This window comes from Salmonella sp. SAL04202 (genome assembly GCF_046550775.1).
GTDB classification, from domain to species: Bacteria; Pseudomonadota; Gammaproteobacteria; order Enterobacterales; family Enterobacteriaceae; genus Salmonella; species Salmonella enterica.
Genome location: NZ_JBGDXK010000006.1, coordinates 115,344 through 173,014 on the forward strand (window position 1 = coordinate 115,344; position 57,671 = coordinate 173,014).

General features: G+C 51.1%; 51 protein-coding genes and 2 pseudogenes (2 of these 53 cut by a window edge). 20 read left to right on the forward strand and 33 right to left on the reverse strand.

The genetic code is table 11. The features are described from left to right. The 6 genes from siiE to ssb1 all read right to left on the reverse strand — a co-directional run. Positions 1 to 7,129 carry the start of a non-fimbrial adhesin SiiE gene (gene siiE / locus ACLJQJ_RS20415; protein ID WP_108679513.1) on the reverse strand. Its footprint begins 9,554 nt before the window's first position, so the window shows 7,129 of its 16,683 coding nt (coding positions 1-7,129); the start codon lies at positions 7,127 to 7,129; its stop codon lies off the left edge, out of view. Between the two features lie 16 nt (positions 7,130 to 7,145). Beyond that, positions 7,146 to 8,423, reverse strand: a complete 1,278-nt coding sequence (gene siiD / locus ACLJQJ_RS20420) for an SPI-4 type I secretion system protein SiiD (RefSeq protein ID WP_001081935.1) — start codon at positions 8,421 to 8,423, stop codon at positions 7,146 to 7,148. Beyond that, complete coding sequence (gene siiC, locus ACLJQJ_RS20425; protein WP_001541306.1) at positions 8,420 to 9,739, reverse strand: SPI-4 type I secretion system protein SiiC; 1,320 nt, start codon at positions 9,737 to 9,739, stop codon at positions 8,420 to 8,422. Before siiC ends, siiD begins: the two co-directional genes overlap by 4 nt. Further along, positions 9,729 to 11,117, reverse strand: coding sequence for a MotA/TolQ/ExbB proton channel family protein (locus ACLJQJ_RS20430; RefSeq protein WP_063809681.1), 1,389 nt, complete (start codon positions 11,115 to 11,117; stop codon positions 9,729 to 9,731). Before ACLJQJ_RS20430 ends, siiC begins: the two co-directional genes overlap by 11 nt. Next, a complete protein-coding gene (gene siiA, locus ACLJQJ_RS20435; protein WP_063809682.1) occupies positions 11,114 to 11,746 on the reverse strand; it encodes an SPI-4 type I secretion system auxiliary protein SiiA in 633 nt (210 codons plus the stop codon). Before siiA ends, ACLJQJ_RS20430 begins: the two co-directional genes overlap by 4 nt. A gap of 1,039 nt (positions 11,747 to 12,785) precedes the next feature. Then, positions 12,786 to 13,316 carry a single-stranded DNA-binding protein SSB1 gene (ssb1, locus tag ACLJQJ_RS20440; protein WP_000168322.1) on the reverse strand — a complete coding sequence of 177 codons (531 nt, stop codon included), beginning with the start codon at positions 13,314 to 13,316 and terminating at the stop codon, positions 12,786 to 12,788. A 247-nt stretch (positions 13,317 to 13,563) separates the two neighbouring features. On the opposite strand from ssb1, the gene uvrA reads away from it, so the two are divergent. The 3 genes from uvrA to ACLJQJ_RS20455 all read left to right on the forward strand — a co-directional run bounded on the left by uvrA (position 13,564) and on the right by ACLJQJ_RS20455 (position 17,301). Beyond that, positions 13,564 to 16,389: an excinuclease ABC subunit UvrA gene (gene uvrA / locus ACLJQJ_RS20445; RefSeq protein ID WP_000357724.1), complete on the forward strand. Its 2,826-nt coding sequence runs from the start codon at positions 13,564 to 13,566 to the stop codon at positions 16,387 to 16,389. A 131-nt stretch (positions 16,390 to 16,520) separates the two neighbouring features. Continuing rightward, positions 16,521 to 16,976 carry a hypothetical protein gene (locus tag ACLJQJ_RS20450; RefSeq protein ID WP_074182143.1) on the forward strand — a complete coding sequence of 152 codons (456 nt, stop codon included), beginning with the start codon at positions 16,521 to 16,523 and terminating at the stop codon, positions 16,974 to 16,976. Next, positions 16,963 to 17,301 carry a hypothetical protein gene (locus ACLJQJ_RS20455; protein WP_063809684.1) on the forward strand — a complete coding sequence of 113 codons (339 nt, stop codon included), beginning with the start codon at positions 16,963 to 16,965 and terminating at the stop codon, positions 17,299 to 17,301. The genes ACLJQJ_RS20450 and ACLJQJ_RS20455 overlap by 14 nt, the downstream gene beginning before the upstream one ends. Here the strand turns inward: ACLJQJ_RS20455 and ACLJQJ_RS20460 are convergent, their stop codons facing one another. From ACLJQJ_RS20460 to dnaB, 6 genes are all read right to left on the reverse strand, one after another. Beyond that, positions 17,302 to 17,658, reverse strand: a complete 357-nt coding sequence (locus ACLJQJ_RS20460) for an MmcQ/YjbR family DNA-binding protein (RefSeq protein ID WP_000155665.1) — start codon at positions 17,656 to 17,658, stop codon at positions 17,302 to 17,304. It lies immediately after the preceding gene. A 2-nt stretch (positions 17,659 to 17,660) separates the two neighbouring features. Further along, positions 17,661 to 18,077 (reverse strand): secondary thiamine-phosphate synthase enzyme YjbQ, encoded by a 417-nt coding sequence (locus tag ACLJQJ_RS20465; protein ID WP_000270392.1) that lies wholly within the window; start codon positions 18,075 to 18,077, stop codon positions 17,661 to 17,663. A 128-nt stretch (positions 18,078 to 18,205) separates the two neighbouring features. Further along, positions 18,206 to 18,919: an acid phosphatase AphA gene (gene aphA, locus ACLJQJ_RS20470; RefSeq protein ID WP_063809685.1), complete on the reverse strand. Its 714-nt coding sequence runs from the start codon at positions 18,917 to 18,919 to the stop codon at positions 18,206 to 18,208. Positions 18,920 to 19,105: 186 nt separating this feature from the next. Further along, positions 19,106 to 20,299, reverse strand: a complete 1,194-nt coding sequence (gene tyrB, locus ACLJQJ_RS20475; RefSeq protein WP_000486910.1) for an aromatic amino acid transaminase — start codon at positions 20,297 to 20,299, stop codon at positions 19,106 to 19,108. 185 nt (positions 20,300 to 20,484) lie between these two features. Continuing rightward, entirely contained in the window at positions 20,485 to 21,564 is a 1,080-nt protein-coding gene (gene alr / locus ACLJQJ_RS20480) for an alanine racemase (RefSeq protein WP_001147296.1), read from the reverse strand. Positions 21,565 to 21,595: 31 nt separating this feature from the next. After that, complete coding sequence (gene dnaB, locus ACLJQJ_RS20485; RefSeq protein WP_000918353.1) at positions 21,596 to 23,011, reverse strand: replicative DNA helicase; 1,416 nt, start codon at positions 23,009 to 23,011, stop codon at positions 21,596 to 21,598. A 64-nt stretch (positions 23,012 to 23,075) separates the two neighbouring features. Here dnaB and ACLJQJ_RS20490 point away from each other — a divergent pair, with 64 nt between their 5' ends. After that, entirely contained in the window at positions 23,076 to 24,059 is a 984-nt protein-coding gene (locus ACLJQJ_RS20490; RefSeq protein ID WP_000235555.1) for a quinone oxidoreductase, read from the forward strand. Between the two features lie 174 nt (positions 24,060 to 24,233). Here the strand turns inward: ACLJQJ_RS20490 and pspG are convergent, their stop codons facing one another. The 3 genes from pspG to ACLJQJ_RS20505 all read right to left on the reverse strand — a co-directional run bounded on the left by pspG (position 24,234) and on the right by ACLJQJ_RS20505 (position 27,040). Then, entirely contained in the window at positions 24,234 to 24,476 is a 243-nt protein-coding gene (gene pspG, locus ACLJQJ_RS20495; protein ID WP_000891414.1) for an envelope stress response protein PspG, read from the reverse strand. A gap of 167 nt (positions 24,477 to 24,643) precedes the next feature. After that, entirely contained in the window at positions 24,644 to 25,642 is a 999-nt protein-coding gene (gene dusA, locus ACLJQJ_RS20500) for a tRNA dihydrouridine(20/20a) synthase DusA (protein ID WP_039589974.1), read from the reverse strand. 87 nt (positions 25,643 to 25,729) lie between these two features. Continuing rightward, positions 25,730 to 27,040, reverse strand: a complete 1,311-nt coding sequence (locus tag ACLJQJ_RS20505; protein ID WP_039589972.1) for a conjugal transfer protein TraF — start codon at positions 27,038 to 27,040, stop codon at positions 25,730 to 25,732. 246 nt (positions 27,041 to 27,286) lie between these two features. Here ACLJQJ_RS20505 and zur point away from each other — a divergent pair, with 246 nt between their 5' ends. Next, complete coding sequence (zur, locus tag ACLJQJ_RS20510; RefSeq protein ID WP_000416271.1) at positions 27,287 to 27,802, forward strand: zinc uptake transcriptional repressor Zur; 516 nt, start codon at positions 27,287 to 27,289, stop codon at positions 27,800 to 27,802. A gap of 99 nt (positions 27,803 to 27,901) precedes the next feature. Here zur and ACLJQJ_RS20515 read toward each other — a convergent pair whose 3' ends face one another. The 5 genes from ACLJQJ_RS20515 to ACLJQJ_RS20535 form a co-directional block, all read right to left on the reverse strand. Beyond that, complete coding sequence (locus ACLJQJ_RS20515) at positions 27,902 to 28,111, reverse strand: CsbD family protein (RefSeq protein ID WP_001030592.1); 210 nt, start codon at positions 28,109 to 28,111, stop codon at positions 27,902 to 27,904. Between the two features lie 21 nt (positions 28,112 to 28,132). Continuing rightward, positions 28,133 to 28,246: a hypothetical protein gene (locus ACLJQJ_RS20520; RefSeq protein ID WP_001575282.1), complete on the reverse strand. Its 114-nt coding sequence runs from the start codon at positions 28,244 to 28,246 to the stop codon at positions 28,133 to 28,135. Continuing rightward, a complete protein-coding gene (gene dinF, locus ACLJQJ_RS20525; RefSeq protein ID WP_001128113.1) occupies positions 28,243 to 29,568 on the reverse strand; it encodes an MATE family efflux transporter DinF in 1,326 nt (441 codons plus the stop codon). The genes ACLJQJ_RS20520 and dinF overlap by 4 nt, the downstream gene beginning before the upstream one ends. Before the next feature lie 178 nt (positions 29,569 to 29,746). Beyond that, positions 29,747 to 30,355, reverse strand: coding sequence for a transcriptional repressor LexA (gene lexA, locus ACLJQJ_RS20530; RefSeq protein ID WP_000646079.1), 609 nt, complete (start codon positions 30,353 to 30,355; stop codon positions 29,747 to 29,749). 108 nt (positions 30,356 to 30,463) lie between these two features. Further along, the gene (locus tag ACLJQJ_RS20535; protein WP_000002900.1) at positions 30,464 to 30,832 is read right to left on the reverse strand and encodes a diacylglycerol kinase; all 369 of its coding nucleotides are present in this window, start codon (positions 30,830 to 30,832) and stop codon (positions 30,464 to 30,466) included. Positions 30,833 to 31,002: 170 nt separating this feature from the next. On the opposite strand from ACLJQJ_RS20535, the gene plsB reads away from it, so the two are divergent. Next, the gene (gene plsB, locus ACLJQJ_RS20540; RefSeq protein WP_000017360.1) at positions 31,003 to 33,423 is read left to right on the forward strand and encodes a glycerol-3-phosphate 1-O-acyltransferase PlsB; all 2,421 of its coding nucleotides are present in this window, start codon (positions 31,003 to 31,005) and stop codon (positions 33,421 to 33,423) included. 98 nt (positions 33,424 to 33,521) lie between these two features. On the opposite strand, the gene ubiA is transcribed toward plsB, so the two are convergent. The 5 genes from ubiA to malK all read right to left on the reverse strand — a co-directional run bounded on the left by ubiA (position 33,522) and on the right by malK (position 38,723). After that, positions 33,522 to 34,394, reverse strand: a complete 873-nt coding sequence (gene ubiA / locus ACLJQJ_RS20545) for a 4-hydroxybenzoate octaprenyltransferase (RefSeq protein ID WP_000455249.1) — start codon at positions 34,392 to 34,394, stop codon at positions 33,522 to 33,524. Positions 34,395 to 34,407: 13 nt separating this feature from the next. Next, positions 34,408 to 34,905, reverse strand: coding sequence for a chorismate lyase (gene ubiC, locus ACLJQJ_RS20550; protein WP_000019230.1), 498 nt, complete (start codon positions 34,903 to 34,905; stop codon positions 34,408 to 34,410). A 180-nt stretch (positions 34,906 to 35,085) separates the two neighbouring features. Beyond that, positions 35,086 to 36,003, reverse strand: a complete 918-nt coding sequence (gene malM / locus ACLJQJ_RS20555) for a maltose operon protein MalM (RefSeq protein ID WP_000782497.1) — start codon at positions 36,001 to 36,003, stop codon at positions 35,086 to 35,088. A 163-nt stretch (positions 36,004 to 36,166) separates the two neighbouring features. Then, positions 36,167 to 37,525, reverse strand: a complete 1,359-nt coding sequence (locus ACLJQJ_RS20560) for a maltoporin (protein WP_000973644.1) — start codon at positions 37,523 to 37,525, stop codon at positions 36,167 to 36,169. A gap of 88 nt (positions 37,526 to 37,613) precedes the next feature. Beyond that, entirely contained in the window at positions 37,614 to 38,723 is a 1,110-nt protein-coding gene (malK, locus tag ACLJQJ_RS20565) for a maltose/maltodextrin ABC transporter ATP-binding protein MalK (RefSeq protein WP_000179176.1), read from the reverse strand. A gap of 361 nt (positions 38,724 to 39,084) precedes the next feature. On the opposite strand from malK, the gene malE reads away from it, so the two are divergent. After that, a complete protein-coding gene (gene malE, locus ACLJQJ_RS20570) occupies positions 39,085 to 40,275 on the forward strand; it encodes a maltose/maltodextrin ABC transporter substrate-binding protein MalE (RefSeq protein WP_000695415.1) in 1,191 nt (396 codons plus the stop codon). Here the strand turns inward: malE and ACLJQJ_RS20575 are convergent. Then, positions 40,224 to 40,364 (reverse strand): annotated as a pseudogene (locus ACLJQJ_RS20575) (hypothetical protein); the annotation flags it as partial. The gene malE and the pseudogene ACLJQJ_RS20575 overlap by 52 nt on opposite strands. A gap of 42 nt (positions 40,365 to 40,406) precedes the next feature. Here ACLJQJ_RS20575 and malF point away from each other — a divergent pair. Together malF and malG are read left to right on the forward strand one after the other, a co-directional pair. Then, positions 40,407 to 41,951 carry a maltose ABC transporter permease MalF gene (gene malF / locus ACLJQJ_RS20580; RefSeq protein ID WP_000382573.1) on the forward strand — a complete coding sequence of 515 codons (1,545 nt, stop codon included), beginning with the start codon at positions 40,407 to 40,409 and terminating at the stop codon, positions 41,949 to 41,951. 14 nt (positions 41,952 to 41,965) lie between these two features. Next, positions 41,966 to 42,856 (forward strand): maltose ABC transporter permease MalG, encoded by an 891-nt coding sequence (gene malG, locus ACLJQJ_RS20585; RefSeq protein ID WP_001252081.1) that lies wholly within the window; start codon positions 41,966 to 41,968, stop codon positions 42,854 to 42,856. 165 nt (positions 42,857 to 43,021) lie between these two features. On the opposite strand, the gene psiE is transcribed toward malG, so the two are convergent. From psiE to pgi, 6 genes are all read right to left on the reverse strand, one after another. After that, positions 43,022 to 43,432 (reverse strand): phosphate-starvation-inducible protein PsiE, encoded by a 411-nt coding sequence (gene psiE, locus ACLJQJ_RS20590; protein ID WP_063808955.1) that lies wholly within the window; start codon positions 43,430 to 43,432, stop codon positions 43,022 to 43,024. 142 nt (positions 43,433 to 43,574) lie between these two features. After that, entirely contained in the window at positions 43,575 to 45,671 is a 2,097-nt protein-coding gene (locus ACLJQJ_RS20595) for a YjbH domain-containing protein (RefSeq protein ID WP_063808956.1), read from the reverse strand. Further along, on the reverse strand, positions 45,671 to 46,408 hold the full coding sequence (locus tag ACLJQJ_RS20600; RefSeq protein WP_063808957.1) for a capsule biosynthesis GfcC family protein: 738 nt from the start codon (positions 46,406 to 46,408) through the stop codon (positions 45,671 to 45,673). Before ACLJQJ_RS20600 ends, ACLJQJ_RS20595 begins: the two co-directional genes overlap by 1 nt. Next, complete coding sequence (locus tag ACLJQJ_RS20605; protein WP_063808958.1) at positions 46,405 to 47,043, reverse strand: YjbF family lipoprotein; 639 nt, start codon at positions 47,041 to 47,043, stop codon at positions 46,405 to 46,407. Before ACLJQJ_RS20605 ends, ACLJQJ_RS20600 begins: the two co-directional genes overlap by 4 nt. 63 nt (positions 47,044 to 47,106) lie before the next feature. Beyond that, positions 47,107 to 47,349, reverse strand: a complete 243-nt coding sequence (gene yjbE / locus ACLJQJ_RS20610) for an exopolysaccharide production protein YjbE (protein ID WP_001541297.1) — start codon at positions 47,347 to 47,349, stop codon at positions 47,107 to 47,109. Positions 47,350 to 47,792: 443 nt separating this feature from the next. Beyond that, positions 47,793 to 49,442, reverse strand: coding sequence for a glucose-6-phosphate isomerase (pgi, locus tag ACLJQJ_RS20615; RefSeq protein ID WP_063808959.1), 1,650 nt, complete (start codon positions 49,440 to 49,442; stop codon positions 47,793 to 47,795). 344 nt (positions 49,443 to 49,786) lie between these two features. Here pgi and lysC point away from each other — a divergent pair, with 344 nt between their 5' ends. Continuing rightward, a complete protein-coding gene (gene lysC / locus ACLJQJ_RS20620; protein ID WP_000136394.1) occupies positions 49,787 to 51,136 on the forward strand; it encodes a lysine-sensitive aspartokinase 3 in 1,350 nt (449 codons plus the stop codon). A gap of 130 nt (positions 51,137 to 51,266) precedes the next feature. Here the strand turns inward: lysC and ACLJQJ_RS20625 are convergent, their stop codons facing one another. Beyond that, a complete protein-coding gene (locus ACLJQJ_RS20625; protein ID WP_000615248.1) occupies positions 51,267 to 51,614 on the reverse strand; it encodes a Mor transcription activator family protein in 348 nt (115 codons plus the stop codon). 575 nt (positions 51,615 to 52,189) lie between these two features. Between ACLJQJ_RS20625 and ACLJQJ_RS20630 the strand changes: the two genes are divergently transcribed. The 10 genes and pseudogenes from ACLJQJ_RS20630 to ACLJQJ_RS20675 form a co-directional block, all read left to right on the forward strand. After that, a complete protein-coding gene (locus ACLJQJ_RS20630; protein WP_001226439.1) occupies positions 52,190 to 52,477 on the forward strand; it encodes a putative holin in 288 nt (95 codons plus the stop codon). 2 nt (positions 52,478 to 52,479) lie between these two features. Beyond that, positions 52,480 to 53,085: a lytic transglycosylase domain-containing protein gene (locus tag ACLJQJ_RS20635; RefSeq protein WP_063808960.1), complete on the forward strand. Its 606-nt coding sequence runs from the start codon at positions 52,480 to 52,482 to the stop codon at positions 53,083 to 53,085. Positions 53,086 to 53,097: 12 nt separating this feature from the next. Next, positions 53,098 to 53,412: a membrane protein gene (locus ACLJQJ_RS20640; RefSeq protein WP_000777266.1), complete on the forward strand. Its 315-nt coding sequence runs from the start codon at positions 53,098 to 53,100 to the stop codon at positions 53,410 to 53,412. Between the two features lie 159 nt (positions 53,413 to 53,571). Then, a pseudogene (locus ACLJQJ_RS20645) lies at positions 53,572 to 54,026 on the forward strand (Gp37 family protein). Then, positions 54,023 to 54,220 carry a hypothetical protein gene (locus ACLJQJ_RS20650; RefSeq protein ID WP_000875314.1) on the forward strand — a complete coding sequence of 66 codons (198 nt, stop codon included), beginning with the start codon at positions 54,023 to 54,025 and terminating at the stop codon, positions 54,218 to 54,220. Before ACLJQJ_RS20645 ends, ACLJQJ_RS20650 begins: the two are co-directional and overlap by 4 nt. After that, positions 54,210 to 55,637, forward strand: a complete 1,428-nt coding sequence (locus ACLJQJ_RS20655) for a phage tail sheath family protein (protein ID WP_000729848.1) — start codon at positions 54,210 to 54,212, stop codon at positions 55,635 to 55,637. The genes ACLJQJ_RS20650 and ACLJQJ_RS20655 overlap by 11 nt, the downstream gene beginning before the upstream one ends. Beyond that, positions 55,637 to 56,161, forward strand: coding sequence for a phage major tail tube protein (locus ACLJQJ_RS20660; protein WP_000907494.1), 525 nt, complete (start codon positions 55,637 to 55,639; stop codon positions 56,159 to 56,161). Before ACLJQJ_RS20655 ends, ACLJQJ_RS20660 begins: the two co-directional genes overlap by 1 nt. Positions 56,162 to 56,212: 51 nt before the next feature. Continuing rightward, the gene (locus ACLJQJ_RS20665; RefSeq protein WP_063808961.1) at positions 56,213 to 56,530 is read left to right on the forward strand and encodes a phage tail assembly protein; all 318 of its coding nucleotides are present in this window, start codon (positions 56,213 to 56,215) and stop codon (positions 56,528 to 56,530) included. Further along, positions 56,490 to 56,618, forward strand: coding sequence for a GpE family phage tail protein (locus ACLJQJ_RS20670; protein ID WP_001185654.1), 129 nt, complete (start codon positions 56,490 to 56,492; stop codon positions 56,616 to 56,618). The genes ACLJQJ_RS20665 and ACLJQJ_RS20670 overlap by 41 nt, the downstream gene beginning before the upstream one ends. A gap of 96 nt (positions 56,619 to 56,714) precedes the next feature. Beyond that, positions 56,715 to 57,671: the start of a phage tail tape measure protein gene (locus ACLJQJ_RS20675; protein WP_063808962.1), read on the forward strand. It continues 1,398 nt past the right edge of the window; 957 of the gene's 2,355 nt are visible here — the first part of the coding sequence; its start codon is at positions 56,715 to 56,717; its stop codon lies off the right edge, out of view.

The following is a 57,671-nucleotide window of genomic DNA, read 5'->3' on the forward strand; positions in this document are numbered from 1 at the left end:
TCGTGGCGTCAAATGTGGTGGTGACGCCGCCATGCTCCACGCTGACCGTAACGCGAACGGCATCATCATCAATATGTTGCAGGTTAAATGTCGGCTGGGTGCGATTGGTCATGTTATCGCCCTGGACACCGGTATCGTCCGCACTATCCAGTACAATAACCGGCGTCGACAGCGTGGTATCAATAGTGAAGTCGAGCGTCCTGGTCACCGTATTGCCTGCGTTATCAGTCGCTTTCACCGTTAACGTGTAGTCATCATCTGCCAATGTCTTTGGCCAGGTATAATTCCAGACGCCCGACGTCGAGCTTTGCATCGCCTTAACCCAGGTTACACCGCCGTCAATACTCAGACTGACTTCGTTGACATCCCCTGGCACCGTGATGCGGAAATGTGGATTGGCGTCGTTAGTTAGATTGTCGCCCTTAGTACCGCTGTCATTAACCAGTTCAATATCATCAATGGTGATTTGGGTATCGACCGTAATCGTCAGCGGCACTGAGTATTTTACGTTACCCGCTTCATCCTCCACCCTCACCGTCAGCGTATGACTGCCATCCGCCCACATACCGGTCGGTGTCACGCTCCAGATGCCGGTCGCGCCTTTGGTGGCCGTCAGCACCTCTTTCGTGCCGCCATGCTGCACCTCAACCGTGACATACCGTGCGTCCGCGTCAATATTGCCCAGTATAAATGTCGGCTTATTCACGTTGGTCAGGTTATCGCCTTTTGTTCCGCTGTCGTCCGTGCTGTCCAGAGCGATAGTCGGCTCTGACAGTAGGGTATCGATGTTGAACTCCAGGTTCTGTGTTGCCTTGTTTCCCGCCGCGTCGGTCGCTTCCACCGTCAGAGTGTGAGAACCGTTAGCCACATCGGTCAGCCAGGTGTAATCCCAGACGCCCGGCGTCGCGCTCTGTGTGGCGTTAAACCACGTTTTGCCGCCGTCAATGCTCAGGCGCACCACGTTGACATCCGTCGGTACCGTCACCTGGAACTGCGGGCGCACGTTGTTGGTCAGATTGTCATTGGGGATACCACTGTCGTTAACCAGTTCAATATTGTCGATGCCGATTTGGGTATCGACAGTGACCTTCAGCGGCGCTGAGTGGCGAATATTACCCGCCTCATCTTTCACCGTTACCGTCAGCGTATAGTCGCCATCAGTCCACGCGCTGCCGGGTACAAAACGCCACTGCCCGTTAGTCTGCGTCAGCTCCACCTCCTCGCTGTGACCATCGCGCATCACCTGCACGACGACCTGAGTCACGTCAGAATCAATACCGCCGATAATAAAACCCGGCGTTTTAACGTTAGTCTTATTATCGTTGGCGGTGCCGCTATCATCTGCGCTGTCCAGCGTGATGGTCGGTGTCGACAATGTGGTATCAATGGTAAAATTGAGCGTTTCCGTCGCCGTGTTGCCTGCAACATCGGTTGCTTTCACTGTCAGGGTATACGTATTTTCGACCAGATCTGTCGGCCATATATACTCCCAAACGCCGTCAGACGTCAGCGTTGCGTTAACCCAGTTGATGCCGCCATCAAGACTCAGTTGCACAGAGTTCACGTCCGTCGGTACCGTAATATGAAACTGTGGACGTGCTTCATTGGTCAGGTTATCCCCGACAATACCCGTGTCATTAAGAAGCTCAATGCGATCAATAGACGTTTGCGTATCGATAGTCACCGTCAGCGGCGCAGAATAATTTGTATTACCCGCCTTATCTTCTACCTTTACCGTCAACGTATAGTCGCCATCGGTCCAGGCTGCGCCCGGCGTAAAGCGCCACACACCGCCGTTCTTAATCAACTCTATCTGTTGGTTCTTACCATCATGCGCCACCGTCACCACCACTTTGGTCACGTCGGCGTCAATATTACCGAGGGTAAAGCCTGGCATCTTAACGTTGGTGATGTTATCGCCAGCGGCGCTATCATCCGCACTGTCCAGGGTAATCGTCGGTTCTGACAGCAGGGTATCGATGATGAAGTCCAGTTTCTGCGTCGTCTGGTTTCCCGCCTTGTCGGTCGCTTCCACCATCAGGGTGTGAGGGCCGTTAGCCACATTCGTCAGCCAGGTATAATCCCAGACGCCCGACGTCGCGCTCTGCGTGGCGTCAAACCACGTTTTGCCGCCATCAATACTCAGTCTTACACCGTTAACATCCGCCGGTACTGTCACCTGAAAGTGCGGGCGCGCTTCATTGGTCAGATTATCGCCGGGGATACCGCTGTCGTTAACCAGTTCAATACGGTCAATGGCGATATGCGTGTCCACTGTCACCGTCAACGGCGCGGACTGCTTCACATTTCCGGCCCTATCTTCTACCTTCACCGTCAGGATATAGTCGCCGTCCGCCCAGTCGCTGGTCGGCGCAAAGCGCCACTGTCCGCCGGTCTGAACCAGTGGCACCTCCTGTTTAATGCCATTGTGCATTACCTCCACTATCACCCTGCTGACATCGGTATCAATATTGTTGAGGGTAAAGCCCGGCGTTTTAACATTGGTGACATTATCGCCCGCGATGCCGCTGTCATCTGCGCTGTCCAGCGAGAGGGTCGGCACAGACAGAGTGGTATCGATGGTGAAATCGAGCGTCTGTGTTGCCTTATTTCCCGCCTCATCGGTCGCTTCTACCGTCAGGGTATGGGAGCCATCGGTCACATCATCCGGCCAGATATATTCCCAAACCCCGGTTGCCTTCTGCGCCGCTGTTACCCACGTCTTGCCGCCGTCAATGCTCAGGCGCACCACGTTGACATCCGTCGGTACCGTCACCTGGAAGTGCGGACGCACGTTATTAGTCAGATTATCGTTGGGAATACCGCTGTCATTGACCAGTTCAATGTTATTAATGGCGATTTGCGTGTCCACCGTCACCGTCAGCGATGCAGAATGGCTGGTGTTCCCCGCTTTATCTTCGACTGACACACTCAGGGTATAATCACCATCCTCCCATAATGCCGGCGGCGTAAAGGTCCATCCGCCTGTGCCTTTCGTGGCGTCAAATGTGGTGGTGACGCCGCCATGCTCCACGCTGACCGTAACGCGAACGGCATCATCATCAATATGCTGCAGGGCAAATGTCGGCTGGGTGCGATTGGTCATGTTATCGCCCTGGACACCGGTATCGTCCGCGCTATTCAGTACGATGACCGGCACTGACAGCGTGGTATCCACCGCGAAATCGATGGTCTTCGTCACTGTATTGCCTGCTTTATCAGTCGCTTCCACCGTTAGCGTGTATTGACCATCTGCCAGGTCTGTCGGCCAGATATACTCCCAGCTGCCTGCCACGCCCGGGGTTGCCTGAACCCACGAATTACCACCGTCAATGCTCAGACGGACTTCATTGACATCCGTAGGTACCGCCACACGAAAGTGGGGACGGTCGTCGTTGGTCATATTATCGCCTTTCACGCCGCTATCGTTGACCAGTTCCACCCCATCAATGGCGATTTGGGTATCGATAACGACCGTCAGCGGCGCTGAGTAGTTGGTATTTCCTGCCTTATCTTCTACTTTCACCGTTAACGTGTAGCTGCCATCCGCCCACGTATTCCCTGGTGTAAATAACCAACTACCATTGAGGTGGGAAAGTTCGATCTCTTCGCTCACGCCATTGTGCATCACCTGTACGACGACCCGATGCGCATCGGCATCAACACCGGAAATAGCAAAACCTGGCTTATTGATATTGGTCAGGTTATCGCCTGTAACCCCCGTATCATCCTTAGAAAGCAGGGAAATCACCGGCGTTGATACTGTGGTATCGATAGTAAAATCGAATACCGCGCTGTTCGCTTTATTACCCGCAATGTCCTCAACCTTGACATAAACCTGATGCAAGCCTTCCGTTAAATCTGAAGTAAAGGTATAGGCCCATGAACCATCAGGTTGTTGCGTGGCAACACCGATCTGCGTATCAGACATGGCATCCCATACCTGAACACTGATAATGTCCGGATCAATATCTTTTAGGTGCAAGGTAGGTTTAACGATATTCGTTAAATTATCATCTGAAATTCCCGAATCTGAATCCGGGCTCAATGAAACTATCGGTATTGAAATAGCAGTATCGACGCTAATTAAGAAAGGATCCGAATGAGCAATGTTGCCAGCGATATCTTCAACTGAAGCGGTTATTCTATGATCGCCATCAACCAAACCTTGATCGGCTTTCAGGGTATACTCCCATCTGCCATCTTTATTTGTTCTGACCTCAGCGATCAGTGCACCATCAACATAGAGTTTAACCGTTGAATAGGGTGCAGCGGTTCCTGTCAGTGCAGGATTCTTTTCATTAATAATATGGTCTGTATTATCAACCCCCGTATCGTTGACCAACTCTATTGTTGGTTTTTGCGTTTGCGTTACGATTTGGAAATTATACGCTGATGAGGAGGCAGTATTACCGGCAATATCTTCTACCTTTACCGTTACGTCATGCGAGCCATCGGATAACGCTGTGGTAAACTGAAAATTCCATACACCATCATCGCCAGCAATAGCCTCGCCACTTAACACACCGTCAACATAGATGGAAACCTTAGCATTAGCTTCAGCCATCCCGGTAAACAACGGCGTATTAATTTTAGTAATCATATCGCCTTTAACGCCAGAATCAGCGCTATCATGCAACATAACAGTAGGGATCGGCGTAAAGCTATCAATGGTAAGCTGATAATCTACAGATGACGTTCTTCCTAAAGGATCGATGGATTCAACCGTAATCTTATAAACATTGTCAGACAGATTTCGGGAAATATCAAAATTCCAGTTACCGTCTGCATCCGCAGTCGTCACGCCTATCGTTTTACCATCGATAAGGATATTTACGGTAGCAAACCTATCCGCTGTTCCCAGTAATGTCAGAGCATTATGTTTATTGGTAATCCAGTCGCCTTTTGCACCGGAATCATCACTGGCATCGAGTTCCGCTTTTGGAGGTACAACTTCAGTTTGAATAGTAAAAGAATATTTAACAGTAGAGGATTTATTGCCGGCGGCATCCTGAGAGATGATTTCAATATCATAGGCGCCCTGAAGAAATTTATTACTAAACTGATAATTCCAGGTCCCGTTTGAGTCAACCTCAATGCTGTCATATAATTTACCATCTCGCATCAATAAGATGGTAGACTTTGGCTCTGCCGTACCGACTAAAGCCGGTAAATCATTCCCTGATAAAATTATACCATTCGGCAAAACAACATAATCCTCCAAAGAAACCGTCGGAGGTACAGGGGCAATAGTATCAATAACGTAACTAAAGGAAAAATCCTTTTTGTTGCCAGCGACATCTTCAACAGTGAACGTAAGATTGTTAACCCCTTCCACTGAGTCTGAAGTGAAATTGAACGTCCATTCTCCCTTGTCATTCGCTTTAAAAATAACCTCTTCGCCAGTCTCACTATTTATGACACTGATAATAGCATTTGGCTCAGTTTTACCTGTAAAGGTTGGGCGAGTATTGTTAGTAACGTTATCTCCGACAATACCGCTATCATCAGTCGTTTCAATCTCAGCGCTGAAATAGCTGATACGGGTATCAATAGTAAAAGGCAGATTTGCCGTCGCAGAGGTATGCCCGGCAATATCAGTAGCTGTTGCTGTTATATTGTATTCGCCATCCTTGAGCGGCGTAGTAAGCGTATAGCTCCATGTCCCATCTTTAGCAACAATGACCTCACCAAGATGCTTAAGTCCAAGATAAATAGAGACTGTAGAACCGGGTTCCGCCACACCAATAAATGTTGGCAGGGTGCTATTTGTAATGTTGTCATTTTTAATGCCGGAATCACTACTATCATCCAGCTCAATCGTCGGCTTTTCCGGAGGAATGGTGTCGGTTATGATACTATCCGTCGTTTCGTTTTTATTACCTGCTTTATCTACAGCAACGACTTTTATACTATTTTCGCCCTCAGATAATTCATTATCCTTAAATTCATAACTCCAGTTTCCATCTTTATCGACATCAACGCTGGCAACCAGTTTATTATCTACATAAATGTCAACCTTAGCATTCTCTTCCGCCGTACCAACAATTGAAGGCGTCAAGGTCGGCGTTAAGCCCTTATGACCGGACACACTACTTTCAGGCGAAAGCTCAAATGTTGGCTTATCGGTAACGGAATCGATAGTAATGACAAGTTTGGCGCTACCGCTCCCATCAGCAGTCTTGGCCTCTGCCTCCAGATTGTATGTTCCATCAGTCAATGTTTCAGGCGCAGTGAAGGTGAAGTTACCCAAACTATCCGCTACAGCCTGGCCGACAGCAATACCATTAATTTTAATAATGACCGTGGCATTGGGAGCAGTGCTACCTACAAACTGAGGTTTGGTAAAATTAGTTATACTATCATCTTTGCTACCGCTGTTACTTTCGGCCGCAAGCGCTAATGTGACTTTAAGCGGCTCTTTAACAGACTCGGCATCGAGCTTATTTTCCTCATTTTTACTGCTATTACTTTTGCCAGTGCTGGTATTTTTATTAATAGGTTGAGGAAGAACTTTTTCAGCATCGTTCTGTTTAGAAGCCTGCGTTGCTTTAGCCTGTGTATTTTGCTGGGAAGCATCGCTTTGCTGAGCCAGATTGTCTTTTGCTACATTGTCAGCCAAAAATTCCTGGAGCATTTCTTCCATTTGCTTTGACGAGTTCTGTACTTCAAACGCTTCATTGAGCGCTTTTTCTGCAGCCTCCTTAGCTTTCTCTGCTTCTTCCTTCGCCTTATCAGCTTCTTTCTTTGCGTTTTCAGCATCGTCAAGCTGCTTTTTTAATTCCTCTTCTTCCTTCTTATTTCGTCGTTTGCCATTACCTTTCTTTTCTACCTGAGCAGAATCAACCAATGAGCTGTCAATTCTCTCCAGTTGAATATCTTTTAAATCTACGCTGCCCAGAATTTTAGCGCCGGTAATAGTCTTATCTTTAAATTTAACAGCGAGGTTATTGCCTTTGATACTTGAATAAAGAGCGCCATTGACAATGATCACTGAACCACGCGACGTGGTAATGTTCATGTCTGGCCCGGAAAGAGAAACTTTTGCGCCTTTGGCATTACCCAAAGAAGATAAATCAATTACAGAATTTTGATCGGCAAAAAACTTTTGTATGCTTTTATTTCCCATAATATTATATTCACTCTCAAGGTGTATCTAATCGTTTAGTATTAACTGGTTCTGAAAAGGCTTTGTCCACGCCTTTCATCAAGGGAGACAACAGGTATTCCATAATGCTGTGTTTTCCGGTAATTACACTGGCGTCAACAGTCATACCTGGTTTTAACCACCGTAAATCATCTTCATTAACATCGAATGCAATAATTACTTTATAATAACGCTGAATTGTTCCTCCGGTATTTTCCTCATAGGAATCAGGGCTAATATTATCGATAGTCGCATTATACGATTTTATCTTTGGTTGGATAATTGACTGCACATCCAGTTTAACGGCTTCATCTACATATATTTGGTCACGGTATTTGGGTAATATTTTCACATCGGCCAGCATAGTCCTTACTTTTGGTTTTATTTCAAAAAGTAAGTCCGCCGCCTGAATCACACCACCATGAGTAGTGGCACTTTTATTGATTTTATAAATTACACCGTCAACCGGTGAATAGATATCCTCCTCATTTATCTGCTTCTCTATTACTTTTAATGTAGAGTTAACAACCTCAAGTTCCTGAAGATTTTTAGATATTATTTTAGATAAAGATAATCGCAATTCATTATTAAGCGCCTCAATATCATTAACAACCAGCTCAATATCATCTTTTTTTAAAGTGATGCTACTTTCAATATCATTAATTTCAGACTTAACTTTTATATACGCCTGTTTCTTGTTAAGAAAATTGGTATATGGGCTAATTCCTTTTTTTACCAGTGGGGAAAGAATATTTATTTCTTCGGCAAGCAATGCAAGTTCTTTTTCTTTCGAACTCAGCTTCTCTTGTAATCCGCTAATCTCAGAATCAAGAGAGGTTTTTTTTAACTCTTTAGCTCTTATCTGACTATGCACTAATTCAATATTCGCTTTTACCTCTTTATTGCTTAAAGAACGGGTGCCATCCAGGGTAATCAATCCACTCTCATTTTCTTTATCAAGAATGAAAGATATTTCGTTAACATCTTTATCCAGATACCCTTTTTGAGTTCTATACCTTTGATATTCTTTTTGCAGATCAAGGTTAACGACCTTTGCAAGGAGTTCTCCTTTTTTTACAGTATCACCCTCGGCCACATAAATATCTTGTATCGTCCCTCCTTTAGAAAGAGATATTAACTGAGCATTATCTTTAGTAGTGATAACGCCCTGACCATGAACCACTGAATTAATTTCTATAAAGTAGGTAAGGATAATAATTAAGATCGTCAAAGAAATAATTATCATCATGAGATGATCGCTTTGTCTTCTATTCATTTCATTACATTTAACTCACTTTCAGTATTTCCTTTTAAATAATCCATTAAATGAAAAATCAATGAGAGTTGCTGTAACTTTAAAATATACAGGCTATATTTGCTGTCGATCATGCTTACATATGCCTGAAATGCTTCATTACGGCTTGAAATTAAATCAAGCAAACTTTTTTGCCCTAACTGAAACTCCTGCTCATATAATTCAGTAAGCTGTAACGCATTTGTATGTGAACGTTCCGCCACTGAGTAAGTCTCTTTTGCAGCGGCGTATCTTGAAAGTTGTGAATCAATGTTATAACGCGTTTTAATCAAAAAATCGTCAATTTGCAGCTTAGCCTGCGAGTAACTTGCCACCATTTTTCTTTCCTGGGCTGAATTTCTGAACCCATTAAAAATGTTGAAACTGACATTGATACCCGTTTTAAATTCATCTTCATAATCACTTTTTTTGGCACTACCGCTCGGGTTATTCTGTACATAGCTGGAAACGAGATCTACAGTCGGAAAATAGGATGATTTTGCGGCATTAATATCTTCGGTCGCGGCTTTTCGGGTATTGACAAGCATCTTATAGTCATCGTTGTATTTCATCACCATGTCCATAAGTTTTTCAGGGCTTTCGACAAAGATATATTTTTTGAAGAGGTTGAATTTTTCATCGCTTTGAATCTGAACTGGTGATAAATTCAGACCAGTCATATTCTGCATTTTATACATTTCATCATCCAACATCGACTGATACATAATGCTTCTGGTATTTAATGCATCGATAGATACTTGTACTTTACGCATATCAGATTGCATAGCTACACCGGAAGATACCAGCAGCGAAAAAGTTTCCAGCATCTTTTTATAAAACTCTTTCTCCAGATTTACGCCATCAATCATTTCACGATATTTACTGATGTTATAATAGGTTGTCACAACCTCCTGAGACACTATATTCTTTGTTTTTTCATAGTCAGTTTTACTATTATCTCTTTCATATTCAGATTTCCTGATATTAGCCCCCCTCACTCCAAAATCCGTTATTCGGTATGATAAGGACACCTTATTTTCAACGTTTCTCTCGGTACCTGACGACTCCTTTCTGTTATTATTAAGGCCAGATGTTAGATCCAGGGTAGGATAAAGTGCTGCCCGTGAAAGATCTAAGTCACTGTTTTTCTTTTCAGTCTCATAATATGAAACAGCAACAGAGGGCTGATGAGTTAATGCGGCATTAACTAAATCTCTTAGAGGAATGACCGGAAGCTCGCTGGCGTATGTGCTTTGTGTAATAAAAGCAGTCGTCAGAAAAAACATCTTAATCTTCATTTTTTTCCTCCTTGTTTAACAAACGTTGCTTTACTATTTCCTGATGCATAGATGTTATTTTTTCCATTAATGGCATATAGGTATCACGGTAGCTAACCATTTCAGCACTAATCTCTTTAGTATTGGCAATAATCTTTTTATCAGTAGCCGATAGATCGGATAGCGCTAAATGAACATTGTTCATATCCTCATCCATTTCTTTTCTCAGCCCATCGAGAGTATGAGAAATATCGGCACTGCCAGCGGCAATATCGTTTATGGTCTTACCATGTGAAAGAGATTCCTGATAACATTTATCAACTGATGTCATTATTGAATCATTCTTTTTATCTATAATATTTTGTATTGTACTCATTGCCTCCAGTCGTGCATTATTATCAGCAAGCAGGATATTACCTTCAGATAAACGAGAGGTAATTGTTATTACACCGTCAGATAATTTTTTGAGATTTTCGTTACTGCTTACCAGATAACCATCAATCAGCGTAGAAAGTTGCTCTAGTTTTGCTGAGTTATCCAATAGCCGGTTTTGCAAAGTGACAAAGCTATCTGATAGCATCACTCGTTTCTTTTCTTCATCCTGCGTCCGTAAGTTTTCAACTGTCAGGTAGTTATCAAAAAACGCTTTAAACAACTCTTTAAATTCTACAAGCGTCTCTGATTCAACCCGCAGGCTTCGTTGTTTATTATTGGATCTGTTACTTATGATTTTTAATTTTTTGATTTCCGTAGAAACAAGGGAATAGGAGCTGCGAACAAAAACACTTTGTGAGGTCAGGAGTATGGCGCAAACGACACCATAGATAGAAGATACAAATGCGGTATTCATCCCTTTCAATGGTTCAGAAAGCGACGCTACCATTGTCACGATCATATTGAGTGTATTACTTGCATTATCACCGCCAACATCTGATGGCGAGCTCAATAAGTTCCCGATTGAACCAATCGTAATAGACAGACCCGCAAACGTCCCCAACAGGCCAACAAGCGTCGACACATTGCTACAGCTCATAATAAATGACAATCGTTGGTTACGGGCGGTAGACACATTGTCATCTAATTCCATCAGTAAATTGAAATCACACTGTTTGGGCTCCCCGGCAAACAAAACCTGATTGAGGTTAGAAAGAATGCTATTTTTTCTACTGGCGTCCTGAGCTATTAATATGTCTTTTGCTGAAATATTTTTAAGAATAGTGAATAATGCACACAAAGAACCTGTAATATAAATGGCAATAATGACTCCATTGTAAATTGCAGAAACCATGAAGTTATCAAAAACATACTCTCTTATACCGGGAAAAGATAAAGCGAAAAAAGGGAGTATGGCAAGGAAAAAACAGACAAACAAATAGCGGTAATGATTTATATATTTCACTCTGACACCTTTTTATTAATAGTCGTGATAATAGCTTTACTCGTTGTACTTGATGCTGCGGAGTTAACACTCATGTCAATAACTACATCAGGATATATTTTCTTGATCTCTTTCATCAAAATAATTCCCCGTTCATATCCCAGTCGTAGAGAGTCAGAGAAAGAGATGTCTGCCTGAGGAATAACCATTTCTATCAATAAATTACTATTAGTTTTGTCTTCTAACCAAGCCTCTATTTTATGAGTATCCTCTTCTGAAAAGCTTCTCAGCCTGCCATGATACGTAATAACAAGCTCATTTTTTGTAGACGTTATATCAGTTTTCTGACCATCGGCGATATCGTATACTCCAACCTCCTTACCTGACATTGTAGTCATTCCGTCCGACATATCTTGAGTATTCACTTCCTTATTAACTATTTCATTAGGATTTGAATTGTCATTGGCTACGCTATTTTGAGCAGTAGATTTAGTCTTACTCTCTATATTTGCTTTATAAACTTTAATTGAGTTGTCATACATAATAATCATATTATTAAGTGCAAACACCAACATAAGAAATATAAAAATGCACAATACCGTAGAGAATGTATCAACAAAACTAGGCCACGGATTACTTTCGTCTTCCATGTTGTCTCCTGATATTACATTGTGAATAAAATGTTTTTGTAGATTAGAAAGGATAAAGGATGCTCAACTTATTCAGAAAGTGAACGCTACCGCCCTTGGCTTCCTGCTACCAATACGCTTTATAGATTTCAGTTTTCTTACATCTCGTAATCAGAAAAATAAAAACAACGACGCCATTTTTATGCGCCCACAACAAAGATGAGTGCTTTAATTAAAAACACTCTTCATTTTTTAATTAGGTAGACATCAATTATTGCACTAACTATATCTTCCCCAATAATAGGTATCGCATAAGCTCTCAACTCATAAATAAAAAATAGTCATCAGCAAATTAAAACCACCCGCCGATAAATAGATTTGTTAGCTAATCATTGAAACTCTAAATCATTTTAAGGACATATTTCTTTTTAATACGCGTTATAACCATACGTATTTAATAAATTTGCCTCCAGAGGATAAAATTAATTTTCACAATTAAAACATAGGGTCATAGGGACTTCAATATAACTTAAATCATTAAAAATATAATAAGTGGGGAGTAAAAAATCAGAATTACGTAAAAACACACACAAATAAAACCATTTTTTATATAAAGCCAGCTATAAGTAACAACTTTATCTTCAGCAATTAAAAATAAAGCAAGATGCACATATCATATTTGAGCTCATCACAAGCTAAAGCAAACATTTAATTAACTATTGATAATACCGACCATTCTCTACCGTTATTTTATAATATCTTTTTGTTGTCAAAAAATGGCTATAAATTATATATTTTGCAGATGAGATTTCTCTTTCATATTTAAGACAATCCGGGTTATTGCAGTACATTTATGAACTTCGGCTGGATAATGATGTGCCGAGGCGAGTCGGCCAGAGGCGATAAGCGACATTTTTCCGTAAGATATGCGCTTCTCTTTTTTGAAAGGGATACAAAGACAATAATACCAGGTAAGAAAATGCCTGGTTTACACCAGGCATTTCAGCAGACGAGAGCTATAGCGAAAATGCAAATAACGCTTTGACTTTTTTACCAAAAATCAGAACGGAATGTCGTCGTCAAAATCCATTGGCGGTTCGTTAGACGGCGCTGGCGCGGATTGCTGTGGACGCGACTGCGCGCCGCCGCTGAACTGGTTGCCGCCCTGCGGCTGCTGAGGTTGTTGCGGCTGACCCCAACCCCCCTGCTGCTGACCGCCTGCCGGTGCGCCGCCGCCCTGGCGACCACCCAGCATCTGCATCACGCCGCCGATCTGCGGAACGTTAATTTCAGTCGTATAGCGTTCCTGGCCACTCTGATCGGTCCACTTGCGGGTACGCAATTGACCTTCGATATACACCTGAGAACCTTTACGCAGATATTCGCCGGCCACTTCCGCCAGTTTGCCGAACATCACCACCCGGTGCCATTCAGTCTGCTCTTTCATTTCGCCGGTCTGCTTATCGCGCCAGGATTCAGAAGTAGCCAGCGTTAAGTTGGCGACAGCGCCGCCACTCGGCATATAGCGTACTTCCGGGTCCTGGCCCAGATTACCAACGAGAATCACCTTGTTTACGCCTCTGCTGGCCATAATTGAGTCTCCTGAATACGTTTCATAAATAGTGTAAACGCGTGAGTGTACCATTTCCACGTAGCATTTTAATAGCTGCGATGCAGGTTCCAGGTCACTCGCGCGAACCTCATATTGTTGCATACTTTAGCTGAAGATGCATTCCAATACTGTATATTCAAACAGGTTAAATTGTGTCATAATTAGCCGTTTCTGCCGTTTGTCCTTCAAACAAACCAGGCATCCGAGTCTCTACCGGGAAAGGTGAATGGATAAGATCGAAGTTCGGGGCGCCCGCACCCATAATCTCAAAAATATTAACCTCGTCATCCCCCGCGACAAACTGATTGTCGTGACCGGGCTTTCGGGTTCAGGCAAATCCTCACTGGCTTTCGACACTCTGTATGCCGAAGGGCAGCGTCGTTACGTTGAGTCGCTCTCCGCTTACGCGCGGCAGTTTTTGTCGCTCATGGAAAAACCGGATGTCGACCATATTGAAGGGCTATCGCCCGCGATCTCAATTGAACAGAAATCGACATCGCACAACCCGCGCTCTACGGTGGGTACTATTACCGAGATCCACGACTACCTGCGCCTGCTGTTTGCCCGCGTGGGCGAGCCGCGTTGTCCGGATCATGACGTGCCGCTGGCGGCGCAAACCGTTAGCCAGATGGTCGATAACGTGCTGTCACAGCCGGAAGGCAAACGTCTGATGCTGCTCGCGCCGATTATTAAAGAGCGTAAAGGCGAACACACCAAAACGCTGGAAAATCTGGCAAGCCAGGGTTACATTCGCGCCCGTATTGACGGCGAAGTCTGCGATCTCTCCGATCCGCCGAAGCTGGAGCTGCAAAAGAAACATACCATTGAGGTGGTGATCGATCGCTTCAAAGTTCGTAACGATCTTTCCCAACGCCTGGCGGAGTCGTTCGAAACGGCGCTGGAATTATCCGGCGGCACGGCGGTTGTTGCCGATATGGACGATGAGAAAGCGGAGGAGCTTCTGTTCTCCGCCAATTTTGCCTGTCCGATTTGCGGCTACAGTATGCGCGAACTGGAACCGCGTCTGTTCTCGTTCAACAACCCGGCAGGCGCCTGCCCGACCTGTGACGGGCTCGGCGTTCAGCAATATTTCGATCCGGACCGCGTGATCCAGAATCCCGACCTGTCGCTGGCAGGCGGCGCGATTCGTGGTTGGGATCGTCGCAATTTTTACTACTTTCAAATGCTCAAGTCGCTGGCGGAACACTATAAGTTCGACGTGGATGCGCCGTGGGCAAGCCTCAGCGCCAACGTACATAAAGTCGTGCTGTACGGTTCCGGCAAAGAGAACATTGAATTTAAATATATGAACGATCGCGGCGATACCTCCGTGCGCCGCCATCCGTTCGAAGGCGTGCTGCATAATATGGAGCGCCGTTATAAAGAGACGGAATCCAGCGCGGTGCGCGAAGAGCTGGCGAAGTTCATCAGTAATCGCCCCTGCGCCAGCTGTGAAGGCACGCGACTGAATCGCGAAGCGCGCCATGTATTTGTGGAAAATACGCCGCTGCCTGCTATTTCCGATATGAGCATTGGCCATGCGATGGATTTTTTCACTAATCTCAAGCTTTCCGGGCAACGAGCGAAAATCGCCGAAAAAGTGCTAAAAGAGATCGGCGATCGCCTCAAGTTTCTGGTGAACGTCGGCCTGAACTATCTCACGCTCTCCCGCTCGGCAGAGACGCTTTCCGGCGGCGAAGCCCAGCGTATTCGTCTGGCGAGCCAGATAGGCGCCGGGTTAGTCGGCGTGATGTATGTGCTGGATGAGCCGTCCATCGGTCTGCACCAGCGCGATAACGAACGGCTGCTGGGTACGCTGATTCATCTGCGCAATCTTGGCAATACCGTGATTGTGGTGGAACACGATGAAGACGCCATCCGCGCCGCCGACCATGTGATTGATATTGGCCCCGGCGCGGGCGTTCACGGCGGCGAGGTGGTGGCGGAAGGCCCGCTGGAAGCCATTATGGCGGTACCGGAATCGCTGACCGGCCAGTACATGAGCGGTAAACGCAAAATTGAAGTGCCGAAACAACGCGTGCCGGCAAATCCAGAAAAAGTGCTCAAACTCACCGGCGCACGCGGCAACAACCTGAAAGATGTGACCCTTACGCTACCGGTAGGGCTGTTTACCTGTATCACCGGCGTCTCGGGCTCCGGTAAATCGACGCTGATTAACGACACGCTGTTCCCCATCGCCCAGCGTCAGTTAAACGGGGCGACTATCGCCGAACCGGCGCCGTATCGGGATATTCAGGGGCTGGAACATTTCGATAAAGTGATCGATATCGACCAGAGCCCGATCGGGCGCACCCCGCGTTCCAACCCGGCGACCTATACGGGCGTCTTTACCCCGGTTCGCGAGCTTTTTGCTGGCGTGCCGGAGTCTCGCTCGCGCGGCTACACGCCAGGGCGATTCAGCTTCAACGTGCGCGGCGGTCGCTGCGAAGCGTGCCAGGGCGATGGCGTCATTAAAGTCGAAATGCACTTTCTGCCGGATATTTACGTGCCGTGCGACCAGTGCAAAGGCAAGCGCTATAACCGGGAAACGCTGGAGATTAAGTACAAAGGCAAGACCATCCACGAAGTACTGGATATGACCATTGAAGAAGCGCGTGAGTTCTTTGATGCGGTTCCGGCGCTGGCGCGTAAGCTGCAGACGCTGATGGACGTGGGGCTGACCTATATCCGTCTTGGTCAGTCGGCGACAACGCTTTCCGGCGGCGAGGCCCAGCGCGTGAAGCTGGCGCGCGAACTGTCGAAGCGCGGCACCGGGCAGACGCTGTATATTCTCGACGAGCCAACCACCGGCCTGCACTTTGCCGATATTCAGCAGTTGCTTGACGTTCTGCATCAGTTGCGCGATCAGGGCAACACCATCGTGGTGATCGAACACAACCTGGACGTCATTAAAACGGCGGACTGGATTGTCGACCTCGGCCCGGAAGGCGGCAGCGGCGGCGGCGAAATTCTCGTCGCCGGTACGCCGGAAACCGTGGCGGAGTGCGAGGCGTCGCATACTGCCCGCTTCCTTAAACCTATGCTCAAATAACCTTCACGCCGCTTTCCGATTCGCCGGGAAGCGGCATCATTTTTCCTCATCCCACCTCATTGTATCCGTGTTGAGCATTTGTGATTTGCGTGCCGCCTCGCTCTGACATGTGATAGCGCAAACGGTCTGTTATGGAAAACACCATGAAGTTGCCCTACGCAATCACACTACTGCTGTGCCTGTTTTTAGCCGCCTGTACGCTGCCTGACCGCTTTAGCGCCGTGGCTTTTCAACAACTGACGCTATTACAAACGCGCTCAACCCGCTTCCTGCAGGACGCGGCGCGAATACCGTGGCAAAAAGAGACACTGCTCAAGGATGACCGCGATATCCGCCAGACATTTTTTCAGGCTGAGCGGGTCGCCCGTCAAGGTGGGGATAAACACCGACTCGATAATCTGGCGCTGCTGAAAAATCACTATTTGCGTCTTTATGCGCGGGTTATGCGACATAAGCAACCACTTACTCACATCCAGGCAGAGAGATACCAACAGCAAAATAATCAGGTCTGGAAATTAGCCATACAGGGTGAGTGTCTGCATTGGGGCGCTCGCTGCACTCAGGGAGATGAAAATGGCGTCTATTAACGAAATACATTACCTGATAACCACCGCCCAGGCCGAACACCCTGTAGCGTCCTCGGCGATGGCCGAGTTTATCCAGACGTATAAGCAGGCAAGAGAAGACAGCGACGACGCTATCCGCGAGTCCGCCGCGTTTATCGCCCGCGCGCTTCAGGAACATGCTCGCGGCTGGCTGGACGACGACGATATGATTATTCTGCTGGAAGGACAGCGGGACCTCGCCAGGCTACGCGCCAATAATGCGCAAATCGCCCTCGGCAGCCGTATCCGGTCTACGGTCATCCGCCTCATTGATATCGCCCTGGCGTTGTTGGTCGGCGCGCTATAATCAGGACTGCGGCAACTGCTTGCGTTTATCTTCCGGCAGCGCATTTACCGCCTGTTGATAAGAGGCATCGACCAGATAATAGAGTTGTGAATCCGGCAGCGATCCGTCCAGATAGACCGTGCTCCAGTGCGCTTTATTAAGGTGCCGACTCGGTCGTACATCGCTGTGCTGCTGACGTAACAACTCTGCCAGTTCCGGGCTGGTTTTGAGAGAGGCTGCCGGGCGTCCTTCAACTTCTTTTACCATCGCGAAAAGTACATCTTCCACTTTAATTTGCGTCGCTTTCCAGTCGCTGTGGACGCTCTGCTCTGCGCCAGGTTTTGCCATGCAGTATTGCAGTAATTCCGAAATGGTCATTATCATTCCCCTTGTAGTGTCGCGATGATTTTACGTGGACCGCCGTGAATACGGTGCTCTCCCAACCAGATACCTTGCCATGTTCCTAACTGTAAACGCCCCTGGCGTACAGGCAGCAGCAACGAGACGCCCAATACTGACGACTTAATATGCGAAGGCATGTCATCCGCGCCTTCGTAATCATGTTCATACGCCGCATTATCGGGAACGGTTTTCAGGAAATGGCGCTCCATATCAGCGCGCACGGTGGGATCGCAGTTTTCGTTTAGCGTCAGCGAGGCCGAGGTATGTAGCAACAACAGATGCAGCAAACCCGTTTCGACAGGCGGTAAGCCAGACAATTTATCGATAATTTCATCTGTTATCAGATGAAACCCGCGCGGCTTCTCGCTCAGTGTAATGGTGCGCTGATACCACATAGGCTGCTCCTTCCTAAAAACAAACGTCTCCTGAATAGTGTGCAGCAAGTCTGGAAAAGGTAAAAGCCAGCGGGGCAAGTTTGTGCAAAAATCATGCAAAAAAGGAGAGCCTGACGCTCTCCTGATTTTTAGTACTCCGAGTTGACAATGACTTCCTCGCCAAACGCTCCTGCCTGCGGCAGCGGTTTGTAGGTGGAGTTAGCCGCGCGCAGGATGCGAATACCGCGGATACCACAATCACGAGCCGCGGTAATATCGTTATCCGAATCGCCGTAGAAGATACGCATGTTCTTCTCCTGCAGCCACTGTACTTTCGTATTTTGTTCCGGTTTATCGCCGGCGAAAATCACCGGATTCATATTCGCCGCCGGAATATGGAAGTTATCCGCCAGCGTTTTCGACACGGTTTCCGTTTTCGTCTGACTACGACCAGTGACAAAGTAAATACTGTCGCCACGGCGAACATGCATATCAATGAGCTGTCGGGCCACTTCTTTTGGAATACTGAACTCATCCCAGCCGTTGTTCATTTTTTCCCAAAAGGCCGGATTTTTCAGATAATCGTCGCTGTCCGGGGAGTAGGTTTTCTTTCCGCGCCAGAATCCGGGGCTGGAAAATAACACGGTGTCGTCAATATCAAAGCCGATCGCCATCGGCGGGCGTCCGGTGAGGCTGTTTTCAATCTGGGCGACAGAGACCCAATGGACAGGCGCTTGTTCCGCGAGTTTTGCAACGTTAGTGCCCGGATTGAGCGTCGAAGGGGAAGATACTAACGCATTCGCGGAATGGTTTAGCGTAAACAACAAACAGACGGCACTCAGCGCCAGGGTTATTTTTTTCATGCTTTTCCCTTAAAATTCAAAATATTATAATTATTAAGATGAGTCTTTGCTCAAAAAACTATCTGACCATAACGCCAGTAACGGTCAAAAGGAAGGATTATCTGCGGTTTTGTTACGAAAAAAGAGGATGATCACAACAGCTATTGTCAGACCGGAGGGCACTGTTATCGCCGTCCGGCCTGAATATTACATGACAGCGGCAAATGCCTTCGCCACGCGGTGTACATTTGAAGCATTAAGCCCGGCGACACACATGCGGCCACTGGCAATCAGGTAAACACCAAACTCATCGCGCAACCGCTCGACCTGCTCCTCGCTTAACCCGGTATAGCTGAACATACCGCGCTGCTGTAACAAGTAATCAAAGTTGCGGTCAGGCATCTCCGCCTTCAGCTCCTTCACCAGCGTCTGGCGCATCGATATAATGCGGTTACGCATCGCGTCGACTTCCGCCAGCCAGCCCGCTTTTAACGCCTCATCGCCCAGGACCGTAGCGACCACCTGAGCGCCGAAACACGGCGGACTGGAGTAAATTCGGCGCACCGTCGCTTTTAGCTGTCCCAGAACCCGCGCGGCAATTTCAGCATCTTCACACACCACGGACAGGCCGCCGACGCGCTCGCCGTACAGCGAGAAAATCTTCGAAAAAGAATTACTGACTAACGCAGGTAACCCGGCGCTGGCAATGGCGCGAATAGCGTAAGCATCCTCGTCCATGCCTGCGCCAAACCCCTGATAGGCAATATCAAGGAACGGAATCAGATCGCGCGCTTTCACTATTTCAATCACCGCATCCCATTGCGAAGGCGTTAAATCCGCCCCGGTCGGGTTGTGACAACAGGGGTGCAGCAGCACGATACTGCGCGCAGGTAACGTATTCAGCGTGGCCAGCAGATCGTTAAAACGGATGCCGTTAGTCGCGTCGTCATACCAGGGGTAAGTACTCACTTCGAATCCTGCCCCGGCAAATATCGCAATATGGTTTTCCCAGGTGGGGTCGCTCACCCATACGCCTGCGTCGGGGAAATAACGCTTCAGGAAATCCGCGCCCACTTTCAGCGCGCCGGAACCGCCTAATGTCTGGATAGTAGCCACGCGCTGTTGCTGAAGAACCGGGTGATCGGCGCCAAAGAGCAAAGGCGCGATAGTATGGCGATAAGTATTGAGTCCTTCCATCGGCAGGTACAGCGAAGCGCCATGCGGCTGCGCGTTAAGCCGGGCTTCGGCTTCGGCCACCGTTTTAAGCTGTGGGATAATCCCGTCTTCGTTGTAATACAGGCCAATGCTCAGATTTACTTTGTCGTGACGGGAGTCGTCTTTAAAACGCTCCATCAGTGAAAGAATCGGATCGCCGGCATAGGCGTCAACTTTTTGAAACACGCGATGGTTCTCCAGGTTTACAGATGGCAGGAAATAACACAATAAACCGGAAGGACGAGAAGATCGAGAGGATGTTGTGGTGGATGCGCATATTACCGGATAGCGGCGTGAACGTCTTATCCGGCCTACAGCCAATGCGCGATACAAGCCGGATAAGCGCAAGCGCCACCCGGCCCGCCGCGTATTTAATCAATATACTTCATCGCCACCCTTGAGGTCAGGCGCGTGATAAGTTCGTAAGCACTTACTTTTGTTATTTCAGCGATACGTTCAACCGGCAGACCTTCACCCCATAAAACCACCGGATCGCCCGCGTTATCCTGCGCGTTTGGCCCCAAATCTACGCAAATCATATCCATCGCCACCCGCCCGACAATCGGGACTTCACGACCATTGACCAGTACTGGCGTACCGGAAGGCGCCGCTCGTGGGTAGCCATCGCCATACCCCATCGCCACCACGCCCAGGCGCGTGTCGCGCTCACTCACCCATGTCCCGCCGTAGCCCACCGGTTCGCCCGCTTTGTGGTCACGCACCGCGATCAAACTGGAGGTTAAGGACATCACCGGCTGAAAACCAAAATCCGGCCCCCAGGGTTTGTGCTCCAGCGGCGATACGCCATACAAAATGATGCCCGGACGCGCCCAGTCAAAGTGAGACTGCGGCCACAGCAGAATACCGCCAGACGCGGCAATAGAGCGCTGCCCGGGTTTACCCTGACAGAAGGCATTAAAAATGTCGAGCTGATGTTCGGTAGCGCCGCATTCCGGCTCATCCGCACGGGCAAAATGGCTGACGATATTCACCGGCTGGCGTACATTTTTACAGTGCGTCAGACGCTGGTAGAACGCCTCCGCCTCTTCGGGACGCACGCCGAGACGATGCATACCGGTATCCAGCTTCATCCAGACCGTTACCGGCTCCGCCAGCTCCACCGCCTCCAGGGCGGCAAGCTGCTCCTGATTATGTACGGCGGTATGCAGACATTGCGCGGAAATGGTAGGCAAATCGGCGGCGTCGAAAAAACCCTCCAGCAGCAGGATAGGCTGCGTGATCCCGCCCGCTCGCAGACGTAGAGCCTCTTCAAGACGCGCCACGCCAAAAGCGTCAGCATCAGGGAGCGTTCGCGCGGTCTCCAGAAGACCGTGTCCATAAGCGTTCGCTTTCACCACCGCAACCAGCTTACTGGCAGGCGCCAGTTCACGCAGACGTTGCAGGTTGTGTCGCAGAGCGCGGCGGTTAATGACGACTGTTGCCGCTTGCATTTGAATTCCTTGTTAAAAGAATGACGGAGAGTTATTCATCATCGTATTGCGGTCCCGCATAGTTATCGAAGCGCGACCACTGACCATTGAACGTCAGACGAACCGTACCGATAGGACCGTTACGCTGCTTACCAATAATAATTTCAGCAATGCCTTTTAAGTCGCTGTTCTCGTGATAAACCTCATCACGGTAGATAAACATAATTAAGTCGGCATCCTGTTCAATAGAGCCGGATTCACGCAGGTCGGAGTTCACCGGACGTTTATCCGCGCGTTGTTCCAGGGAGCGGTTAAGCTGCGATAGCGCCACGACCGGCACCTGGAGTTCCTTCGCCAGCGCTTTCAACGAGCGAGAAATTTCGGCGATTTCCAGAGTACGGTTATCAGAAAGCGACGGCACACGCATCAATTGCAGGTAGTCGATCATAATCAGACTTAACCCGCCATGTTCGCGGAAAATACGCCGCGCGCGCGAACGGACTTCTGTCGGCGTAAGACCTGAGGAGTCGTCAATATACATATTGCGTTTCTCCAGCAGAATGCCCATCGTGCCGGAGATTCGCGCCCAGTCTTCATCATCAAGTTGACCGGTACGAATACGTGTCTGATCGACGCGGGACAGCGAGGCCAGCATACGCATCATGATCTGTTCGCCGGGCATCTCCAGGCTGAAGATCAGTACCGGTTTATCCTGCAACATCGCCGCATTTTCGCAGAGGTTCATCGCAAAAGTGGTTTTACCCATGGAGGGGCGCGCCGCAACGATAATCAAATCCGAACGCTGTAACCCTGCCGTCTTTTTATTGAGATCCTGATAGCCGGTATCCACGCCTGTAACGCCATCGTGCGGTTGCTGGAACAACTGCTCAATACGCGCCACGGTAGCGTCGAGGATCTGGTCGATGCTTTTCGGACCTTCGTCTTTGTTGGCCCGGTTTTCCGCGATCTGGAAGACGCGCGACTCCGCCAGATCCAGCAGTTCGTCGCTATTGCGCCCCTGTGGATCGTAACCGGCATCCGCAATTTCATGCGCCACCGCGATCATATCGCGGACCACGGCGCGTTCGCGCACAATGTCCGCATAAGCACTGATGTTCGCCGCGCTTGGCGTATTTTTAGACAACTCCGCCAGATAGGCGAAGCCGCCGACGCTGTCCAGTTGGCCCTGCCGCTCCAGCGATTCCGCGAGCGTAATCAGGTCGATAGGACTGCCGCTTTCCTGCAAGCGCCCCATCTCCGTAAAGATATGGCGATGCGGGCGGGTATAGAAATCTTCCGCCACCACGCGCTCGGCCACATCGTCCCAGCGCTCGTTATCCAGCATTAAACCGCCCAACACCGACTGTTCCGCTTCAATCGAGTGCGGCGGCACTTTTATCCCGGCAACCTGCGGATCGCGGTCGCGGGCATCAGTCTGTGGTTTGTTGAAGGGTTTATTTCCTGCCATAGTGAATGGAGTTACCGAGATAGTGATTGGGTCGAAAGATTACCACATTTCTTTTGGAGGAAGCATGGCAACGCGTATTGAATTTCACAAGCATGGTGGTCCGGAAGTGCTTCAGACCGTGGAGTTTACGCCAACGGAACCGGCGGAACACGAAATCCAGGTTGAGAACAAAGCCATTGGTATCAACTTCATCGACACCTATATCCGTAGCGGACTCTATCCGCCCCCATCGTTGCCTGCGGGCCTGGGAACCGAAGCTGCGGGTGTGGTCAGTAAAGTCGGCAACGGCGTGGAGCACATTCGCGTGGGCGATCGCGTCGTCTACGCGCAGTCAACGCTCGGCGCTTACAGTTCTGTCCATAACGTCCCCGCAGATAAAGCCGCGATTTTACCTGACGCCATTTCCTTCGAACAGGCGGCAGCCTCTTTTCTCAAGGGGTTGACCGTTTTTTACTTGTTGCGCAAAACCTATGAAGTGAAACCCGACGAACCCTTCCTGTTTCATGCCGCTGCGGGCGGCGTCGGTCTGATCGCCTGCCAATGGGCGAAAGCGCTGGGCGCGAAGCTTATCGGTACCGTCGGTAGCGCGCAAAAAGCGCAGCGGGCGCTGGACGCCGGCGCCTGGCAGGTGATTAATTATCGTGAAGAGAGCATTGTCGAACGGGTAAAAGAGATCACCGGCGGCAAAAAAGTCCGCGTGGTCTATGACTCCGTGGGGAAAGATACCTGGGAGGCCTCACTGGACTGCCTGCAACGTCGGGGACTGATGGTCAGTTTCGGCAATGCGTCCGGCCCCGTCACCGGCGTGAATTTAGGTATTCTGAATCAGAAAGGTTCCCTGTATGCCACGCGACCTTCACTACAGGGGTATATTACGACGCGTGAAGAACTGACCGAAGCCAGCAATGAATTGTTCTCATTGATCGCCAGCGGCGTGATTAAAGTCGATGTGGCTGAAAATCAACGCTATGCGTTAAAAGATGCCCGTCGCGCGCATGAAGTGCTGGAAAGCCGGGCCACACAGGGCTCAAGCCTGCTGATTCCGTAATAGCTCTGCAAAGAAATTGGGCTTCCACCCGGGAAGCCCTTTCTTTTTTTGTTCGGCTGTATGTAGGGTACAGCGCGATGAATTCGTTACCTGCGCAATCATGACAGATTTAATAATCGATTCCAATTTGCTTGTGACGGCAAAGTTCCAGGTTGTGACGAACCGCTCAATACCTTAGTAAAACCGACGGTTATTGCGCTGATACTGTGGGATTTTTGGCGTTTTTACTGCTTTGATCACCCACACCACAGCCACCGCCAGCAGTAGCCACGGTAACAGCTTGATCATCAGGGCGAACATTCCGCCCAGGAACATGACGGCAGTCGCTACAACCAGCGCGGCCAGAATGCCCAGCAAGGAGACGCCCGTCACCATTAACATCAGAAAAAAGCCAAGCACAAAAAGTAGTTCCAGCATAGTCGCTCCCCATAAAGATGGCATTGCCCGGCGGCACGGCGCTTACCGGGTTTGGTCAGGTAAGCTATTACAAAAATCATGCCAATATTTATGTTTTTGATATATAAAGAAAACGCCCTGCAAGACTGCACAGAGCGTGGTGAGATTGACTAATTTTTGGCGAACTTTTAATGCTTGTCTGCCACCAGTTTTAGCGCCTGCTCCAGTACAGCAACATCCGCGCCAGCTTTATGGGCGTTTTCGCTCAGATAGCGACGCCACTGCCGCGCGCCGGGGATGCCCTGGAACAACCCCAGCATATGGCGAGTGATATGCCCCAGATACGCTCCCTGGCTCAATTCACGCTCAATATAGGGATACATCGCGCGAACCACCGCAACCGGGTCGGCATCGGTGGTATCGGCGCCAAAGATCTCCCGATCCACCGCGGCCAGTATACCCGGATTCTGATAAGCTTCGCGGCCAACCATGACGCCATCCATATGGCGCAGGTGCTCCTTCGCCTCTTCCAGCGATTTGATGCCGCCGTTAATGGACATGGTCAGGTGCGGAAAATCCCGCTTTAGCTGATAGACGCGCGGGTAATCCAGCGGCGGGATCTCACGATTTTCTTTCGGGCTTAAGCCAGAAAGCCAGGCTTTGCGCGCATGGATAATAAACATCTCGCATTCGCCCTGACCGGAAACCGTATTGATGAAATCACACAGAAACGCATAGCTGTCCTGATCGTCAATACCAATGCGGGTTTTTACCGTTACCGGAATCGAGACGACATCACGCATGGCTTTAACACAATCGGCGACCAGTTGCGCATTGCCCATCAAACAGGCGCCAAACATACCATTTTGCACACGATCGGAGGGGCACCCCACGTTGAGGTTAATTTCATCGTAGCCACGCGCTTCCGCCAGCTTTGCACAATGCGCAAGCTGAGCCGGATCGCTTCCACCAAGCTGTAGAGCGACCGGATGCTCTTCTTCGCTGTAAGCCAGATAGTCACCCTTACCGTGAATAATCGCGCCCGTGGTCACCATTTCGGTGTAGAGCAGCGTCTGGCGAGACAGCAAACGCAGGAAATAGCGGCAATGTCTGTCCGTCCAGTCGAGCATAGGCGCGATGGAGAAGCGATAAGCAGGTAAAGCGGAGGACTGGGTTTCAGGCTGCATGGCGAATAAATAAGCATCCGGTTAAAAAAGGGGCGTTACTATAGCATAACGCTAAACCGGAGGCGTAGCGCCTCCGGTGAAAGCACCTCAGAATGTCATTGTAAGCTGCGCGCCTGCCCCCCAGGTTTCATCTTCGCCGTACAGTCCCATTAAATCGAAATGCACACGGTTAAAGGGCGCAAAGCCAAGACCGCCGGTAACCACATTGCTATCGTTATTTTTCACATCCGCACGATACCCTGCGCGCACCGCCAGCCATGACAATGGTCGAACTTCAGCGCCGACGCCAACGTACTGTGAATTGTCTTCACTCTTAAAGCCTTTCGTTTCCGTCAGATCGCCATCGGCGCTTACGGTCAGCAAATCGTTATGCCATGCGACGCCCGCGGTAACCAGGGGGCGGATTTGGTATGTATCTTTGTAGTTGGTGGTTTCTCCCGTCATACCATTAGTGATGTAAATATCTTTCGTATCGATATCGCGAGATACCAGATTTTGCCCGCTCAGCCCCAGCGTCCAGTTTTCACCGATATCGGCAGCAAGCCCCGCATCAATGTTAAAACCCGTATCGTCATTGCGATAGCGGCTGCTATTCCAGTCGCTACTGTCGTAGTTATAAATTGAGGTGGTGTAGTTATAGAGCCAGGTTTTTTGCAGTTTTGGCGTAACGCCAATGGAAACAGGCACCTCGCCCACCACAAACTGCTTCGCCAGCGCAATACCGTAGTCAGATACAATCGCTACCCGCCCCGACGCGGTAGAGTTTAAATGCTTTGTAATTTCGTCAGACCCCAGTAAAGCAGCGCGTCCTGCTTCACGAAGCGCAACACGTTCATCATGCTGGATATCGCGCAGATACTGAATATCGTTCTGATCAATGGACGAACTCACGCGCCCATGCGCATAACCTTTGGCAATAAACGCCACGGAAAGCGTTTGCCCTGGAATACTTACCGCCAACCCGGCGCCGGCATTGGCGCGGGCGGTTTTTCCGTTGAGATATTCCAGCTCATCGGCCAGGTCGCGCGCGGCGCCCTGAAATTGACTCAGCACGCCTCGCGGATTGAGCAGAATTTGCCCCAGCGTAAGGTTATCGACGACCTCATCGTAGTAATCCACTTTATCGCTGATATCGTCAATTTCATCCTGGAGATTGTCTTTATCCGTAATCTGGACGCCGACCGCAGGAAGGACAACAGTGATATTGTCTTCCGGTTTGGCTTTTGCCAGTAACGCCGGATTTAACAGTACTCCGCTGCCATAATTCGCGGACGCGACGCCCGTCCCGCCCATTGCGTCATTACGCGCTTCCGTCCAGGTATTGGCGGCGCTCGCCTGCTTTGCCATAAAAAGCGAGACCGCGATAGCAATCAGTGAAAGTTTGACGTTTTTGTTCACAGTTAGCCCATCTTATTATCAGGTGAAGTAATCCCTCCGCCACGCTTTACCGGACAGAGGCGAACTATTGCTGTGAAATAGTGATGTTAAATCCTGTTGTTATAATATCGACCCTCATTAGGTATAGATGAGAATACTGGCGCGGAAAAGCTTAGCAGGCGATATCTTGTCGCGGGGTAATTTCAGAGTTTTAAGCAGCTCGTGGTAAAGTAACGGATTAGACTTTCATGCCATTCGAGGTGCTACATGGAAAAGACCACAACGCAAGAGTTACTGGCGCAAGCTGAAAAACTCTGCGCGCAGCGCAACGTGCGCCTGACGCCTCAGCGCCTCGAAGTGCTGCGCCTGATGAGTCTGCAACAGGGTGCCATCAGCGCATACGATTTGCTCGATTTGCTGCGCGAAACGGAACCACAGGCCAAACCGCCCACCATTTACCGCGCGCTGGATTTTTTGCTCGAACAGGGTTTTGTCCATAAAGTGGAATCCACCAATAGTTATGTGGTTTGCCACCTGTTCGACCAGCCAACGCACAGCTCGGCCATGTTTATCTGCGATCGTTGCGGCGTGGTGAAGGAAGAGTGTGCCGAGGGCGTGGAAGACATCATGCATACGCTGGCGGCTAAAATGGGATTTGCGCTACGACATAACGTTATTGAGGCGCACGGTCTGTGCCCTGCGTGCGTAGAAGTGGAAGCGTGTCGCCATCCGGGCGACTGTGGTCACGATCACTCGGTGCTGGTGAAGAAAAAACCGCGTTAGCCTGAACGGAAAAACGGGCGGCAGTAGAGAGGGGCACGCCCGCATTCATAAGCAAACAGGGGGAAGCACATCCATGTACTCCTGGTAGGGGAAAACATATTACCAGCGATAGTTGTTACGGGTTTCCCAGTCAACAACCTCTTTTTCCGCCTGATCTTTCTGGTAACCGTAACGCTCCTGGATTTTACCTACCAGTTGGTCGCGTTTACCTTCGATAACGGTCATATCGTCATCGGTCAGTTTGCCCCATTGTTCTTTCATTTTACCTTTAAACTGTTTCCAGTTACCGCCGGCTTCGTCTTTATTCATCATCTTGTCCTCATCATTCGGTTAGGAATAGCAGGTGTTATTCGCCCAAATGCACTGCAATTTCTGCTGGACGTGATAATAATTGTAGGCAGGAATTCGGCCTTCGGTTTTATATTCAGAATTTTTAACCGTCACGATCTGGCAAACCATGTACCCTCGCGCCAGTGACGACGCCAGATAAGGCTCAACGACAGACCGCGAAGCGCCAGGAACACGGTTAATGCCAGCCATAAACCATGATTTCCTAATACCGGCAGGGCGAAGAGCGTCAGCGCAAATCCTCCCGCGGCGACTGCCATGCTATTGCGCATTTCGGCGGCGCGCGTCGCGCCAATAAACATACCGTCGAGCAGATAGCACCATACGCCCACCAGCGGTAATACCACCTGCCAGATAAGATACCGATCCGCCAGTAGCTGTATTTGCGGCAATGAGGTCAGTAACGCGACAATATGTTCGCCTGCCAGGGCATAGACTGTGGAAAACAACAAGGCCACAATTCCTGACTGACGACACGCCGCTCGCCAGACGTCCAGTAGCTTGCTACCGTCACGCGCGCCGTAAGCCTGACCGGAGTGCGCCTCCACCGCATAAGCAAAACCGTCCAGCGCATAGGCCGTAAAGGTGAGTAAGGTCATCAGGACTGCATTTACCGCGATAATATCGCTGCCCAGCCGCGCGCCTGACACCGTGATTGCGCCAAAACAAAGCTGAAGGAGCAATGAGCGCAGCATGATATCGCGATTGAGCGCTAAAAGGCGGCGCACGTTGCCGCGCCAGGCCTGTTTTAGCATATCCAGCGACACACCGCGGAGATGGAGAACTTTACGTACCATCATGAGGCCGATCAGTAACGTGGCATATTCTGCGATGACCGTCGCCAGGGCGGCGCCCTGCACGTTCATATGAAGCCCCATCACCAGCCACAGGTCGAGCGCGATGTTGAGGATATTGCCCACGACCAACAAGATAACCGGCGCCCGCGCATACTGAACGCCTAACAGCCAACCGAGCAGCACCAGATTCGCCAGTGACGCGGGAGCGCTTAGCCAACGAATTTCAAGGAAGCGTCTCGCTTGCACCAGGACAGCGTCGTTCCCGCCGACAATATGTAAAGCCAGCTCGATAAGCGGCGTGCGAAATAGCACAATCATCACGCCTGCGCCCAGCGCCAGCAATAACGGTTGAATGAGCGCCCGGGCTAACGCCTGCGGATTTTTGGCGCCAAATGCCTGCGCCGTTAGGCCGGTGGTGCTCATACGTAGAAATAGCAGCAGCATGAAAAGAAAGCTGGTGGCAGTCGCGCCCACCGCCACGCCGCCCAGGAAAACCGGGCTATCCAGATGACCAATCACCGCCGTATCGACCAGCCCCAGCAAGGGGACGGTGATGTTAGAAAAAATCATCGGCAGCGCGAGACGCCAGAGAGCTTTATCAGAGGAGGTAAAAAGCGGCATGGAGAAAAGCCTGACAAGGAGTTAAAGGAAACGAGCGCATTGCCGGATGGCGACGTAACGCCTTATCCGGCCTACAAATTAATCATCTCAGGAACTGCATTCCCGTAGGCCTGATAAGCGCAGCGCCATCAGGCTGCACGATTGCCGGATGACGGCTTACAAGGAGATTAAAAAGAGACTACAACCATTCCCCGTTGCGAATGACGCCTACCGCCAGCCCTTCAATCGTAAAGCTTTGTTCGCGCAGATCCACCACTATCGGTGTAAACTCGCTGTTTTCCGGCAGCAGCTCCACTTTATTGCCCTGCTTTTTCAGGCGTTTTACTGTCACTTCATCGTCAATGCGAGCGACAACCACCTGGCCATTACGGACGTCCTGCGTTTTATGTACCGCCAGCAAATCCCCATCCATAATACCGATGTCTTTCATCGACATACCGCTCACGCGCAGCAGGAAATCGGCGCTGGGTTTGAACAGTGAAGGATCGACCTGGTAATGGCCTTCAATATGCTGCTGCGCCAGAAGCGGTTCACCCGCCGCGACACGCCCAACAAGCGGTAATCCGTCCTCTTCTTCCTGTAACAGACGGATACCTCGCGATGCACCGGAAACGATTTCAAGCACCCCTTTGCGCGCCAGCGCTTTAAGATGTTCTTCCGCCGCGTTTGGGGAACGGAACCCCAAACGCTGCGCGATTTCCGCACGCGTCGGTGGCATACCTGTCTGGCTGATGTGATCCCGGATGAGATCAAACACCTCTTGTTGCCTGGCCGTTAACGCTTTCATTCCGCCCCCTGGGTGTATATACAGTCATGCTGTGAGTATATACAGTTAAAGGTGATTTTGGAACCACAAACGGCGCAAAAAACAAGAGATTTATAAAATTTGGAACCTTTATCGAAAATGTGACCATAACAGGATGCCCCAGGTCATCAGGGCAACGAAAATAGACAGTAGCACCGCAGCCGATCCCATATCTTTCGCACGGCCGGAAAGCTCATGGTATTCAGAACCGATGCGGTCCACGACCGCTTCAATAGCGCTGTTGAGGATTTCAACAATCATGATAAGTAAAACGGAACCTATCAATAACACACGGGTAATCGCATCCACATCCAGCCAGCAGGCGATGATGACGCCCAGCAATACCGCGATACTTTCCTGGCGAAACGCCGCTTCGTGAGTCCATGCGGCGCGAAATCCTTTCCAGGAATATCCTGCCGCTTTGATAATTCTGGTGAATCCAGTGGTATTATTGGCCATCAAAAGAACCTTTTTACATTATTAACGTCAATGACATTATACGGTTGCCCTGCACGATTCGGACTGCCGTAACGCAGCGCGAAGTATGACGGGATACAACAGAAATTCGCTAAACTTTCTGATATCCTTGCACCGCATTTGCATTATTAACCAGAGGCTTTACATCGTTTATGTCCGGCTGGCCACGAATTTACTACAAATTACTGAATTTACCATTAAGCATACTGGTAAAAAGCAAGTCTATTCCGGCGGAACCCGCCCAGGAATTGGGGCTCGATACTTCTCGCCCCATTATGTATGTCTTGCCATACAACTCAAAAGCGGACTTACTGACGCTGCGGGCGCAATGTCTGGCGCACGATCTCCCGGATCCGCTGGAGCCGCTGGAGATCGACGGCGCGCTGCTGCCACGCTATGTATTTATTCACGGCGGACCGCGTGTCTTTACCTATTACACGCCAAAAGAAGAGTCGGTGAAACTTTTTCACGATTATCTCGATCTGCATCGGAGTAATCCGGCTTTGGACGTGCAGATGGTGCCCGTTTCCGTGATGTTTGGCCGCGCGCCGGGTCGTGAAAAGGGAGAAGATAACCCGCCTTTACGTATGCTGAACGGCGTACAGAAATTCTTTGCCATCTCCTGGCTGGGTCGCGATAGCTTTGTCCGATTCTCGCCGTCCGTCTCATTGCGTCGCATGGCTGATGAACACGGCACCGATAAAATCATCGCGCAGAAGCTGGCTCGCGTGGCGCGTATGCACTTTGCCCGCCAGCGCCTGGCGGCGGTTGGCCCACGCCTGCCCGCCCGTCAGGATCTGTTTAACAAACTGCTGGCCTCGAAAGCGATCGCCCGCGCGGTAGAAGACGAAGCGCGCAGTAAAAAAATCTCTCATGAAAAAGCGCAGCAAAACGCCATTGCGCTGATGGAAGAGATCGCGGCGAACTTCTCTTACGAGATGATTCGTTTGACCGACAGGATTTTGGGGTTTACCTGGAACCGACTGTACCAGGGGATTAACGTGCATAACGCCGAGCGCGTACGCCAACTGGCGCACGACGGGCATGAAATCGTCTATGTGCCCTGTCACCGCAGCCATATGGACTATTTGCTCCTTTCTTATGTGCTGTACCATCAGGGGCTGGTTCCGCCGCACATTGCCGCCGGTATTAACCTTAATTTCTGGCCCGCTGGCCCGATTTTCCGTCGTCTGGGCGCGTTCTTTATTCGTCGCACCTTTAAGGGGAATAAACTCTATTCCACCGTCTTTCGCGAATACCTGGGCGAGCTGTTCAGCCGCGGTTACTCGGTTGAGTATTTTGTCGAAGGAGGACGTTCGCGTACCGGACGTTTGTTAGATCCGAAAACCGGCACCCTGTCGATGACTATCCAGGCGATGCTGCGCGGCGGTACCCGTCCAATTACGTTAGTGCCTATTTACATCGGCTATGAGCACGTCATGGAAGTGGGCACCTATGCGAAAGAGCTGCGCGGCGCGACAAAAGAGAAAGAGAGTCTGCCGCAGATGCTGAAAGGCTTGAGCAAGCTGCGCAATCTGGGTCAGGGCTACGTTAACTTTGGCGAACCGATGCCGCTCATGACGTACCTGAACCAGCATGTGCCGGAGTGGCGCGAATCTATCGACCCTATAGAGGCCATACGCCCAGCCTGGCTGACGCCGACGGTAAATAGTATCGCCGCCGATCTGATGGTGCGTATTAACAACGCTGGCGCGGCAAACGCGATGAACCTGTGTTGTACCGCGCTGTTAGCGTCGCGTCAGCGCTCGCTCACCCGCGAGCAGCTCACCGAGCAGCTTGATTGCTATCTCGATCTGATGCGCAATGTCCCTTATTCCACAGACTCAACCGTTCCTGCCGCCAGCGCTGGCGAGCTCATCGCTCACGCGCTGCAGATGAATAAGTTTGAGGTCGAGAAAGACACCATTGGCGATATCATCATTCTGCCGCGCGAGCAGGCGGTGTTGATGACCTATTATCGTAATAATATCGCGCATATGTTGATTATGCCTTCGCTGATGGCGGCGATTATCACCCAGCATCGTCGCATTTCGCGTGATGCGTTGCAGCAGCATGTTGAAGCGCTCTATCCGATGTTAAAAGCGGAGCTGTTCCTGCGCTGGGAGCGCGAGGAGTTAGCCTCGGTCATTGACGCGCTGGCCAGTGAAATGCAGCGTCAGGGGCTAATTACCCTGCAGGATGATGAACTGCATATCAACCCGACGCATTCCCGTACGCTGCAACTGCTGGCGGCAGGCGCGCGTGAAACGCTACAGCGTTATGCCATTACGTTCTGGCTGTTGAGCGCCAATCCGTCCATCAACCGCAGTACGCTGGAGAAAGAAAGCCGTACCGTGGCGCAACGTCTGTCTGTCCTGCACGGTATTAACGCGCCGGAGTTTTTCGACAAAGCGGTGTTCAGTTCACTCGTGTTGACGCTACGGGATGAGGGTTATATCAGTGATACGGGCGATGCCGAACCGGCAGAAACGATGAAGATATATCAGATGCTTGCCGATCTGATTACCTCTGATGTCCGTCTGACGATTGAAAGCGCGACGCAGGGCGAGTAAGCCAGTGCCTGAAATGCCCGATGGCGTAAGCTTATCGGGCAACTGATATGACGTATTGAAAATTTTGGCTTTGTAGGCCGGGTCCGCCCGGCATGACATCAGAAGTGCCAGTAACTCATCGCCAGCCCTAAAAATAGCACCAGGCCAACGTAGTTATTGTTCATAAAGGCTTTAAAGCAGGCTTCACGCTCACGGTTCGCAATCAGTTTTTGCTGGTAGACAAACAGCGCGCCCGCCACCAGCACAGCCCAGTAATATCCCCATCCCAGACCATTCAACCAGCCGATCAGCGCCATTAACGCCATGACGCCAAGCTGCAGAATCCCGATAATCAATGTGTCATAACGACCAAACAAGATCGCCGTCGATTTAATGCCTATCTTGATATCATCATCTCTGTCGACCATCGCATATTGCGTATCGTAAGCCACTGCCCAGAGAATATTGGCGAGGAACATTAGCCAGCAGCTCAACGGCAGGGATTCGCTCACCGCGGCGAACGCCATGGGGATTGACCAGCCGAAAGCGGCCCCCAGCACGACCTGCGGCAGGTGGGTATAGCGTTTCATAAAGGGATAAACCCAGGCCAACGCCAGCGCCGCCACGGAAAGCAGAATCGTCATGGCGTTCAGCGTCAGCACCAACAGAAACGCCAGCAGCACCAGCACCACAAACAGGTTGCGCGCTTCTTTCTCTGTCACGGCGCCGCTGGGTAAAGGTCGGTTGACCGTACGTTTTACATGTCCGTCAAATTTACGATCGGCATAATCATTCACCACGCAGCCCGCCGCGCGCATTAACCACACGCCAGCGACAAAAACTGCCAAAATCCACAGCTGAGGCATACCCGGCGTCGCCACCCATAGCGCCCAAAGCGTCGGCCAGAGCAGCAGCAACGCGCCAATAGGCTTATCTGTACGCATCAAACGGTGAAACGCCAGCAGCTTACTCTGCGTCAGACTCCACTCCATCTTTATCTTCCTCTCAGTACAGCGGCGATGCAGGTAAAAAAAGCTCGGTAAGCAACAGCGGTTTTCCGCTCAACCGCAGTCGAGAGCGGCGCCCCCACAGCGTTGCATCGCGTCCAATTTCAATAAAATCGCGGGTCAGTGTCGATGATGTAAATAGATAACGTCCAAGCGGGGTTTTACCCAGATGTTGTAAGACCTGTTCAGGTCCGCACAGCGTGGATTCCGGTACCACGGTACGTCCGGCAAGCCAGGGCTCGCCGTCAGCGCAAAGCAGTATCTCACGTAACCAGTAGCGGGATTCGGATGGCAGTAAACCTGATGCTTCCTCGACCTCACTTTGGCCGACAAACGCTTCCCGAATCAGCGTCACGCTTACCCGCTTTCCCTGCTGCTCAAAACGTTTAGTCATAGAATCTTCCAGCAACAGCCAGTCCAGCAAATGGGGTTCAAGCGCAGGAATCGCATCAAAATAGCGCAGCGCACGCAGTCGCGTTAACGCAGGGTGTGACATGCCTTACTCTCCGATTCATAACCTAAAGTCATTGTATCTCAGAAAAGACATTACGGGGGGCGCAATCACAATTAAGTGATCTGTTGCGCAACAAAAAAATAACAATTCGCATGAAATGACAAAAAAAGGTGCGCCAGGAGACGCACCAGTTGCTGCAAAATCAGCACTGTGGGGAAATAATTACCCCTTGCCTTTTACACTGCTGATAAAGGTGGAACGGGCAGATGTCGATCCCAGACGTTCGGCCTCATCAAGCAGTTTCAGCGCTTTATCGACGTCGCCTTTCGCTACGGCATCCTTAATCGCTTTATTAAAGTAGCTTTCCGTATCGTTCAACATCGGCTCGCTTTTCTTCGGCGCGACTGGCGCTGGCGCAGCGACCGGCGCGGCGGTATTGCCTACCGTTACCGGCCCGGTACCGGACGAGCCAAACAACGGCCCGACCAATACGCTGGAGCTGCTGTTGGTTTTCACCTTCAGTTTCACCACGCCGTCAGTGGTATGGCGAGCAACTGGATCGGGAATATCCGGGATAGAGTTACCGACGCCTTTGGCATAGGCTTTTGCCGGATCGAGCAGCGTAGTGGTTTGCTGAAGATCTTTTTCGGTCGTAAACACCAGAACATAGAGTTTCTGCTGCCCCAACGCAGGCGTCAGGCGCATCACGCCTTCCAGCCGGTCTGCGCTCATGACGCCCGGCTGCTGATAAGTAAAGTAACTGCTGGGGAAGAACGCCGAAGGTGTCATATTTTGGTCAAGAATCAACACGTTTGGCGCAAAAACGCTGGCTTGCTTATTGACCTCGCTGGTCAGAGTTAATGTCAGCTCGCCGATATTCGCCGGAACGCTATAAGCGGCGACCGGGCCGGTAATGCCGGCGACGTCAAGGCGCTGGCCACCCGTCGCCAGTTGGGTAGACTGCGTTTTTGACTGATCTACAGGCGTCCAGGTTAATTGCTGTAGCGCAGCAGCAGGAATAGCGGGCGCGGCGCTGGTATTTTGCGGTACATAGTTCACTTCCGCCAGGCTGATACCCGGCACGCTGGCGAACAGCCCTGCGGTTAAACAGAGGGCGACGAGACTTTTCTTCATTTTCATTATTCTCACCTCAATAAGGCGGGTTCAGCGGTAGCCAGGCAATAGCGCGCCAACCCAAACATATCGCCGAATGGCGGCTGGCGCCTTATTCGGCTTACAAGCATCATCAGACCTGATGTTTCAGAGGGGCTTGCGCCCCTCGTTACGTCAGATGACCATCGTATTACCACCAGATTTCCATCTGGGCGCCGAAGGTCCACTCATCGCTATCGCCACGGCTGTTGGTGGAAATGCCGGAGTTAGTCGCTGCGGCATAACGGGAAATGTTATCGCCGTCTTTGATATAGCCCCATTTCTCATCCCATTTCGCGTAGGTGGCGAAAATACGGATAGCCGGACGCGACCAGATGCTGTCGCCCGCCTGCCACTGTTGCGCCAGGGTGATTTTATATTGATTGTTACGATCGCCGGTCTGCTGAGATTTCACGTTGTCGTAGCCGACTTCCAGCAGGGTACTCATGATTGGCGTCCACTTGTACATTGGACGTACGCCCACGGTCCACCACTCAGTACCCAGGTTATTATCCCAATCGATATTCTGGTACATACCGACGTACATCAAATCCCATTTATCACCAAGCGAGATGGCGCCATGATCCAAAATACGCCACATATTGCCATTATTATTGATGACCTTATTGGCATAATTAATTTTGGTTCCATCAGGCAATTCTTCAGTGAAAGATGAAGAACCGTCGGAACCGCGCGCCTGGCCTTTACCCTGCGTGGTCATGGCATCGGTGGCATATTGCACGACAAACTTGTTATAGCCTTTCAACATGCTTTGCGTGTGTTCGGCGGTGAACATCCAGCCGTCTTTCGATGCCCCATCAGCCAGCTTATAACCATCGGTCGTATTGGCGCGGCCGTAATCAACGCCCAGCTCCAGTACGCCGTCCGGGTTCGTTTGCAGACCAGCCAGACGTACGTCAAAGACGTCGTTAGCGGTATCTTTCACTTCATCATAAATATTCTGGCTGCTGAAGGTGTAAGAGCCGCCCGCTTCAGTAGACCGGGTCGCCGCCAGTGAAAGCTTACCGAAGCCCAGATCGATATTTTCGATACCTGCGCCAGGACCTGAAATATCCCAGTAGTAGAAGTCGATCATGTGTACGTCATGACGCTGATAGAAGCGCTTACCGGCCCAGATGGTAGAGCCCGGCAGCCATTCAATCAGGTTTTTACCCTGCACGTTCGCTTCGCGGAAGGCGGGATCGGTCGATTCCCAGTCGTTCTGCTGGTTAACCGAATAGGCGACGTTGGTGTCGAAATAGAAGCTCTTATCGCCCTCTTTCCACACTTCCTGGCCCAGTTTCAGTTCCGCATAGGTTTCACATTCGTTACCGAGACGGTATTTACTTTGGGCACCTGTTGCCTGGAAACACTGTTGTTCGCCGCCGCTTCCCGTCCAGCCAATACCGGAACGGGCGTAACCGTGGAAATCGACAGCCATTGCCTGAGCGGACATTACGCCCGCTGCGACAGCAACCGCCAGTGGGAGTTTGCGCAGAGTAATCATCATTCTATCTCCTGAGATCATTGCTTTTCTTTAAACGCTGCCACCTTCTAAAACTGCGAATGGTTTTGCGTTTCGTTTTTTTATGGAGGCCTTAAACACCCGGCTCTTGATGCAGACGACGACATGCGCTGCCATCCTCGCGGAACAGATGACAGCGCTCTGGCGGCAGGCCGATAGCGAATGTGGCGCCCTCTTCTACCAGCACCACGTCATTCTGGCGATAAACCAAGTTTTGACGGATGGCGGGGATCTGGATATGAATTTGTGTTTCGTGCCCTAACTGCTCGACCACCTGGACTTCACCTTCCAGGGTGACATCGGCGATATCGCTCGGCAGCAGGTGTTCCGGCCGAATGCCTAAAGACATATTGGCGCCGACCTGCACGCCGCGACTTTCGACCGGCAGCCAGATTTGCTGGCGATTCGGCAGTTCGACCTGGACTTGTTCAATCGCGGTGGCGGTCACTTTCACCGGCAGGAAGTTCATCTTCGGCGAGCCGATGAAGCCCGCGACAAAGCGGTCCGCCGGATAGTGGTACAGCTCCAGCGGCTTACCGACCTGCGCGACGCGACCGGCGTCCAGCACCACGATTTTGTCGGCCAGGGTCATCGCCTCGACCTGATCGTGGGTGACGTAAATCATCGTGCGGCCCAGACGTTTATGCAGGCGAGAAATTTCAATGCGCATCTGCACGCGTAGCGCGGCGTCCAGGTTAGAAAGTGGTTCATCCAGCAAAAACACACGCGGCTCCGCCACCAGCGTGCGGCCAATCGCTACGCGCTGACGCTGCCCGCCGGAAAGCGCTTTTGGCTTACGTTCCAGCAGATGCGCCAGTTGCAACACTTCCGCCACCTGGTTGACGCGTTGATTCATTACCTCTTTTTTGGCGCCCGCCAGCTTGAGGCCGAAAGACATGTTTTCTGCAACGGAGAGATGGGGATAGAGCGCATAAGACTGGAATACCATGCCCACGCCGCGCTCGGCAGGCGGGATATCATTCATACGGGTTTCCCCGATAAACAGGTCGCCACTGGTGATGGTTTCAAGCCCGGCGATCATACGCAGCAAGGTCGATTTACCACAGCCTGACGGTCCCACAAACACCACGAACTCCCCGTCATGGATATCGAGGTTAATATCTTTCGATACCACCACGTCACCCCAGGCTTTCGTTACATTTCGTAGCTGTACGCTCGCCATGCCCTTCTCCCTTCGTTACAACCTGTCATTGACAGCAACATTCATGATGGCCTGACTATGCGCGATCCCTGACTGGGGTAAATCCTCCACCCCCCGGCTTTTTTATGGGGGAGGAGGCGGGAGGATGAGGACACAGCGCCTGAGACCACGGGCGCGGACAGAAAAGGAATTTCGTGATGCCGCCCGCAAAAATCGGCGTGTTTTTATGTGCGCCAGCACGCATTACTCACATTTATGTAACACAGATCACATAAAGCCGGGGTGGGGCGTAGGGGCGGGGAGGATGGAAAGAGGTTGTCGTATAAAGAAACTAGAGACCGTTAAACCACCTCTGTGTACATCACCAAAAAGGATGGGAGATATGAAGATTAAAACTGGCGTAGGCATCCTCGCATTATCCGCACTTACGACGATGATGATTTCCGCCCCGGCTCTCGCCAAAATTGAAGAAGGTAAACTGGTTATCTGGATCAACGGCGACAAGGGCTATAACGGTCTGGCCGAGGTCGGTAAAAAATTTGAGCAAGACACCGGTATTAAAGTGACCGTTGAGCACCCGGATAAGCTGGAAGAGAAATTCCCGCAGGTGGCAGCCACCGGCGACGGTCCTGACATTATCTTCTGGGCGCACGACCGTTTTGGCGGCTACGCGCAGTCTGGTCTGCTGGCGGAGGTCACTCCGGATAAAGCGTTTCAGGACAAACTCTATCCGTTCACCTGGGATGCGGTACGTTATAACGGCAAGCTGATCGCCTACCCCATCGCCGTTGAAGCCCTCTCCCTGATTTATAACAAAGACCTCGTCCCGAACCCGCCGAAAACCTGGGAAGAGATCCCGGCGCTGGATAAGGAGCTAAAAGCGAAAGGGAAGTCGGCGATAATGTTCAACCTGCAAGAACCGTATTTCACCTGGCCGTTGATCGCCGCTGACGGCGGTTACGCGTTCAAATTTGAAAACGGCAAGTATGACGTGAAAGACGTTGGCGTCGACAACGCCGGCGCGAAAGCGGGCCTGACTTTCCTGATCGATATGATCAAAAACAAAAATATGAGCGCCGATACCGATTACTCCATCGCCGAAGCGGCCTTCAATAAAGGCGAAACGGCAATGACCATCAACGGTCCGTGGGCATGGTCGAACATCGACAAGAGCAAAGTCAACTACGGTGTCACCCTGCTGCCGACCTTCAAAGGCAAACCCTCGAAACCGTTCGTCGGCGTGCTGAGCGCGGGGATTAACGCTGCCAGCCCGAATAAAGAGCTGGCGAAAGAGTTCCTCGAAAACTACCTGCTGACCGATCAGGGTCTGGAAGCGGTGAACAAAGATAAACCGCTGGGCGCCGTGGCGCTGAAATCTTTCCAGGAGCAGTTAGCGAAAGACCCCCGTATCGCCGCCACCATGGATAACGCCCAGAAAGGCGAGATCATGCCGAATATTCCGCAGATGTCCGCCTTCTGGTATGCGGTACGTACGGCTGTGATCAACGCCGCCAGCGGCCGTCAAACCGTGGATGCCGCGCTGAAAGATGCACAAAGCCGTATCACCAAGTAATGCCGCGAGCCTGTGCCGGATGGCGGCATAAATGCCTTATCCGGCCTACAACACACCGTAGGCCTGATAAGCGCAGCGCCATCAGGCACATCTCCGGCCAGGAAGTTTCAACGCTGTAGAGGAAATCCCCCATGGATGTCATTAAAAAGAAACACTGGTGGCAAAGCGACCAGCTTAAATGGTCAGTAATTGGTCTGCTGGGCCTGCTGGTGGGTTACCTTGTAGTTTTAATGTACGTACAAGGGGAGTATCTGTTCGCCATCATGACGCTGATTTTAAGCTCTGCTGGCCTGTATATTTTCGCAAATCGTAAAACCTATGCCTGGCGCTACGTTTACCCTGGCCTCGCCGGCATGGGGCTGTTTGTGCTATTCCCCCTGGTGTGCACCATCGCCATCGCCTTTACTAACTACAGCAGCACCAACCAGCTCACCTTTGAACGCGCCCAGCAAGTGCTGATGGACCGTTCTTATCAGGCAGGAAAAACCTATAACTTCGGTCTTTACCCGACCGGCGACGAGTGGCAACTGGCCCTCACCGACGGAGAAACGGGCAAACATTACCTGTCTGACGCATTTTCCTTCGGCGGCGAACAAAAATTACAGCTGAAAGAGACCGATGCCCTGCCGGGCGGCGAACGCGCCAATCTGCGGATAATCACCCAGAACCGTCTGGCGTTGAACCAGATAACCGCCGTCCTGCCGGATGAAAGTAAAGTGATTATGAGCTCGCTGCGTCAGTTTTCCGGTACCCGTCCGCTGTACACACTGGCTGATGACGGCCTGCTGACCAATAACCAGAGCGGCGTAAAATACCGGCCAAATAACGATAGCGGTTATTATCAGTCGATCAACGCCGACGGAAGCTGGGGTGATGAAAAACTCAGTCCTGGTTATACCGTTACTATCGGTGCGAAAAACTTTACGCGCGTCTTTACCGACGAAGGGATCCAGAAGCCCTTTTTCGCTATCTTCGTCTGGACCGTGGTCTTTTCGGTCCTCACTGTGGTGTTAACCGTGGCGGTTGGGATGGTATTGGCCTGCCTCGTACAGTGGGAAGCGCTGAAAGGTAAAGCTATCTACCGCGTCCTGCTGATTCTGCCCTACGCCGTACCGTCGTTTATTTCAATTTTGATTTTCAAAGGGTTATTCAACCAAAGCTTTGGTGAAATCAATATGATGCTGAGCGCGCTGTTTGGCATTAAACCTGCCTGGTTCAGCGACCCCAACACCGCGCGGGCAATGGTGATTATCGTGAATACCTGGCTGGGCTATCCCTACATGATGATCCTGTGTATGGGGCTGCTGAAAGCGATTCCGGATGACCTGTACGAAGCCTCCGCAATGGACGGCGCCGGTCCGTTTCAGAATTTCTTTAAGATCACCTTACCGCTGCTGATTAAGCCGCTAACGCCGCTGATGATCGCCAGCTTCGCCTTTAACTTTAATAACTTTGTCCTGATTCAACTGTTGACCAACGGCGGGCCAGACCGTCTCGGCACCACCACGCCTGCCGGTTATACCGATCTGCTCGTCAGCTACACCTACCGTATCGCCTTTGAAGGCGGCGGCGGTCAGGACTTCGGTCTGGCGGCGGCCATTGCCACGCTGATCTTCCTGCTGGTAGGCGCGCTGGCAATAGTGAACCTGAAAGCCACGCGTATGAAGTTTGATTAAGGGAGATAATAACAATGGCTATGGTCCAACCCAAATCTCAGAAACTGCGTCTCTTCATCACGCACCTGGGGCTGCTGATTTTCATCGCGGCGATTATGTTCCCGCTGCTGATGGTCATCGCTATCTCGCTACGTGAAGGGAACTTCGCCACCGGAAGCCTGATCCCGGATAAAATCTCCTGGGAACACTGGCGGCTGGCGCTGGGTTTCAGCGTGGAACATGCGGATGGTCGGGTAACGCCGCCTCCCTTCCCGGTCCTGCTGTGGCTGTGGAACTCGGTGAAAATCGCCGGTATTACCGCCATCGGCATCGTGGCGCTCTCCACCACCTGCGCCTACGCTTTCGCACGAATGCGTTTTCCAGGTAAAGCAACACTGCTCAAAGGGATGCTGATTTTCCAGATGTTTCCGGCGGTTTTGTCTCTGGTGGCGCTGTATGCGTTATTTGACCGCCTGGGACAATACATTCCATTTATCGGTCTGAATACGCATGGCGGCGTGATCTTCGCCTATCTTGGCGGCATCGCGCTGCATGTCTGGACGATTAAAGGCTACTTCGAAACTATCGACAGCTCGCTGGAAGAGGCCGCCGCGCTGGATGGCGCAACCCCGTGGCAGGCATTTCGCCTGGTGCTGCTGCCGCTTTCCGTACCGATTCTGGCGGTGGTGTTTATTCTGTCGTTCATCGCGGCGATTACCGAAGTTCCGGTCGCCTCGTTGTTACTGCGCGATGTGGACAGCTATACGCTGGCCGTGGGTATGCAGCAATATCTCAACCCGCAAAACTATTTGTGGGGCGACTTTGCCGCCGCCGCCGTCCTTTCCGCTATTCCTATCACTCTGGTGTTCCTGTTGGCGCAACGTTGGCTGGTCAACGGCCTGACGGCAGGGGGTGTGAAAGGTTAAGTTTTATCGAAGTACCTGCCCGGCAACGGGCAATGCCACTGCCCTCAACTTATGTTATCCCCACTTATGGTCGTATTTTGGCGCTCTTCGGAGCGCTTTTTTTATGCGTTATAGACAGCAGCTAATTTATTGCCACGCCATACGTCCGTTACGGTGTGGCGACGCCTATTCTCGCCGTAGTCGGTTCGAATTACATAACCACAACGTGATAACCAACAGGAGGATCGCCGCCGAATAGAGTAATACATCCATTGGCGTTTTATAATCGACAATGATCAGGCGCACAATCGCCGTGATCCCAATGTACACGAAATAGCGCAGCGGAAAGTGAAGGCCAGACTTAAAGTACTTCACAATCAGCGCAATAAATTCGAAATAAAGAAAGTAGATCACCAGCCCTTCCACCAGTTCATATTTGCTGGCTTGCTCAGGCACGAATAATGCATCCGCCAGATGCACCGTTTCTTTACCGAGAAAAACGACCAGGATCAGACCGAGGGTAAGCAGCCCCAAATTTAGTACGTTTTGTAAAATCGTGGCGATAAACTCAAGACGTGAGCGCGATAATGGCATCATAACAGCCCCCTCTTTCTCTGCGGCGAGGTTTCTGTATAACGCACAAATGTGACGGGCATCTATATTTTTTATTTGTGTTTATATTTTGTTCAATAAGATAATTTGCCGGATAGCGCCGTGAACGCCTTATCCGGCCTGAGTATTAACGGAAATTTACGTTCCTGTCACTGGTCATATCATACAGGCCAAACTTACGGCCAAGCTGTTGACCACCATCACGCGTCAGCGGCGTCCAGCCAATTGCCGCACGACTTCGGGTTGGGCCGGACGAGAAGAGATCCAGCGGCACGGAAACATATACGCCTTTGGTAAAATCCCCTTCCCCATATTCATCCGGCGACGCATCGGTAATCGTCGCGTAACCGCCGACAACGACGCCGCTATCGAAGCGTTTGGCGATCTCCAGCGTACCGCCTTTATCGCCCGCCAGATACTGACCAACGCTGGCTTTCACCAGCACATCCTGGGCGAACGACGGCGTCCAGTATGCGGTCAAATGTCCGGTCTTCACGCTGTAATCGGTAAACTTCATCATATCCTGCGCGCTACGCCAGTCACGCTGTTTCACGTAGTTGGCATCCAGGCCAAACGCCCAATTGCTGTCTACCGGGCGATACAGGACTTCCGCCCCGGCACCGCCAAACATGGTCTCCAGATAACCGCCATAGGCCTGCCCATAGAAACCATTGCCAAAATACTGGAAGTAGTTGGCCTGTAGGTTATTCACATAAACATCGTTCTGCACATACTCACGGACATGCGTACGCACCCGCGGCAGATGCGAGTCCTTCGGCGGATTAGTGTAGTTAAATTTGTCGTAGTTGTTGGCGATATTGGCAAACACGCTGCCCGTGGTGAGCAGATGATCCGTGACCCACAGATCCGCAGTTCCCATTACGCCCAACTGATACATATAGAAGTTTTCCGGGCCGCCTACCGACTGATTCAGCACGGGATCAAGATGAAAATCAATGCGCGACTTGTCGATATACCAGCCCTGTTCAGTACTCTCTGGCACGATCGGCTCCACGCGTTTTTGCACCAGCGGGGTTTCATGTCCCAGCGGTTCGCCTTCCAGATGGCGTTTCAGGCTGGCGACATCGGTTTCAGTGGTGACCTGCGGCAGATTAAGGCGGTTTTCCGTCACGCGGATCGTGCGGATCCCCTCCGGCAGATCGTTCATGACGATCCGGTTAGCGCGCACGATCCCTTCACGGGAGTCGCGGTACTTCACCTGTTCACCGGTAACGTATAGCGTATCGCCTTTGACCTGGATTTTCGGGTCCGCCAGACCGGCATTATATTTCAATAACGTTAATTGATTAGCCACTACCGAATGTTGCAGGATGGCATCCTGCGGCTGTGGTCGGTATTGCGGGCGTGAATTGTCATGATACGCGGGACGTAAATCGTTGAAATTGGTGCGCAGCGTAACGCCAAACATAAAGGTGTTGCCGCGCTCGTAGCTGAGGTTAACGTCGGCCCAATCGGTGACGCGGTAAATGGCGCCGACGTTAAACTTGCTCTTCTGCTCCAGTTTACCCGCAAAATCCTGCTGATAGTTATTGCCTTCATACTCCAGCTTCAGGCGTAGCGGTTGCCACGGGGTCTGATATTCCACGCCGCCAAACAGTGAGGCCGGGCCGTGAAACATATCGCTACCGTCGACGGAACCTGCCTCTTTATAGCTGTTATCACGCGAACAGAATTTATCACTATACGAACAGAAAGGATTAGACACATTGCCGCTGGTGCCAAGATAGCCCCAGCCGAGACCTAATGAAAAATCAAACGGCCCCCAGGCCTTACTCGCTACAATATATTCCGCATCAAACAGCCCCGTCCCGCCGATATCGCGCGCGCCAACCGCCACCTGCGGCATCCAGTAACTCTCTTCCCACAACCGCAGTTTCACATCAAACGCTTTATCTTTGTAAGTCTGGTCGCCGGAGAATGATTCCACGCTGCTGTACTTTTTCGTACGGACATCGGTATAGCGCAACGTGGTTTCCAGCCACGGGAAAAGCTGAACCGAAGCCGAGTAGTAGCGGTACTGATCGTTATCACGATAGTTCAGGCTCATCTCCCCTTCACGCGCCATACGCGCTGTCGGCGTTTGCAGCAGGCCCACGCCGCCAAAGTCAGATTGTGAAGGCCCAACAGGGGCTGGATATGTTTCGGCATGGCAGGCCGCGCTAATACCCAGCGCCAGCACGCTGAGCAGATGTGTTTTTTTCATTATTCCGGTATCCGCTGCGTCAGGGTATGAAGAATGTCGGCATTTATCGCCTTCGGCGTGCCGCGCCAAAGGGAATCGGCAAAACCGACAAAAATAATGCTGCCGGGCATCGGCTCGATATGACGTTTATTCCAGTAAGCCACCGGCGCTTTTTGGCTGCGTCCATCAGGGTAAACCACCCAGGCATAGCTACGATCCGCGCCGCTGAGTAAGCGCTGACCCTCAAGATAACTGGCGACGTCCCGCCCAGGGACGAACGGCTGGCTGCCCGGCTGGCTAATCAAGCCAAAGAGCGTCACCTGCGTGGGTTGCGGCCCGACCCAGAGCGTGTAGTGACCTTGCAGCGGCGGGTTACCTCGTTCGCTCACCCGCACCACGTCAGGATCAAGATTCACGAATTGTCTGCCCGTCACCTTCACCGCCTGAATCTGTCGGCGCAGTGTGTTTATCGCCGCCGCCGCATCGCCATCTTCCTCAGCGCTGAGCGCCGCCAGTCGCCCGAGAAGTTCCTGCTGCTGTTGACGCGCCGTCACGGTCGCCTGTTCTTCGCCTATCACCGCCGCAGGCCACCAGCTCGTTGCCAGGCGCGGCTGTCCGACTAAATCGAGCAGACGCGCAGCGTCTGTCAGCGTTTTAGGCTCGCTATTACCTTGGGTAAAAACGGTAACAGTGCCGCTGGCAAAGGCGGATGACGCGATAAAGGCCAGCGCCAGCGCGCTTATCATCCTTTTCATCATGATTTTGCCGCCTTAATCAGCGTGGTTTTCACCGGAAAGTAATTCGCGCCCAGATACTGTTCCGTCTGGCGAATTTGGCCTTCGCTATCAATCCAGTAGCGATTACGCCAGCGCGTTTGATCGGTCGTCACTTCTTCATCCAGCACCCGCACGGCGGTCTCTTCACTGCCGACGCTAACGCTATCGGTCCCTCGCCATGTAAAAACGGAACGGGCGGTGGCGTAACGCACCTGGCGATGTTCGGTCCAGCCCAGGGTGCGAGTCCAGGTCGCGCCATCGATAATCTGTCCTGGTTTCGCCAGCGGGTCGGCCGCCAGATTATTCACATCGATCAGGTTGTCGCCGCTGAGCAGCGTTTTGACCAGACGGCCATCCTGCGTCACGATCGTCGCGCCATCCTGCGTCACCCATTTCTGCTGCCCGTTTTCCGAGAAAGCGAGCACCACAAACAGTTGAGGACCGCCGTTAAGCTGCATGTACTGGCTGGCATACGGCATGTTTTGAATATCGTCATCCGTTAGCTGTACGCCTGGCGTACCGAACAAACTGTCCCACAGTGAATCGCCCAGGCCTTTAGTGGTGGCCGAACACGCCTGTAATAGCAGGCAAATCAGGATAAGTGTGAGTCGCTTCACGACGCTTCTCCAGAGGGGCAAAATAACCACACCGGAGTGTGGTTATGGTTAAACGTACCGATACTACTGGGTACTGGTGGTCGTGGTGGTCGTGGTCCCGGTATTGGAACCATCGCCGCCGCCGGTTGCCGCTAACGCGACGCCCACCGCCGAACTTACGGTGCTAACGCTGGTAGCGGAGGAGCTTCCCGCCGATACCGACGTCGCTGCCGACCCTGCCGCTTCACCCACCTGAACGGGGGCTGCCGAGACAGATGTCGCCGCAAGCGCGGTTATGGCAAAAATGCCATACAGTACTTTTTTCATCATAATTTCCCTTCATTGAATGAATGGAGATTTACCCAAAAGAATTTCGGGCGCTACCGAGTATACACAACCAAAGCAGGCGGATTATGTCCGGGAGAAATAACAGCGAAGTTTTAGGATAATTAAACTTTAAAGAAGTAACGCCTACATTATTTAATTAACAAACAAATAAAATCAATAAGTTAAAATTAAACCAAAAGACATCAGCATCCGTATAATCTGAAAATAACGCAGAGTGATTTTCTGGTTATTGCTTATTTTAGGATTAAGCTCAATATAAAATTGTGGGGATAAAGACGGACAAGCGGAATTATCTTATAAAAAAAGCCGATGTGAATATCGGCCTTTTTATTATCTTATTCTCTTTTTGCCGGATGGCGGCGAAACGCCTTATCCGGCCTACAGACGCTATGCATTACATAGACCGGATAAGCGCAGCGCCATCAGGCGCGCCAGGCTTTATAACGGTTAATCAGACCGTTAGTAGAGCTATCATGGGACGAAATAGCTTTATCATCGCCCAGCTCCGGCAGAATACGGTTAGCCAACTGTTTACCCAACTCAACGCCCCACTGGTCGAAAGTAAAGATGTTCAGGATGACGCCCTGCGTAAAGATTTTATGCTCATACAACGCAATCAGCGCGCCCAGGCTGAACGGCGTAATTTCGCGCAGCAGTATAGAGTTGGTCGGGCGGTTGCCTTCAAACACTTTGAATGGCACAACGTGTTCAAGCTGCGCCGGATCTTTACCCTGATCGCGATATTCCTGCTCAACCACCTCGCGGGATTTACCAAACGCCAGCGCTTCGGTCTGCGCGAAGAAGTTAGACAGCAGCTTCTGATGATGATCGGATAGCGGGTTATGGGTGATAGCCGGGGCGATAAAATCACACGGCACCATTTTAGTACCCTGGTGAATCAATTGATAAAACGCGTGCTGACCGTTGGTGCCTGGTTCGCCCCAGATAATTGGGCCTGTCTGGTAATCCACGGCGTTGCCGTTACGGTCAACGTATTTACCGTTGGATTCCATGTTGCCCTGCTGGAAGTAGGCGGCGAAACGGTGCATATACTGGTCGTACGGCAGAATGGCTTCGGTTTCCGCGCCGAAGAAATTGTTGTACCAGATGCCAATCAACGCCAGCAGAATGGGTAGGTTTTTCTCCGCCGGAGTGGTGGAGAAATGCTTGTCCATCGCGTGCGCGCCGGAAAGCAGCTCGACAAAGTTGTCGAAACCGACGGACAGAATAATGGACAGTCCGATGGCAGACCACAGCGAGTAACGACCGCCGACCCAGTCCCAGAACTCGAACATATTGGCCGTGTCGATACCAAATTCGCCGACCGCTTTGGCGTTGGTGGAGAGCGCAGCAAAGTGTTTCGCCACGTGTTTTTCATCGCCTGCACTTTTCAGGAACCAGTCGCGCGCGCTGTGGGCGTTGGTCATGGTTTCCTGGGTGGTGAAGGTTTTCGACGCCACCAGGAACAGAGTCGTTTCCGGGTTCACTTTTTTCAGCACTTCAGCGATGTGGGTACCATCAACGTTAGAGACGAAGTGCATAGTCAGATGATTTTTATACGGACGCAGCGCTTCGGTCACCATGAACGGGCCGAGGTCGGAACCGCCGATACCGATGTTCACCACGTCGGTGATGGCCTTACCGGTGTAGCCTTTCCACTGACCGGAGATAATCGCTTGCGAGAAAGTTTTCATTTTCTCAAGCACGGCGTTCACTTCCGGCATCACATCTTTGCCGTCCACAATGATCGGGGTATTGCTACGGTTACGCAGCGCCACGTGCAGCACGGCGCGGTCTTCGGTGCGGTTGATCTTCTCGCCGGAGAACATGGATTTAATCGCGCTGGCCAGATCGGTCTCTTTCGCCAGATCCTGTAATTTTGCCAGCGTCTCTTCGGTGATGCGGTTTTTGGAGAAATCCACCAGCATCAGATCGTCAAACGTCGCGGAAAATTTAGCGAAACGGTCGCTATCGTTCGCGAAAAGCTCAGCGATCGTAACGTCTTTCATTTCATCGTAGTGTTTCTGGAGCGCCTGCCAGGCAGAAGTCTGCGTTGGATTGATGTTTTTCATTAGCAATACTCTTCTGATTTGAGAATTGTGACTGGGATCGATTGTAACGCCAGTCACAGAAAAGTGTGATTGTTTTAGTGCCGTTGCCCCAGGCACTGTCGAATGAGGATAAAAAGTATATACCCTAAATAATTCGAGGTGCAGAAAGGCGGCAAATGGGTATCGGGGTTATAAGCGCTGTTACTGAGCCTAAACTCAGCATAAAAAATCCGCATAATCCCAACGTTGACAGTCCAGGCCACAACTTTTATTTATAAATACGTTACTTGCATTTGCGCCTGCACCGGTTTCTGTTCTGCCCTTGTGCCATGGTCGCGTTTTTCATTTCCTGACACGAGGTTGATATGACAGAGATCGTTGTTTCCAAATTTGGCGGTACCAGCGTCGCTGATTTTGACGCCATGAACCGTAGCGCGGATATCGTACTTTCCGACGCCAATGTTCGTTTAGTCGTGCTTTCCGCGTCTGCCGGCATCACTAATCTGCTGGTGGCGCTGGCCGAAGGGATGGAGCCTGGCGAACGTTTCGCTACGCTCGACGCCATCCGTAAAATCCAGTTCGATATCCTTGATCGTCTGCGTCATCCGAATGTCATTCGCGAAGAGATTGAACGCCTGCTGGAAAACATCACTATTCTGGCGGAGGCGGCATCGCTGGCGACATCGGCAGCCCTGACCGATGAACTGGTCAGCCACGGCGAGCTGATGTCTACCCTGCTATTTGTTGAGATCCTGCGTGAACGCGACGTACAGGCCCACTGGTTCGACGTGCGCAAAGTGATGCGTACCAGCGATCGCTTTGGCCGTGCGGAACCGGACGTCGCAGCGCTTGCGGAACTGGCCGCGCAGCAGTTGCTCCCGCGCCTGAGCGAAACGTTGGTCATTACTCAGGGCTTTATCGGCAGTGAAAGCAAAGGCCGCACCACGACATTAGGCCGCGGCGGCAGCGACTATACGGCAGCGTTGCTGGCTGAAGCGCTCCACGCCGCGCGGGTTGATATCTGGACAGATGTGCCCGGTATTTACACCACCGACCCGCGCGTAGTGCCCGTCGCGCAGCGAATTGATGAAATCGACTTTGAAGAAGCGGCGGAGATGGCAACCTTCGGCGCAAAAGTACTGCATCCAGCCACCTTACTCCCGGCCGTGCGTAGCGATATCCCGGTCTTCGTTGGCTCCAGTAAAGATCCGCAAGCGGGCGGTACGCTGGTGTGCAATAAAACCCAAAACCCGCCGCTGTTCCGCGCGCTGGCGCTGCGCCGCAATCAAACGCTATTGACGCTGCACAGCCTGAATATGCTGCACTCACGAGGTTTCCTGGCAGAGGTGTTCGGCATTCTGGCGCGGCATAATATTTCGGTAGATCTGATTACCACTTCGGAGGTGAGCGTCGCGCTGACGCTGGATACTACCGGCTCCACCTCCACGGGCGATACGTTACTGACCCAATCCTTATTGATGGAGCTTTCCGCGCTGTGTCGGGTCGAAGTTGAAGAAGGACTGGCGCTGGTCGCGCTGATTGGCAACAACCTGTCAAAAGCCTGCGGTGTTGGTAAAGAAGTGTTTGGCGTCCTGGAACCGTTCAACATTCGCATGATTTGTTACGGCGCCTCCAGCCACAATCTGTGCTTCCTCGTGCCGGGAGACGATGCCGAGAAAGTGGTGCAAAAGCTACATCAGAACTTATTTGAATAATCGCCCTGACACGGCAGCGGGTGAGCGCTATCAGGCAATACGCTGCCGGATGGCGACGCAAGCGCCTTATCCGGCCTGTCGCAGCTCCCGGCGTATAGCGCTTGTCGCTATACGCCATACCCGATATCGCTTACAACATACGCCGCTGGTGCTGTTTTTCCGTGTGGACCCGCTTAACGATTTTATAGATCCACTGCAGTGTCAAATTGTACTTTTTGGCCAGCTCCGCATAATTACGCCCATCGCACTCGCTGTAAATCTGATAATCCCGTTCCGAGGCTCGACCAGAGATACCTTTGGGGAAATAAATGCTTTGCCCGCCCCAGTTGCGCATCATTCTGTCAGCAATTGCCTGACCGGCATTTTCGGCTGACGCGCTATCAATATTCATGCTTTCAATAAGCACCTGCGACGCATGAAACGCCAGATCGTTAATAATCTCCGGAAGCCGAACCATTTCTTTTGATTTCTGAATCATATTTTATCTCCATATCCAGCACCATGCTTCCCGTGACGGCACCAAAAAGGGAAGCGTAAAAAACGGTGCAATAACTACCTATCAATATATTCAAAATATATATAAATATTTACTATCAACGGCATTTAATTATAAATTAAAAGAATGTATATATTGCTTTCAATTTATAATATGTATTTATTTTATAGGTGAAGTAATCCTTCACTGATGTCATCATTTTACACAATACTGTATGTATATACAGTTAATTTTTGCATTTTTTTCTGCGTTCGATCAAAAAGATCGCTTTCCTCACGATCGCGTGAATTTTTAAACTGACTTTAAAAATCAATAAGATAATTTTAATCAAAGATTATTATGACGCAGCAATACCGCCATCGTAGCCTGCCGCAGACACATACTGCCTCTCCGCAGGCAGCCTCTACCCCCTGCCCCGAAAGCTTTATTTATTCGTTTATTTTTTGGCATTTGACGCCATGCGCTAAACATTTTTTAAAGTTATTTATTAAAGCCCTTTTCGTTCTTCCGCTATGGGGAAAAGCGATACTTTTCTCTCAATTATCAGGAGATAGAGTATGCGAAAAATTATTGTTCCCCGACTTTCCGGCTGGCTGATTGCCTCTGTCGTACTGTTTGCGCTTATCGGCTGGACATCATCAGCGCAAATTCCGGTCGTCATCTATAAACTCAGCCTGGTTTCGTTATCAGCGGTACTGGGTTACTGGCTCGACCGCAGTCTTTTCCCCTGGGCGCGTCCCGACTCCTTTTGCCCCTGGGAAGAATCGCTGTGCTGCGCTGCGGCGATGATTCGTCGCGCGATCATCGTTGCGGCAATTTGCCTTGCCGTCGCGCTGGGGCTGTAACCATGCGTTATCAATACGTATGCCTGGTCTGCGCTATGTCTTTCTTGTCTGCCGACGCTGCCGAACCGCCGCGCGCTTCTCTGCAATGGCGCAACGAAGTGATTCGTACCGCGCGCGAAATCTGGGGGCTTAACGCCCCCGTTGCTGATTTTGCCGGGCAACTACATCAGGAATCCGGCTGGGCGCCTGACGCGCTTTCTCCGGCTGGCGCGCAGGGTATGGCGCAATTTATGCCTGCAACGGCAAAATGGGTGAGCCAGTTGTACCCAGCGCTTCGCGAGAACAAGCCGTTTAATCCCGCCTGGGCGATACGCGCGCTGGTACAGTATGACCGCCAGTTGTGGAAAAGCGTGTCAGCAAAAAATAGCTGCCAGCGAATGGCTTTTACTCTGAGCGCCTATAACGGCGGGCAAGGCTGGGTTAACAGAGATAAAAAGCTGGCCGCCGCAAAGGGGTTAGATGCGTCCATCTGGTTTGAACATGTAGAACGCGTTAACGCCGGGCGCAGCGCCGCAAACTGGCGCGAGAATCGTCACTATTCCAAAGCGATTTTATATCAACACGCTTCCCGTTATTTGCAATGGGGGCAGGCCAGTTGCATTCATTAATCAGAGGGAGTAATGAAACTCAGTATCGATTTTTGGGAAGTCATCTCCCTCTTACTTTCGTTTGTTGGATTAATGTTTGCCGCCGGTAAATTGCTGCTGGCGCAAATTGAAAAACGGCTGAATGAACGTTTTGAAGCACTGGAAGCTGCCCGGCGCGAATCAGAAGCGGGCTGGTCCAGGCTGGAGAGAGAATTTCTGGAATTTCGCGCCGATTTACCGCTGCATTATGTCCGCCGCGAGGATTATCTTCGCGGCCAGGCCGTTCTGGAAGCAAAACTGGATGCGCTATATAGCAAAATAGAACTGATTCAACGAGGTAACCATTAAACAAATCCCCGTCGTTTATACGCCGGGGATTTTTTATTTGTTTTAACTTTTTTCTCTAAAGGAGATTAAAAGACGCCTGATGCCTGATACATCAAAATATGTCTGAACGATAACGAAGAGAGAATATTATCTCTCCCGGTAAATCAAGGAAAACCGTATATGGAAACATTATCTGTTATACATACCATGGCGAATAGACTACGTGAATTAAACCCTGATATGGATATACATATTTCATCAACCGATGCGAAAGTATATATCCCAACAGGACAGCAGGTAACGGTATTAATTCACTACTGCGGTTCGGTTTTTACCGCCCCAGAAAATACGAATGCCACGGTACAAAAACAACTAATCCGGATTTCCGCCACCGTTATTGTTCCGCAAATAAGTGACGCGATAAACGCGCTGGATCGTCTACGTCGTTCGTTGGGGGCATTGAACTTCCAGACTGCGATCGTCCGCTCTGGCTGGAAAGCGAAAAATATATCGGCGACGCCGCAAACTTCTGCCGTTACGCCCTGGATATGACCGCCAGCACCCTGTTTATCGCGGAACAGGAAAGCAAGGACTCCCCCCTGCTTACAGTCGTTAATTATGAGGAAATTCAATGAAATATATCTACAGTGGCCCGGCAAGCGGCGTCACGCTCGCCGACGGTCAGGAAGTCTTACTGTGGCCCAATAGCGAAATCTCGCTACCGGAAGATAACGAGTGGGTAATCACCATGATTGCCCGCCGTCACCTGGTGCCAGTGGTTACGCAAGAAGTAGAAACTAATGAAGAGGAAATTGTCCATGGCAGCTAATTACCTGCACGGTGTAGAGACCATTGAGATCGAAACCGGCCCACGTCCGGTTAAGGCGGTTAAATCTGCGGTTATTGGTCTGATCGGCACCGCGCCATGCGGCCCGGTTAACCAGCCGACGCTGTGCCTTTCTGAAAGCGACGCGGCACAGTTTGGCCCAGGTCTGGCAAATTTCACCATCCCGCAGGCGCTGAAGGCGATCTACGATCACGGCGCAGGGACGGTCGTGGTGATTAACGTGCTGAATCCGGCGGTACACAAAAGTACCATTCCCAGTGAAACCGTGAAGGTTGATGACAACGGTCAGATTCAACTCAAGCACGGGGCCGTGCAAACGATGAACATTGGCCGCAGCACGAACGCCGGAAACGCTTATATCAAAGGCACCGATTACACCATTGATATGCTGACCGGTAAAATCACCTGCATGGGGACCAACCTGAAACCCGGCGTTCAGGCCTATGTAAATTATACTTACGCGGACCCCACCAAAGTGACTGCCGCCGATATTATTGGCGCGGTAAACACCGCGGGTGACCGTACCGGCATGAAGCTGTTACAGGACACCTGGAACCAGTTTGGTTTTTACGCAAAGATCCTGATTGCGCCGGTCTTTTGTACGCAAAACTCGGTCGCCGTTAAGCTTATCGCTCAGGCAGAAGCGCTGGGAGCCATTACCTACATTGATGCGCCCATCGGCACGACTTTCCAGCAGGTTCTGGCAGGGCGCGGCCCGCAGGGGGCGATTAACTTCAATACCAGTTCCGATCGCGCGCGTCTGTGCTATCCGCACGTTAAAGTGTACGACAGCGCGACGGACAGCGAAGTCCTGGAACCGCTCTCCTCCCGCGCCGCTGGCCTGCGTGCCAAAGTGGATCTGGAAAAAGGCTTCTGGTGGAGCAACTCCAATCAGGAAATTCAGGGCATTACCGGCGTAGAGCGCTCGCTGTCAGCGATGATCGACGATCCGCAAAGCGAAGTGAATCAACTGAACGAAAACGGCATCACCACCATCTTCAACAGCTATGGCTCCGGTTTGCGCCTGTGGGGCAACCGTACCGCTGCCTGGCCGACCGTTACTCATATGCGTAACTTTGAGAACGTGCGCCGTACCGGTGATGTGATTAACGAATCCATTCGCTATTTCAGCCAGCAGTATATGGATATGCCGATTAATCAGGCGCTGATCGATGCGCTAACCGAATCGGTGAACACCTGGGGCCGCAAGTTGATTGCCGACGGCGCGCTGTTGGGCTTTGAATGCTGGTACGACCCGGCGCGTAATGAACAGACTGAACTGGCCGCCGGGCATCTGTTGCTGAGCTACAAATTCACCCCGCCGCCGCCGCTGGAACGTCTGACGTTTGAAACCGAAATTACCTCTGAATATTTAGTTTCTCTGGAGAGCAATCGCTAATGGCTGGAAAAATTCAAATTAACCGTATTACCAACGCCAATATTTATCTTGATGGTAATAATCTTTTAGGTCGCGCGAGTGAAATTAAACTGCCTGATATCAGTATGATTATGCAGGAGCATAAAGCGCTGGGGATGGTAGGTAAAATTGAGCTGCCTGCCGGTTTTGACAAACTGGAGGGCGAAATTAAATGGAACTCGTTTTACCACGACGTCATGCGTAAAACGGCAAACCCGTGGCAGGCGGTGGCATTGCAGTGCCGCTCCAGCATCGATTGTTATAACTCGCAGGGTAAAGCGGATCAGTTAGCGCTGGTGACGCATATGACCGTAATGTTTAAAAAGAACCCGCTGGGAACGTTTAAACAGAATGAAAACCCGGAATTTAGCAGCGCCTTCGGCTGCACTTATATTAAACAGGTGGTTGACGGTGAAACGCTTCTTGAACTGGATTATCTGGCGAATATTTTCCGCGTAAATGGCGCGGATCAATTAAATGCCTACCGCAATAATATTGGCGGTTAATTACTTCGGGGCTACGGCCCCGAATTTAACACGACGAATAAGGACTACACCATGAACGAAAAATATACCCTGCAATTCCCGTTTACCTCCGCCGCCGGGGAACGTATCGACGTTCTGCAATTACGTCGCCTGAAGGTAAAAGATATGCGCGCCGCGCGACGCGCCAGCGATAAACCGGAAGAGTGGGATGAGCCGCTGATGGCGGCTATGACCGGGCTGGTAACCGAAGATCTGGCGGAAATGGATCTGCTGGACTATCAGGCATTGCAGAAACGATTTCAGGCCATGCTTAGCATGGCTACAGAACCCACAGCAACTGTGGCAGGCAATGGCGCTACTGGCGAGGTGGTTTCGCTTTCCGCCCAGTGAAATTGACGCGCTGTCGGTTGACGATTTTACCTGCTGGCTGGACGAAGCCAGCGCGCAAATTAAACACGAATACGACTCGCAGGCTTAATGCCTGCGGGGTTCCTGACCCAAGCCCGGTTCACTCCTTCCCTGTCCTTTTTCCGGCAAGCAGCCTGTTACCGGGCAACTTATACGAGACACTATTTTGGCCAACGACATTATTACCCAGCTTCAGGCGCGTAATGAGACGTTGACGCAGGCAATAGCCCGTTACGGCTCACTCAACGCCAGCACGCTGCACACGCTCAGCTTTGAGCAAACAAAAATCACCCGGCTTACGCAACAGCTCGCTAACTCTGCCCTTCGCCGGGAAGAGAACGATAAACAGCGCGCCGGGTTGCTGGAAAAAACACAAACGTTCGCCGGACAGCTCGGCAAGCTCCTGAACGTTGAGACTCCCGACTGGAAGCTGCCTTACGAATTTCAGGGCAACATGGTCGATATGGCGGCGAAAGGCGGCATGGATAACACCGCGCGGGACGCCCTGAGCCTGAATATCCGCGACTGGAGCCTTGATTTCAATCAGGATCAAAAAGATCTGCAAAGCGCCGCCGCCACGATGATCGAAGGCGGCGTCAGCGCATTGCAGGATCTTAGCCGCTACATGCCCGATATCGCCAAAGCCGCGACCGCCTCCCGCGACAGCGCGCAAAGCTGGGCGCAGGCGGCTCTGGCCACTCGCGACAAACTGAACATCGCCCCTGACGGCTTCCGTTTTGCGCAAAATATGCTGTACAGCGTGGCAAAAAGCGGCGGCGGCTCCGTTGCAGAACAAACCCAGTGGATTAACGCCTTTGCCGGAAAAACCGGCGCTCAGGGGAAAGAAGGCATTGCGGAACTGACCGCAACGATGCAAATCGCCATGAAAAACGCCCCTGACGCAGGCGCGGCGGCAGCGAATTTCGACCATTTCCTGAAATCCGCCTTCTCGAAAGAGACGGACAGTTGGTTTGCCCGCCAGGGCGTGGATCTTCAGGGATCGCTGCTGGAACATCAGCAAAACGGGATCGGCGTGACGGAGGCGATGACCCACATCGTGCAGATGCAACTGGAGAAAATGAACCCGCAGATCCTCGACACCTTCAGGCAAACCATGAAGATT

Excerpts from the sequence above, each read along its gene's own strand:
- dusA (WP_039589974.1), bottom strand. The coding sequence starts at position 25,642 with ATGCAGCCTGAAACCCAGTCCTCCGCTTTACCTGCTTATCGCTTCTCC.
- ACLJQJ_RS20635 (WP_063808960.1), top strand. The coding sequence starts at position 52,480 with ATGCGTTATCAATACGTATGCCTGGTCTGCGCTATGTCTTTCTTGTCT.
- siiA (WP_063809682.1), bottom strand. The coding sequence starts at position 11,746 with ATGGAAGACGAAAGTAATCCGTGGCCTAGTTTTGTTGATACATTCTCT.
- ssb1 (WP_000168322.1), bottom strand. The coding sequence starts at position 13,316 with ATGGCCAGCAGAGGCGTAAACAAGGTGATTCTCGTTGGTAATCTGGGC.
- ACLJQJ_RS20460 (WP_000155665.1), bottom strand. The coding sequence starts at position 17,658 with ATGACCATTTCGGAATTACTGCAATACTGCATGGCAAAACCTGGCGCA.
- ACLJQJ_RS20625 (WP_000615248.1), bottom strand. The coding sequence starts at position 51,614 with ATGATTCAGAAATCAAAAGAAATGGTTCGGCTTCCGGAGATTATTAAC.
- ACLJQJ_RS20650 (WP_000875314.1), top strand. The coding sequence starts at position 54,023 with ATGAAATATATCTACAGTGGCCCGGCAAGCGGCGTCACGCTCGCCGAC.
- ubiC (WP_000019230.1), bottom strand. The coding sequence starts at position 34,905 with ATGTCACACCCTGCGTTAACGCGACTGCGTGCGCTGCGCTATTTTGAT.
- siiD (WP_001081935.1), bottom strand. The coding sequence starts at position 8,423 with ATGAATAGAAGACAAAGCGATCATCTCATGATGATAATTATTTCTTTG.
- dinF (WP_001128113.1), bottom strand. The coding sequence starts at position 29,568 with ATGCCGCTTTTTACCTCCTCTGATAAAGCTCTCTGGCGTCTCGCGCTG.
- ACLJQJ_RS20655 (WP_000729848.1), top strand. The coding sequence starts at position 54,210 with ATGGCAGCTAATTACCTGCACGGTGTAGAGACCATTGAGATCGAAACC.
- malK (WP_000179176.1), bottom strand. The coding sequence starts at position 38,723 with ATGGCGAGCGTACAGCTACGAAATGTAACGAAAGCCTGGGGTGACGTG.
- zur (WP_000416271.1), top strand. The coding sequence starts at position 27,287 with ATGGAAAAGACCACAACGCAAGAGTTACTGGCGCAAGCTGAAAAACTC.
- lexA (WP_000646079.1), bottom strand. The coding sequence starts at position 30,355 with ATGAAAGCGTTAACGGCCAGGCAACAAGAGGTGTTTGATCTCATCCGG.
- ACLJQJ_RS20665 (WP_063808961.1), top strand. The coding sequence starts at position 56,213 with ATGAACGAAAAATATACCCTGCAATTCCCGTTTACCTCCGCCGCCGGG.
- yjbE (WP_001541297.1), bottom strand. The coding sequence starts at position 47,349 with ATGAAAAAAGTACTGTATGGCATTTTTGCCATAACCGCGCTTGCGGCG.
- malF (WP_000382573.1), top strand. The coding sequence starts at position 40,407 with ATGGATGTCATTAAAAAGAAACACTGGTGGCAAAGCGACCAGCTTAAA.
- ACLJQJ_RS20490 (WP_000235555.1), top strand. The coding sequence starts at position 23,076 with ATGGCAACGCGTATTGAATTTCACAAGCATGGTGGTCCGGAAGTGCTT.
- ACLJQJ_RS20515 (WP_001030592.1), bottom strand. The coding sequence starts at position 28,111 with ATGAATAAAGACGAAGCCGGCGGTAACTGGAAACAGTTTAAAGGTAAA.
- ACLJQJ_RS20670 (WP_001185654.1), top strand. The coding sequence starts at position 56,490 with ATGGCGCTACTGGCGAGGTGGTTTCGCTTTCCGCCCAGTGAAATTGAC.
- uvrA (WP_000357724.1), top strand. The coding sequence starts at position 13,564 with ATGGATAAGATCGAAGTTCGGGGCGCCCGCACCCATAATCTCAAAAAT.
- aphA (WP_063809685.1), bottom strand. The coding sequence starts at position 18,919 with ATGAAAAAAATAACCCTGGCGCTGAGTGCCGTCTGTTTGTTGTTTACG.
- ACLJQJ_RS20640 (WP_000777266.1), top strand. The coding sequence starts at position 53,098 with ATGAAACTCAGTATCGATTTTTGGGAAGTCATCTCCCTCTTACTTTCG.
- siiC (WP_001541306.1), bottom strand. The coding sequence starts at position 9,739 with ATGAAGATTAAGATGTTTTTTCTGACGACTGCTTTTATTACACAAAGC.
- ACLJQJ_RS20450 (WP_074182143.1), top strand. The coding sequence starts at position 16,521 with ATGGAAAACACCATGAAGTTGCCCTACGCAATCACACTACTGCTGTGC.
- alr (WP_001147296.1), bottom strand. The coding sequence starts at position 21,564 with ATGCAAGCGGCAACAGTCGTCATTAACCGCCGCGCTCTGCGACACAAC.
- malG (WP_001252081.1), top strand. The coding sequence starts at position 41,966 with ATGGCTATGGTCCAACCCAAATCTCAGAAACTGCGTCTCTTCATCACG.
- psiE (WP_063808955.1), bottom strand. The coding sequence starts at position 43,432 with ATGATGCCATTATCGCGCTCACGTCTTGAGTTTATCGCCACGATTTTA.
- ACLJQJ_RS20455 (WP_063809684.1), top strand. The coding sequence starts at position 16,963 with ATGGCGTCTATTAACGAAATACATTACCTGATAACCACCGCCCAGGCC.
- malE (WP_000695415.1), top strand. The coding sequence starts at position 39,085 with ATGAAGATTAAAACTGGCGTAGGCATCCTCGCATTATCCGCACTTACG.
- ACLJQJ_RS20630 (WP_001226439.1), top strand. The coding sequence starts at position 52,190 with ATGCGAAAAATTATTGTTCCCCGACTTTCCGGCTGGCTGATTGCCTCT.
- ACLJQJ_RS20535 (WP_000002900.1), bottom strand. The coding sequence starts at position 30,832 with ATGGCCAATAATACCACTGGATTCACCAGAATTATCAAAGCGGCAGGA.
- pgi (WP_063808959.1), bottom strand. The coding sequence starts at position 49,442 with ATGAAAAACATCAATCCAACGCAGACTTCTGCCTGGCAGGCGCTCCAG.
- pspG (WP_000891414.1), bottom strand. The coding sequence starts at position 24,476 with ATGCTGGAACTACTTTTTGTGCTTGGCTTTTTTCTGATGTTAATGGTG.
- plsB (WP_000017360.1), top strand. The coding sequence starts at position 31,003 with ATGTCCGGCTGGCCACGAATTTACTACAAATTACTGAATTTACCATTA.
- dnaB (WP_000918353.1), bottom strand. The coding sequence starts at position 23,011 with ATGGCAGGAAATAAACCCTTCAACAAACCACAGACTGATGCCCGCGAC.
- lysC (WP_000136394.1), top strand. The coding sequence starts at position 49,787 with ATGACAGAGATCGTTGTTTCCAAATTTGGCGGTACCAGCGTCGCTGAT.
- ACLJQJ_RS20595 (WP_063808956.1), bottom strand. The coding sequence starts at position 45,671 with ATGAAAAAAACACATCTGCTCAGCGTGCTGGCGCTGGGTATTAGCGCG.
- ACLJQJ_RS20560 (WP_000973644.1), bottom strand. The coding sequence starts at position 37,525 with ATGATGATTACTCTGCGCAAACTCCCACTGGCGGTTGCTGTCGCAGCG.
- ACLJQJ_RS20660 (WP_000907494.1), top strand. The coding sequence starts at position 55,637 with ATGGCTGGAAAAATTCAAATTAACCGTATTACCAACGCCAATATTTAT.
- malM (WP_000782497.1), bottom strand. The coding sequence starts at position 36,003 with ATGAAAATGAAGAAAAGTCTCGTCGCCCTCTGTTTAACCGCAGGGCTG.
- ACLJQJ_RS20600 (WP_063808957.1), bottom strand. The coding sequence starts at position 46,408 with ATGATGAAAAGGATGATAAGCGCGCTGGCGCTGGCCTTTATCGCGTCA.
- ubiA (WP_000455249.1), bottom strand. The coding sequence starts at position 34,394 with ATGGAGTGGAGTCTGACGCAGAGTAAGCTGCTGGCGTTTCACCGTTTG.
- ACLJQJ_RS20465 (WP_000270392.1), bottom strand. The coding sequence starts at position 18,077 with ATGTGGTATCAGCGCACCATTACACTGAGCGAGAAGCCGCGCGGGTTT.